Annotated in this window: 51 protein-coding genes and 1 tRNA gene (1 of these 52 only partly in view); 24 read left to right on the forward strand and 28 right to left on the reverse strand. The window is 70.0% G+C overall.

Annotation, left to right across the window (positions count from 1 at the left end; translation table 11 throughout):
- The 7 genes from ABD987_RS38995 to ssd all read right to left on the reverse strand — a co-directional run.
- Positions 1-83, reverse strand: the 5' end (the start) of a protein-coding gene (locus tag ABD987_RS38995) for an Rv3654c family TadE-like protein (protein ID WP_345406620.1). Its footprint begins 301 nt before the window's first position; the window shows 83 of its 384 coding nt (coding positions 1-83); its start codon is at positions 81-83; its stop codon lies beyond the left edge, outside the window.
- Positions 70-444: a TadE family type IV pilus minor pilin gene (locus ABD987_RS39000; protein WP_345406623.1), complete on the reverse strand. Its 375-nt coding sequence runs from the start codon at positions 442-444 to the stop codon at positions 70-72. The genes ABD987_RS38995 and ABD987_RS39000 overlap by 14 nt, the downstream gene beginning before the upstream one ends.
- Positions 444-620 (reverse strand): DUF4244 domain-containing protein, encoded by a 177-nt coding sequence (locus ABD987_RS39005; protein ID WP_345406625.1) that lies wholly within the window; start codon positions 618-620, stop codon positions 444-446. Before ABD987_RS39005 ends, ABD987_RS39000 begins: the two co-directional genes overlap by 1 nt.
- Before the next feature lie 29 nt (positions 621-649).
- The gene (locus ABD987_RS39010) at positions 650-1,399 is read right to left on the reverse strand and encodes a type II secretion system F family protein (RefSeq protein WP_345406627.1); all 750 of its coding nucleotides are present in this window, start codon (positions 1,397-1,399) and stop codon (positions 650-652) included.
- The gene (locus ABD987_RS39015; RefSeq protein ID WP_345406630.1) at positions 1,396-2,154 is read right to left on the reverse strand and encodes a type II secretion system F family protein; all 759 of its coding nucleotides are present in this window, start codon (positions 2,152-2,154) and stop codon (positions 1,396-1,398) included. Before ABD987_RS39015 ends, ABD987_RS39010 begins: the two co-directional genes overlap by 4 nt.
- A 91-nt stretch (positions 2,155-2,245) precedes the next feature.
- Entirely contained in the window at positions 2,246-3,412 is a 1,167-nt protein-coding gene (locus tag ABD987_RS39020) for a TadA family conjugal transfer-associated ATPase (RefSeq protein WP_345406633.1), read from the reverse strand.
- Positions 3,409-4,482 (reverse strand): septum site-determining protein Ssd, encoded by a 1,074-nt coding sequence (gene ssd / locus ABD987_RS39025; protein ID WP_345406636.1) that lies wholly within the window; start codon positions 4,480-4,482, stop codon positions 3,409-3,411. Before ssd ends, ABD987_RS39020 begins: the two co-directional genes overlap by 4 nt.
- Before the next feature lie 534 nt (positions 4,483-5,016).
- On the opposite strand from ssd, the gene ABD987_RS39030 reads away from it, so the two are divergent.
- The 7 genes from ABD987_RS39030 (at position 5,017) to nicT (ending at position 14,739) form a co-directional block, all read left to right on the forward strand.
- Positions 5,017-5,847 carry an HAD family hydrolase gene (locus ABD987_RS39030; protein ID WP_345406639.1) on the forward strand — a complete coding sequence of 277 codons (831 nt, stop codon included), beginning with the start codon at positions 5,017-5,019 and terminating at the stop codon, positions 5,845-5,847.
- A gap of 668 nt (positions 5,848-6,515) precedes the next feature.
- A complete protein-coding gene (locus ABD987_RS39035; protein WP_345406642.1) occupies positions 6,516-8,333 on the forward strand; it encodes a glycoside hydrolase family 3 protein in 1,818 nt (605 codons plus the stop codon).
- Positions 8,330-9,592 carry an exo-beta-N-acetylmuramidase NamZ family protein gene (locus ABD987_RS39040; protein ID WP_345406645.1) on the forward strand — a complete coding sequence of 421 codons (1,263 nt, stop codon included), beginning with the start codon at positions 8,330-8,332 and terminating at the stop codon, positions 9,590-9,592. Before ABD987_RS39035 ends, ABD987_RS39040 begins: the two co-directional genes overlap by 4 nt.
- Before the next feature lie 15 nt (positions 9,593-9,607).
- On the forward strand, positions 9,608-11,371 hold the full coding sequence (locus tag ABD987_RS39045; RefSeq protein ID WP_345406648.1) for a serine hydrolase domain-containing protein: 1,764 nt from the start codon (positions 9,608-9,610) through the stop codon (positions 11,369-11,371).
- 327 nt (positions 11,372-11,698) lie between these two features.
- The gene (locus tag ABD987_RS39050; RefSeq protein WP_378214094.1) at positions 11,699-12,583 is read left to right on the forward strand and encodes a MurR/RpiR family transcriptional regulator; all 885 of its coding nucleotides are present in this window, start codon (positions 11,699-11,701) and stop codon (positions 12,581-12,583) included.
- 32 nt (positions 12,584-12,615) lie between these two features.
- On the forward strand, positions 12,616-13,545 hold the full coding sequence (locus tag ABD987_RS39055) for an N-acetylmuramic acid 6-phosphate etherase (protein WP_345406654.1): 930 nt from the start codon (positions 12,616-12,618) through the stop codon (positions 13,543-13,545).
- A gap of 144 nt (positions 13,546-13,689) precedes the next feature.
- Positions 13,690-14,739 carry a Nickel transporter NicT gene (nicT, locus tag ABD987_RS39060; protein WP_345406790.1) on the forward strand — a complete coding sequence of 350 codons (1,050 nt, stop codon included), beginning with the start codon at positions 13,690-13,692 and terminating at the stop codon, positions 14,737-14,739.
- A 55-nt stretch (positions 14,740-14,794) separates the two neighbouring features.
- Here the strand turns inward: nicT and ABD987_RS39065 are convergent, their stop codons facing one another.
- Positions 14,795-16,000 carry an MFS transporter gene (locus ABD987_RS39065; protein WP_345406656.1) on the reverse strand — a complete coding sequence of 402 codons (1,206 nt, stop codon included), beginning with the start codon at positions 15,998-16,000 and terminating at the stop codon, positions 14,795-14,797.
- A gap of 61 nt (positions 16,001-16,061) precedes the next feature.
- Here ABD987_RS39065 and ABD987_RS39070 point away from each other — a divergent pair, with 61 nt between their 5' ends.
- Complete coding sequence (locus ABD987_RS39070; RefSeq protein ID WP_345406659.1) at positions 16,062-16,367, forward strand: ArsR/SmtB family transcription factor; 306 nt, start codon at positions 16,062-16,064, stop codon at positions 16,365-16,367.
- Between the two features lie 6 nt (positions 16,368-16,373).
- Here ABD987_RS39070 and ABD987_RS39075 read toward each other — a convergent pair whose 3' ends face one another.
- Together ABD987_RS39075 and ABD987_RS39080 are read right to left on the reverse strand one after the other, a co-directional pair.
- On the reverse strand, positions 16,374-17,096 hold the full coding sequence (locus ABD987_RS39075; RefSeq protein ID WP_345406662.1) for a Fic family protein: 723 nt from the start codon (positions 17,094-17,096) through the stop codon (positions 16,374-16,376).
- A 76-nt stretch (positions 17,097-17,172) separates the two neighbouring features.
- The gene (locus ABD987_RS39080; RefSeq protein WP_345406665.1) at positions 17,173-17,670 is read right to left on the reverse strand and encodes a phosphoribosyltransferase; all 498 of its coding nucleotides are present in this window, start codon (positions 17,668-17,670) and stop codon (positions 17,173-17,175) included.
- A 228-nt stretch (positions 17,671-17,898) separates the two neighbouring features.
- Between ABD987_RS39080 and acs the strand changes: the two genes are divergently transcribed.
- The 3 genes from acs to ABD987_RS39095 all read left to right on the forward strand — a co-directional run bounded on the left by acs (position 17,899) and on the right by ABD987_RS39095 (position 21,534).
- Positions 17,899-19,869: an acetate--CoA ligase gene (gene acs / locus ABD987_RS39085; protein WP_345406668.1), complete on the forward strand. Its 1,971-nt coding sequence runs from the start codon at positions 17,899-17,901 to the stop codon at positions 19,867-19,869.
- A gap of 154 nt (positions 19,870-20,023) precedes the next feature.
- Positions 20,024-20,533, forward strand: coding sequence for a DUF6319 family protein (locus ABD987_RS39090; protein ID WP_345406671.1), 510 nt, complete (start codon positions 20,024-20,026; stop codon positions 20,531-20,533).
- 269 nt (positions 20,534-20,802) lie between these two features.
- Positions 20,803-21,534 (forward strand): VIT1/CCC1 transporter family protein, encoded by a 732-nt coding sequence (locus tag ABD987_RS39095; protein WP_345406674.1) that lies wholly within the window; start codon positions 20,803-20,805, stop codon positions 21,532-21,534.
- A gap of 18 nt (positions 21,535-21,552) precedes the next feature.
- On the opposite strand, the gene ABD987_RS39100 is transcribed toward ABD987_RS39095, so the two are convergent.
- From ABD987_RS39100 to ABD987_RS39115, 4 genes are all read right to left on the reverse strand, one after another.
- On the reverse strand, positions 21,553-23,019 hold the full coding sequence (locus ABD987_RS39100; RefSeq protein ID WP_345406677.1) for a M28 family peptidase: 1,467 nt from the start codon (positions 23,017-23,019) through the stop codon (positions 21,553-21,555).
- The gene (locus ABD987_RS39105; RefSeq protein WP_345406680.1) at positions 23,016-24,272 is read right to left on the reverse strand and encodes an MFS transporter; all 1,257 of its coding nucleotides are present in this window, start codon (positions 24,270-24,272) and stop codon (positions 23,016-23,018) included. Before ABD987_RS39105 ends, ABD987_RS39100 begins: the two co-directional genes overlap by 4 nt.
- A 264-nt stretch (positions 24,273-24,536) precedes the next feature.
- On the reverse strand, positions 24,537-25,652 hold the full coding sequence (locus ABD987_RS39110) for a radical SAM protein (protein ID WP_345406683.1): 1,116 nt from the start codon (positions 25,650-25,652) through the stop codon (positions 24,537-24,539).
- A 135-nt stretch (positions 25,653-25,787) separates the two neighbouring features.
- Complete coding sequence (locus ABD987_RS39115) at positions 25,788-27,245, reverse strand: peptide MFS transporter (RefSeq protein ID WP_345406686.1); 1,458 nt, start codon at positions 27,243-27,245, stop codon at positions 25,788-25,790.
- Between the two features lie 296 nt (positions 27,246-27,541).
- Between ABD987_RS39115 and nhaA the strand changes: the two genes are divergently transcribed.
- The 3 genes from nhaA to ABD987_RS39130 are packed head-to-tail and all read left to right on the forward strand — an operon-like array spanning position 27,542 to position 30,293.
- A complete protein-coding gene (gene nhaA / locus ABD987_RS39120; RefSeq protein WP_345406689.1) occupies positions 27,542-28,783 on the forward strand; it encodes a Na+/H+ antiporter NhaA in 1,242 nt (413 codons plus the stop codon).
- Between the two features lie 14 nt (positions 28,784-28,797).
- Complete coding sequence (locus ABD987_RS39125; protein ID WP_345406692.1) at positions 28,798-29,307, forward strand: phage holin family protein; 510 nt, start codon at positions 28,798-28,800, stop codon at positions 29,305-29,307.
- Between the two features lie 26 nt (positions 29,308-29,333).
- Entirely contained in the window at positions 29,334-30,293 is a 960-nt protein-coding gene (locus tag ABD987_RS39130) for an alpha/beta fold hydrolase (RefSeq protein ID WP_345406695.1), read from the forward strand.
- On the opposite strand, the gene ABD987_RS39135 is transcribed toward ABD987_RS39130, so the two are convergent.
- The 6 genes from ABD987_RS39135 to nth all read right to left on the reverse strand — a co-directional run bounded on the left by ABD987_RS39135 (position 30,275) and on the right by nth (position 34,655).
- Positions 30,275-30,772 carry an NUDIX domain-containing protein gene (locus ABD987_RS39135; RefSeq protein ID WP_345406698.1) on the reverse strand — a complete coding sequence of 166 codons (498 nt, stop codon included), beginning with the start codon at positions 30,770-30,772 and terminating at the stop codon, positions 30,275-30,277. The genes ABD987_RS39130 and ABD987_RS39135 overlap by 19 nt on opposite strands.
- 121 nt (positions 30,773-30,893) lie before the next feature.
- Positions 30,894-31,415 (reverse strand): GNAT family N-acetyltransferase, encoded by a 522-nt coding sequence (locus tag ABD987_RS39140; RefSeq protein ID WP_345406701.1) that lies wholly within the window; start codon positions 31,413-31,415, stop codon positions 30,894-30,896.
- Positions 31,416-31,468: 53 nt separating this feature from the next.
- A complete protein-coding gene (locus tag ABD987_RS39145) occupies positions 31,469-32,650 on the reverse strand; it encodes a MarP family serine protease (protein ID WP_345406704.1) in 1,182 nt (393 codons plus the stop codon).
- Between the two features lie 3 nt (positions 32,651-32,653).
- Complete coding sequence (locus ABD987_RS39150; protein ID WP_345406707.1) at positions 32,654-33,370, reverse strand: NUDIX hydrolase; 717 nt, start codon at positions 33,368-33,370, stop codon at positions 32,654-32,656.
- On the reverse strand, positions 33,367-33,975 hold the full coding sequence (locus ABD987_RS39155) for a TlpA family protein disulfide reductase (RefSeq protein WP_345406710.1): 609 nt from the start codon (positions 33,973-33,975) through the stop codon (positions 33,367-33,369). The genes ABD987_RS39150 and ABD987_RS39155 overlap by 4 nt, the downstream gene beginning before the upstream one ends.
- On the reverse strand, positions 33,972-34,655 hold the full coding sequence (nth, locus tag ABD987_RS39160) for an endonuclease III (RefSeq protein ID WP_345406713.1): 684 nt from the start codon (positions 34,653-34,655) through the stop codon (positions 33,972-33,974). The genes ABD987_RS39155 and nth overlap by 4 nt, the downstream gene beginning before the upstream one ends.
- A 257-nt stretch (positions 34,656-34,912) precedes the next feature.
- Between nth and ABD987_RS39165 the strand changes: the two genes are divergently transcribed.
- From ABD987_RS39165 to ABD987_RS39175, 3 genes are all read left to right on the forward strand, one after another.
- Positions 34,913-35,164 (forward strand): hypothetical protein, encoded by a 252-nt coding sequence (locus ABD987_RS39165; protein WP_013230551.1) that lies wholly within the window; start codon positions 34,913-34,915, stop codon positions 35,162-35,164.
- Between the two features lie 158 nt (positions 35,165-35,322).
- Positions 35,323-35,997 carry a Crp/Fnr family transcriptional regulator gene (locus ABD987_RS39170; RefSeq protein WP_003081747.1) on the forward strand — a complete coding sequence of 225 codons (675 nt, stop codon included), beginning with the start codon at positions 35,323-35,325 and terminating at the stop codon, positions 35,995-35,997.
- A 619-nt stretch (positions 35,998-36,616) separates the two neighbouring features.
- Positions 36,617-37,909 carry an MFS transporter gene (locus tag ABD987_RS39175; protein ID WP_345406730.1) on the forward strand — a complete coding sequence of 431 codons (1,293 nt, stop codon included), beginning with the start codon at positions 36,617-36,619 and terminating at the stop codon, positions 37,907-37,909.
- 160 nt (positions 37,910-38,069) lie between these two features.
- On the opposite strand, the gene ABD987_RS39180 is transcribed toward ABD987_RS39175, so the two are convergent.
- From ABD987_RS39180 to sp36, 7 genes are all read right to left on the reverse strand, one after another.
- The gene (locus ABD987_RS39180) at positions 38,070-38,327 is read right to left on the reverse strand and encodes a glutaredoxin family protein (RefSeq protein ID WP_345406733.1); all 258 of its coding nucleotides are present in this window, start codon (positions 38,325-38,327) and stop codon (positions 38,070-38,072) included.
- A 76-nt stretch (positions 38,328-38,403) separates the two neighbouring features.
- Positions 38,404-39,174, reverse strand: coding sequence for an MBL fold metallo-hydrolase (locus tag ABD987_RS39185; protein WP_345406736.1), 771 nt, complete (start codon positions 39,172-39,174; stop codon positions 38,404-38,406).
- Positions 39,171-39,992 carry an NUDIX hydrolase gene (locus tag ABD987_RS39190; protein ID WP_378214064.1) on the reverse strand — a complete coding sequence of 274 codons (822 nt, stop codon included), beginning with the start codon at positions 39,990-39,992 and terminating at the stop codon, positions 39,171-39,173. The genes ABD987_RS39185 and ABD987_RS39190 overlap by 4 nt, the downstream gene beginning before the upstream one ends.
- A gap of 33 nt (positions 39,993-40,025) precedes the next feature.
- Complete coding sequence (locus ABD987_RS39195) at positions 40,026-41,174, reverse strand: hypothetical protein (protein ID WP_345406739.1); 1,149 nt, start codon at positions 41,172-41,174, stop codon at positions 40,026-40,028.
- 36 nt (positions 41,175-41,210) lie between these two features.
- Positions 41,211-41,840, reverse strand: a complete 630-nt coding sequence (locus ABD987_RS39200) for a hypothetical protein (RefSeq protein WP_345406742.1) — start codon at positions 41,838-41,840, stop codon at positions 41,211-41,213.
- Positions 41,841-42,296, reverse strand: coding sequence for a RidA family protein (locus tag ABD987_RS39205; protein WP_345406745.1), 456 nt, complete (start codon positions 42,294-42,296; stop codon positions 41,841-41,843). It abuts the gene before it with no gap.
- A gap of 16 nt (positions 42,297-42,312) precedes the next feature.
- Positions 42,313-42,471 (reverse strand): Sp36 family protein, encoded by a 159-nt coding sequence (gene sp36 / locus ABD987_RS39210; protein WP_345406748.1) that lies wholly within the window; start codon positions 42,469-42,471, stop codon positions 42,313-42,315.
- A 140-nt stretch (positions 42,472-42,611) separates the two neighbouring features.
- Between sp36 and ABD987_RS39215 the strand changes: the two genes are divergently transcribed.
- From ABD987_RS39215 to bagB, 4 genes are all read left to right on the forward strand, one after another.
- Entirely contained in the window at positions 42,612-43,556 is a 945-nt protein-coding gene (locus tag ABD987_RS39215; protein ID WP_345406751.1) for an esterase/lipase family protein, read from the forward strand.
- Between the two features lie 72 nt (positions 43,557-43,628).
- Complete coding sequence (locus tag ABD987_RS39220; RefSeq protein ID WP_345406754.1) at positions 43,629-43,877, forward strand: hypothetical protein; 249 nt, start codon at positions 43,629-43,631, stop codon at positions 43,875-43,877.
- 21 nt (positions 43,878-43,898) lie between these two features.
- Positions 43,899-44,903 (forward strand): ATPase BagA, encoded by a 1,005-nt coding sequence (bagA, locus tag ABD987_RS39225; protein WP_345406757.1) that lies wholly within the window; start codon positions 43,899-43,901, stop codon positions 44,901-44,903.
- Complete coding sequence (gene bagB / locus ABD987_RS39230; protein ID WP_345406760.1) at positions 44,903-46,027, forward strand: ATPase BagB; 1,125 nt, start codon at positions 44,903-44,905, stop codon at positions 46,025-46,027. The genes bagA and bagB overlap by 1 nt, the downstream gene beginning before the upstream one ends.
- A gap of 173 nt (positions 46,028-46,200) precedes the next feature.
- Here bagB and ABD987_RS39235 read toward each other — a convergent pair whose 3' ends face one another.
- Positions 46,201-46,500: a WhiB family transcriptional regulator gene (locus ABD987_RS39235; protein ID WP_345406763.1), complete on the reverse strand. Its 300-nt coding sequence runs from the start codon at positions 46,498-46,500 to the stop codon at positions 46,201-46,203.
- 337 nt (positions 46,501-46,837) lie between these two features.
- Between ABD987_RS39235 and ABD987_RS39240 the strand changes: the two genes are divergently transcribed.
- From ABD987_RS39240 to ABD987_RS39250, 3 genes are all read left to right on the forward strand, one after another.
- Complete coding sequence (locus tag ABD987_RS39240) at positions 46,838-49,006, forward strand: transglycosylase domain-containing protein (protein ID WP_345406766.1); 2,169 nt, start codon at positions 46,838-46,840, stop codon at positions 49,004-49,006.
- A gap of 380 nt (positions 49,007-49,386) precedes the next feature.
- The gene (locus ABD987_RS39245; RefSeq protein WP_345406769.1) at positions 49,387-50,313 is read left to right on the forward strand and encodes a metallophosphoesterase; all 927 of its coding nucleotides are present in this window, start codon (positions 49,387-49,389) and stop codon (positions 50,311-50,313) included.
- 36 nt (positions 50,314-50,349) lie between these two features.
- Positions 50,350-50,423: transfer RNA gene (locus tag ABD987_RS39250), tRNA-Pro, on the forward strand.
- Positions 50,424-50,603 lie beyond the last annotated feature (180 nt).

The raw sequence follows: 50,603 nt of genomic DNA on the forward strand, positions 1-50,603 counted from the left end.
GCGGCGACCGCCGCCGCGGTCCACACGGTCGCCACCCCGGCATCGGGACCGCCCGCGCGGTCGGTCCGTTCAGTGGTCCGCACGGCCGTCTCCCACCCCCGGCTCGGCCACCGCGTAGGCCCTCGCGCTCAGGTGGACTCCTGGCAGCAGTCCGCCCAGCGCGCCGGCGCCGACCTCGACGGTGATGCCGTCGCCCGCGCGCTGGACGTCGAGCCGCGCGCCACCCGGCGCGATGGTGTGGACCGCGGACGCAGCCTCCTGCGGCTGCCCCCTGGCGAGCAGCCTGGCCGCTTCCCTGGCCGCGTCGGTGCAACGCAGCTGGCCGGACAACGCGGCGATCCCGGCGAGCAGGATGGCGAGCACGACGGTCAGCCCGCCGAGGCCGATCGCCGATTCCACGGTGACGTAGCCGCGATCGCCCGCGAACCGGATGCCGGCGCTCATCAGAGCACCACGGTGAGCGCTCGCTGGACGAGATCGCCCAGCAGCGCGAACACCGACTGCCCGGTCAGCAGCCCGTAGAGAACGGCGGCGAACGCGGCCGCGGCCAGCGTGCCGATGGCGTACTCGATCGTGGTGGATCCGGCGTCGGAACGACGGAGCCGGGTGATGAAGCGCATCAGGATACCTTTCTGTCCATTGTGGATTGTCAGAGCACGCCACCGAGCCTGGTGGCGAGGCCGAGCACGACCGGCACCACGCCGAGGCAGAAGAACGCGGGCAGGAAACAGAGCCCGACCGGGAGCGCGAGCACGACGCCCGCGCGTTCGGCCCGTTCCTCGGCCTCGGCACCGAGACCGTCACGAAGCCGCTGGGCCAGCTCGCCGGCCGCCGACGCGAGTGCGGTTCCCGCCCGTGCCGTCCGCACCGCGGCGACCGCGAGATCGCCGAGGCCGGGTGTCGCGCGCACGGCTTGCCAGGCTTCGGCGGGTTCCGCGCCGAGCGCGAGCAGACCGGCGGCGGACCGCAGCGCGTCCGCCTGCCCCGGCGGCGCTGTCCCGGACACGGCTTCGAGCGCGACCGGTACCGGCAGCCCGGTCCGCAGACCGGCCGCGAGCAGGTCGAGCGTCGCCGCGGCCCGGAGCCGCTCCGCCACGCCGTCCGCTCGCCCCTGCTGTTTCGCCGCCCGCCGCAGCAGCCACCAGCTCCCCAGCGCGACCACGACACCGATCCCGTATCCGGCGCCACCGCCCAGCAGGACCGGCATCGCCACTCCGGTCGCCGCGGCCAGCGCCGCGTGCACGGCCACTTTGGCGCGCGGACGGGGCCGACCGCCCAACCGCGTCGTGATCGCCGTAGCCAGTGCCGCGAACCGGTGTCCGTACGGGCGGCCGGGCCAGAGCGCGAGCGCCCCGGCGAGCAGCACCATGGCGACCCCGGTGGGCACGGGCGGGCTCATCGGAATCCCGCCTTCCCGAGCAGCGCGCGGCACCACGAGCCGCCGGTCCAGATCAGCGCGCTACCGGCGACCAGGAGAAGCTGACCCGGCACCGTCGCGGTCAGCACGTGGACGGGATCCGCGCCCATCGACTGGCCGAGCACCACACACACCGCGGGAAGCCCGGTGAGCACCGCCGCGCTGGCCCTCGGGCCTGCCATCTTGGCGCGCAGTCGCCGTGCGAACGCCAGCCTCGCCTCGACGTCCCGGCGTGCCGCGTCGAGCACCACGGCCATCGGCAGGCCGTACTTCCGCGCCAGTGCCCAGACGTCGGCCAGTTCGCGCAGCGAAGCCGACCGCAGCTCGCCGTCGAGCCTGGCCGCGGACGCCAGCGCGCGGAGCTCACCGCCGAGTTCGGGAACGGCCTCGGCGGCCGCCTCCGCGGCCGACACCGGATGCGCACCGGCGCGCAGTTCCGCAACCATCGTCCGCATGACCGCGGCCGCGCGTTCCGCGGAGACCACGACCGCGTCCGTCCGGCGGCGGTCGCGCCGCTCCTGACGGAAGGCCAGGGTGAGCAGCCCGGTGGCGACAGCCCCACCGAGCCCTGCCACCGGAGTGACGGCGACCGCGAGCAGCAACCACTTCCAGCGGGACCACACCTTGGGCACGCGCCACGCGCGCACCCGGCGGCGCGCGATCCGCGCCCGCGGCGGGGCCGAGGGCCAGCACAACGATCCCGCCCCCATGAGGAGCAGGCCCCACATCGCGGTCATCGGCGGGCCGCCTTTCCGGATCGGCAGGCCAAGGGACGGCATACCGGTGCGATCTCCCCGGCAATCGGGGAAAGCCGGAGAAGTAACGGAGTCAGCACGCGATCGCCCCGCCCAGCTCTCCTGGCGCACCGAGATCGGCGAGCAGCCGGCGATCGGTGGTCCACCGGCCCGCCCGCCACACCGGCAGCACCCGCGCGCGACCACGATCGGCGCGCAGGACCCCCACCTCGGCCAGCCTGCGCCTGCCGCCGGGACCCCGCCGCATGTGCAGAACCACCCGGATCGCCGCGACCAGCTGGCTGTGCACGGCTTCGCGGCCGAGACCGCCGAGGGTGGCCAGCGCCTCGACCCTGGCCGGGACCTCCGCCGGGGAATTGGCGTGCAGCGTGCAGGCACCGCCGTCGTGGCCGGTGTTCAGCGCGTTGAGCAGCGAGCACACCTCCGCACCGCGGACCTCGCCGACGATCAGCCGGTCGGGCCGCATGCGCAGCGCCTGGCGGACCAACTCGGGCAGCCCCACCTCACCCGCGCCCTCCACATTGGGCGGACGGGCGATCAGGCTGACGAACTGCGGATGCGCGGGCTGGAGTTCTCCCGCGTCCTCGACACACACGATGCGCTCGCCGGGCGGCACCGCGCCGAGCAGCGCGGCCAGCAACGTCGTCTTGCCCGCGCCGGTACCGCCGGTGACGAGGAACGCCAACCGTCGCGAAACGATCCGACGCAACAACTCGGCTCCTGCCGCGTCGAAGACGCCCAGTGCGCGCAAGGCCTCCAAATCGTGCGACGCCGGGCGGAGCACCCGTAGCGACAGGCACGTCCCGTTCACCGCGACCGGGGGCAGGACCGCGTGCATCCTGATCCGCCCGTGCGGGCCGGCTCCCGGCAGCCATCCGTCCACATAGGGCTGTGCGTCGTCCAGCCTGCGACCGGCCGTGAGCGCGAGGCGCTGGGCGAGCCGGCGCACCGCCTCCTCACCGGCGAACCGGACCTCGGTACGAACCAGCCCGGTGGGGCCATCGGCCCAGACCTCGTCCGGCGCGGTCACCAGGACGTCGGTCGTCGCGGGGTCCTCCAGCAGCGGGGCGAGCGGACCGGCACCGACGAACTCGTCACGAGCGGCGCGGACGGCGTCGAGCACGGCGCCGTGCCCCAGCGCGCCACCGGCCTCGGCCCGCACCGCCTGCGCCACCGGATCGGCGACCCGGTGACCGCCAGCGAGCCGATGCCGGACCCGATCGACGAACTCGGTGTTCATCGCTGCCTCGCCCCGCTTTCGGGCCGCGCCGCGGTCAGCACGGCTTCCGCCGCCTTGGCCAACGGACCGCGGTGCCGCGGCCGGAACTCACCGTTTTCGACGGAGACCGCGAGGCCGCGCTCGGGTGCCATGGCCGCCAGCAGTGGTGGCCCCAGCAGCGCCGCCGTCTCCTGCGCGGTGAACCCGACCGGCGACCGTCCACACGCGACGATCCCGATCCGGTCGGTGTACGCGGAAAGCCTGCGCATGACCTGCTTCGCCGCCATGCAGGCACGGGATTCCACCGGGACGACCAGCACCACGAGGTCGGCATCGGCCACCACGGCCGCCTCCTGTTCGCCGAAACCGCGCGGGAGGTCACAGACGACGGTGCGGCCCGCCCGCTTCCCGGCGGCGACGACCGCGTCGAGTGCCTCCGCTGACGGCCCCGGCCCTTCCCGCCCACACGAGAGCACCGGGAGACCGCGCCCGCCATGACGGTGCTGTGGCAGGTCGACGATGAGCGCGGGCAGCGAAACCCGGCCGGTCAGCCGGACCTCCGGCCAGCGCCTGCCTTCGGCCTTTTCCAGGCCGAGCAGCAGATCCACACCGCCGCCGAGCGGATCGCAGTCGACGAGCAACGCGCCGGCCGGATCCTCGTCCGCCGCGAGCGCCACCGCCCCGGCGAGCACCGAAGCGCCCGCGCCGCCACTGCCGCCGATGACGCCGATCACCCGCCCCGCCCGGTCGGCGGGCCCGTCGAGGACATCGGCGAACGCCTCGGCGAGCGCCGCCTCCTCGTCGGGCAAAGCGATGATCCGGCCCGCCCCGGAGTTGTAGGCGTGCCGCCACGCCTCCCCCTCCGGCGCGCCCTTGCAGATCAGGACGACGCCGCCGCGACGGGACAGCTCCGGACCCGCGCGAACGGCGGCCTCGTCGAGGACGACCAGCGGCGCGCGAGCCCAGCGTGCCCGTGCGGCCGCCAGATCCGGCGCGCATTCCGGTTCGCAGCCGGCCACCGCGGCGACGCGCAGTATCTCTTCGAGCACGGTCTCGTCCATGGCGACGACGAGCGGACGTACCTCGGTCATGCGTTCCTCCCCCTTGCTGTCGAACTGCCGCCGAGCCGAATGCCGGGCACGGCCGGACTTCCACCGTCACCCCTGGCACGGGCGGCGCACAACACCGGCGACCCTCTCCTGTGGACAACCGGGGTGTTGTGGACAACCCGGCTCGCGCCGAGCTTCCGCGACGTGTTTCGTCGGCGCCCTGTGGCAGGATGCGCACCGCCCGTGCGCAAAACGTTCGAAGGGCCGTGCGCCGTACTCGCCCGGCGCGAAGTTTCCCTTGCAAGAAAAGGAAAAGAAGGCGGCCCCTGCCAGGGGGGATGTACAGGGGCCGCCGGGGTTCAGCCCCGGGGGGTCGGACTGAACCGGCCCGGTTCCGCACCGGGCATTCTCACTGTAACTCCGCCGTCAGCCGGTTGACGCATTCCGCCGTACCCACAATTCGATAACGGCACCCCGGCCCGGAAATCCCGCCCTGGCGTGAATTTTCCGGCAACACACCGTCGGCGTTGTCGATCAACGCGAGGCACACCGGAGAACCTCTTCTATCCTGGCAAGGTGCCCGAACCCAGCAGCAGCGCGCCGCCTGCCACCACAACGGAAAACGCCGTCGCGGCGTTCTTCGATCTCGACAAGACGATCATCGCTTCTTCGAGCGCGTTGGCGTTCAGCAAACCATTACTGAGGGAGGGGTTGATCAATCGTCGCGCCGCGTTGCGGAGCGCCTACGCGCAGCTCGTGTTCTCGCTGGCCGGCGCCGACGCGGACAAGACCGAGCGCATGCGCGCGGAGGTGTCGGCGCTCTGCGCGGGCTGGGACGTCGCCCAGGTGTCGGCGATCGTCCGCGAGACGCTGCACGACGTCGTCGACCCGCTCGTCTACGTCGAGGCGACGGAGCTGATCGCCCGGCACCGCGCGGACGGCCACGACGTCATCGTGCTGTCGGCGACCGGCGAGGAGGTCGTCGCCCCGGTCGCCGAGATGCTCGGCGCGACCCGCAGCGTCGCCACCCGGATGCAGATCGTCGACGGCTGCTACTCCGGCGAGGTCGACTTCTACTGCTACGGCGCGAACAAGGCCGTCGCCGCGAAGCAGCTCGCGGCGACCTACGGCTACGACCTCGCCGAGTGCTTCGCCTACACCGACTCGAGCACGGACATCCCACTGCTCGAGGTCGTCGGCAGGCCCCACGCGGTCAATCCCGACAAGCTGCTGCGCCGCGAGGCGATGGAACGGGACTGGCCGGTGCTCACCTTCGAACGGCCGATGTCGCTGCGCAACCGGATCCCGTCCCGGTCCGCCGGGCTGGTGGCGCTGGGCGTCGGTGTCGGCGCGGTGGCGGCCGGCGCGACCTGGTACGGCCTCAGTCGTCGCCGACGGTCCAAGTGACCGCCCGGTAACACCCACACGGCCGCTCGCGCCCGGGTTTTCCCTGGCCAGCCCCGGATTGTCCGTCGCCGAGTGTGCCGATGTCACCAGATCGAGCCTCTGTACCGGTGCACCCATACGCGCACTTGAAGTGACCGCGCCCACGGCGTAGAAAGTAGGTGCGGACGTTTGGTCGGCCAGGGAGCAGGTAGAAGAGAAGCCTGTTCCACCCCGGCAAATCTCCGTGCGCGGACTCCGGGTACCCACGCGCAGCGCGCCGCGGGAGGCTCGTCGTCTAGGGATTGCGTAGTGGGACGCCACACGCCGAGTCCATGTAGGTACGACCAGAGTTGCACGCTTGGTCGCCCGAGATGCCCGCGCTAAGGGACCGTGTTCGCAGGCTTCGCCTGCTCCCACGGTCCCTTTTCCATGTGGGGGCCGAGCCCCCACACCCCCACGGTGCGGATGGTTGCCGACCCAGCGTGGTTGCCTTCCTGGAGCCCCCCGTGATCACCAATCGGCTTGCGTGCGGGGGTGCGAGTGGCCCGTTCGTACCGTTGTGGCCTCGAAACTTCCGTTCGTGCGCATGGCTGATGGACAAAGGCCCGAGCCGGTGGGTAGCTTCCCGATTACCGGCGCACCTCGGTGGATGTTTCCACCAGGTGCGCCCGAACACTGGGAGGCTCGTCGTGAAAACCCGCTCCGCGTACCACCGTTTCCGGAGGCCGCATGCCCTCGCCCTGCCCCTCGCGGGGATCCTCGCCATCGGCCTCGCGAGCCCGGCGACGGCGGCGCCGCAGGTGAACGCCGACGCGCAGGCGACGGCGGCCGCCCGGCAGATGTTGCGCGGGATGAGTCTGCCGGAGAAGGTCGGGCAACTGTTCGTCACCTGGGTGAACGGCAAGAGCGCCGACGAGGTCAACCCACAGAACCGGATCGACTTCGGAGTCGACACCCCGGCGCAGGTCGTGCAGCGCTACCACCTCGGCGGCGTCATCTACTTCAACAACGACTCGCACGACAACTTCGACGATCCCGTCCAGGTCGCGAAGCTGTCCAACGGCGTACAGCGGGCGGCGGTGAGCAGCGGGGCACACATCCCGCTGCAGGTCGGCACCGACCAGGAAGGCGGCACGGTCACCCGGATGGGTTCCCCCGCGACGGAGTTCCCGAACGCGATGGCCATCTCGGCGGGCCGCAGCACGGACCGGGCCACCGCGGCCGCCACCATCCTCGGCCACGAACTGCGCGCCGTCGGCATCAACCAGGACTACGCCCCGGACGCCGACGTCAACTCGAACCCGGCCAACCCGGTCATCGGCGTGCGCTCCTTCTCCGGCCGCCCGGACCTGGCGAGCCAGTACGTGGCCGCCGAGGTCAAGGGATTCCAGAACTCCGGACGGCCCACGGACACGGTCTCCTCGACCGCGAAGCACTTCCCCGGGCACGGTGACGCGGCCACGGACAGCCACACCGGGCTGCCCCGCATCGACCGCACCGAACAGCAGTGGCGCGACATCGACGTGCCGCCGTTCAAGGCCGCGATCAAGGCCGGCATCGATTCGATCATGAGCGCGCACATCCAGTTCCCGAGCCTCGACCCCTCCGGCGAACCCGCGACGCTGTCGAAGCCGATCCTCACCGGCAAGCTGCGCGACGAGCTCGGCTACCAGGGCGTCGTCATCACCGACTCGCTGATGATGGACGGGGTCCGCGAGCGGCACAGCGACGCCGAGATCCCGGTGCTGGCGTTGAAGGCCGGAGTCGACCAGCTGCTCATGCCCGCGCACCTCGACGTCGCGATCGACTCGGTCCTGAACGCGGTCCGCTCCGGGGAACTCACCGAGCGGCGCATCGACGAGAGCGTGCTGCGGGTACTGAAGCTGAAGTTCAAGCGCGGCATCATGTTCTCGCCGTTCGTGAACCCGGCCAAGGTCGCCTCGCGGGTCGGCACGCCGGAACACCTCGCCACCGCCCAGGACATCGCCGACCGTTCGATCACCGCGATCGCGAACGACGCGGGAGTACTGCCGCTGAAGCAGAAGCCGTCTACCGCGCTGGTCACCGGCTGGGGCGAGAGCACCGGAAAGGCCCTCGCGGCGCGGTTCACCGCGCACGGCACCAAGGCGACCGCGCTACCCACCGGCCAGACACCGACCGCCGACCAGGTGGCGCAGGCCGCCGCGGCGGCGAAGAACGTCGACGTGGTCGTCGTGCTCACCAACAACCTCGGCGGCTTCCCCTTGCAGGGCAACCTGTTGAAGGCGCTGGCGGACACCGGGAAGCCGGTCGTCGCGGTGGCTTCGCAGATTCCCTACGACGCCGGGTACGCGAACCCGATCCCGACCTGGCTGGCGACCTACGGCTACATCGCTCCGTCGCTGGAGGCGCTGACCAAGGTCGTCCTCGGCGAGACGAAACCGACCGGGAAACTGCCCGTCGACATTCCCGCCGGGGCCGATGTGCACACCGTCAAGTACCCGTTCGGTCACGGGCTGACCTGGTGAGCCTGAACCGGCGTCACTTCCTCGCCTCCGGCGCGCTCGCCGTTCCCGCGCTGGCGGCGACGTCGTCGGCGGCGAACGCGGCGGAAAGCGAGAGCAAAGGTCCCCCGCTCCGCACCGGGGCCGACGTGCTGGCCGCGCAGGGCTGGCGGCGGCTGGCCGGGCGCCGGGTCGGCGTGCTGTCCAATCCGACGGGAGTGCTCGCCGGTGGCGAGCACATCGTCGACGCGATGGTCGCCGCCGGGCTCCGTCCGGTGGCCGCGTTCGGGCCGGAGCACGGGTTCCGCGGCAGCGCGCAGGCGGGCGGCTCCGAAGGCGACTACACCGATCCGCGCACCGGGATTCCCGTCTACGACGCGTACGGTGCCGACGCGGCGAAGCTCGCCGGGATGTTCACCAAGGCGGGCGTGGACACCGTCGTGTTCGACATCGCGGACGTCGGCGCCCGCTTCTACACCTACATCTGGTCGCTCTACACCGCGCAGGTCGCCGCCGCCCGCGTCGGCGCCGCGTTCCTCGTACTGGACCGCCCGAATCCCTTGGGCGGCAAGGTTTCCGGGCCGGTCCTCGATCCGAGGTTCGCGTCCGGGGTCGGCCGGAAACCGATCGCGCAGCAACACGGGATGACCGTCGGCGAACTCGCCGGGTTCTTCGCCGCAGAGTTCCTGCCCGGCGAAGGCACCGGGCCCGGCGAACTCGACGTCGTCGAGGTCCGCGGCTGGCGACGCGACACGATGTTCGCGCGGACCGGTCTGGACTGGGTACCCCCGAGCCCCAACATGCCGACACCGGACACCGCGCTCGTCTACCCCGGCACCGGAATGTTCGAGGGCACGGTGTTCTCCGAAGGGCGGGGCACGACGAGGCCGTTCGAGATCCTCGGCGCGCCGGGGCTCGACTGGCGCTGGCGGGAGAAACTGAGCTCGCTGGCCCTGCCCGGCGTGCGCTTCCGCGAGACATACTTTGTCCCGACCTTCGGAAAGTTCGTCAACCAGACCTGCGGTGGCGTACAGCTGACCGTCACCAACGCGAGCGCGTTCGACGCGATCCGCACGACGGTGGCCATGTTCGTCACGGCCAGGGCGCTGCATCCGGACAGGTTCGGCTGGCGCCCCGATCACTACATCGACCTGCTCTCCGGTTCGGATCGGTTGCGGACCATGGTCGACGCGGGCGCCGGAATCGACGAGATCACCGCGTCCTGGCGGGCCGAACTGGCCGAGTTCGACCGCAGGCGCAGACGCCACCTGCTCTACCGCTGAGGGGACGGGATTCGGATGCGTGCTAGGAAGTTCGTGATCGTGGCCGCCTGCGTGCTGGTCACGGCGGCCATGTCGAGCACCGCGGGAGCCAACGCCATCACCGGACACGAAGGAGCGGCCGTCGGCCGGTTCGACCGCCCGCAGCAGGGGTTCTCGCGCTCGTGGACCACCCTGCGCGACGGCGCGCCGCGCGACGTCGGCCTCGATCCGGCACCGATCAAGGCGGCCGAACGGTTCGTCGAGAGCTGGACGCGACCCGACGCGTCCGGGCATCCGCATTTCTCCGGCGCCGTCGGGCTGCTCGCGCACGCCGGTGTCGTGGTGGACAAGTACGCCGTGGGCGGCGCGCTGCGCTACGCCGACGCGCGGGGCACGGAGCTGCCGCCGGACCAGCAGGTCCCCATGCGCGAGGACACGATCTTCGACCTGGCGTCGATTTCGAAGCTGTTCACGTCGATCGCGGTGCTCCAGCTCGTCGACCAGGGCAAGGTCGACGTCAACGCGCCCGTGGTGCGGTACCTGCCCGAGTTCGGTGTCAACGGCAAGGAAGCGGTCACCGTCGAGCAGTTGCTGACCCACACCTCCGGCTTCGACGCCGACCCGAGCCCGCCGTTGTGGTCGGGTTACCCGGACATCCCGTCCCGCCGCAAGGCCGTGCTGGACAGCCCGCTGAAGAATTCCCCCGGCAGTACCTACCTCTACTCCGACATCAACATGATGACGCTCGGTTTCCTCGTCGAGCGGCTGACCGGGTCGCCACTCGATCAGGTGATACGGGAGCGGATCACCGCGCCGCTCGGGATGCGCGACACCGGATATAACCCGCCCGCCTCGAAGCTGAACCGGATCGCGGCGACCGAGTACGAGTCGACGCCGCCCCGCGGCCTCGTCCGCGGACAGGTGCACGACGAGAACGCCTGGTCACTCGGCGGAGTCTCCGGGCACGCCGGGGTGTTCTCGACCGTCGGCGACATGGCCGTGCTGTGCCAGACAATCCTCAACGGCGGCAGCTACCGGGGTCACCGGATCCTGCGCGAAAACACCGTCAAGGCGATGCTGACCAACTACAACCAGCGATTTCCTGACGACGCGCACGGGCTCGGCTTCGAGCTCGACCAGCCCTGGTACATGGGCGCGCTGGCGTCGCCGATCACCGCGGGTCACACCGGTTACACCGGAACCACGCTCGTGCTCGACCCGGAATCGCGCTCGTTCGCGCTGCTGCTGACCAACCGGGTGCATCCGACGCGCGACTGGGGCACGATCAACCCCGCCCGCCAGGTCTGGGCGACGTCGCTGGCCAAGGCGATGGCCGTGCGCCCGGTCGTGGGCCGGACCGCCTGGTACAGCGACGTCGGCAATGCCAGTACGGCCACGCTGACCAGCCCCGAAATGGGGACGCGGGGCGGGCAGGCGCGAGTCGACTTCGACGCGTTCGTCGACACCGAGGGCCCCTCGGATCCGCTCGTGCTGGAGGCGAGCACCGACGGTGCGACATGGCAACCGGTCCCGGTACGGGCGACCGGTCCCGGCGCGCCGGACGGCGACGCACCGGCACTGTCCGGACACGGTCACCGTGCGTGGTGGCGGGTGAGCGCGGATCTGCCCCGAGCTCCCCGGCTCACCGTTCGCTGGCGTTACACGACGGACGCGAATTACACCGGACGCGGAGTTTCCGTCGATGGTGTGAAAGTCACTGAGCGGGGCCACGCACTTCTTGACGGTGAGCGGAATCCGTCCGCACTGACCCCGATGGGGTGGCGCTTGAGCGCTCGGTGACCGATCGGTCGCCGAGCGCCGAGCACCTTGGCCCGTTTACCGGAAATTTGCCGCTTGCGCCACGACACTAAGTTGCCAAGTCGTTAGCTGGAGCACGTTAACAAGGTCGACCTGGTTAGCGACTTTCTGGTCAACGATTAATCGTAATTACATCCGCAGAAGCGGATGGGGTTGCGATCCTGCCGAAGGGTGTGGGTAGCCTTGTCGCAAATGCCAACGGTTAGTAAATTTCCTACGGTCGGTGATGCCGAGTCCGTGATCACGGCAGCACCGTCCGACGTCGGCCCGGTCCAGGTGACCGTGCGCGACGCGGACGCCAGCCCGCTGGTGCGGATCAGGTCGCTGCTGCCCGGGCTCGCCAGAGCCGAGCAGCGCGTGGCGAAGGTCGTGCTCGACGACCCCGCCGCCGTCGCGCGGCGCAGCATCACCGAGGTCGCCCTCGCGGCCAGCACCAGCGAAACCACGGTGACCCGGTTCTGCAAAGCGGTCGGTGTGGGGGGTTACCCTCAGTTAAGGATCGCACTCGCCGCGGACACCGCGCGCACCGAGGCCCGCACCACTCGCAACCTCGGCGGGGAGATCGGCCCGAACGACGATCTCGCCGCGGTGATCGGCAAGGTCAGCTTCGCCGACGCGCGCGCCGTGGAGGAGACCGCGGACCAGCTCGAGGTGGCCACGCTGCAGCAGGTCATCGATCTGGTGGCGGGCGCGAACCGCGTCGACGTCTACGGGGTGGGCGCGAGCGCGTTCGTCGCCGCGGACCTCCAGCAGAAGCTGCACCGCATCGGCCGGGTGAGCTTCGCCTGGTCGGACACGCACATCATGCTCACCTCCGCCGCCGTGCTCTCGCCCGGCGACGTCGCGGTGGGCATCTCGCACACCGGCGCGACCACCGACACCGTCGAGGCGCTGCGCGTCGCCCGTGAGCACGGCGCGATCACCGTCGCGGTGACCAACTTCCCGCGCTCCCCGATCACCGAGGTCGCCGATCACGTGCTCACCACGGCCGCGCGGGAGACCACGTTCCGTTCCGGCGCGACGGCGAGCAGGATCGCCCAGCTCACCGTCATCGACTGCATGTTCATCGGTGTCGCGCAGCGGCACATGGAAGCCTCGGTCAGCGCGTTGGACGCGACCAGGGACGCGGTCGGCTCACACCGGCTCGGGGTCCGCCCCGACGGACGCCGCCGGCCGCGGGAAACCGGAAAATGAGCGTAGAGCGCTCTGAAAAAAGAGTGAGGCGCATGATGACCGTCCCACGTCAGGTGGTGCACGTCGATTCGCCGACGGAGAAGCGCAACCCCCGCACCACCGACATCGACCTGATGCCCACCATGGCGATCCTCGGCGCCATCAACGCCGAAGACCGCCGGGTGCCCGACGCGGTCGCGGCCGTGCTGCCGCAACTGGCCCGCGCGGTGGACTACGCCGTGGAGGCGCTGCGTGCCGGGCATCGCGTGCACTACGTAGGCGCGGGCACGTCGGGCAGGCTGGCCACGCTCGACGCGGCCGAGCTCGTGCCGACGTTCAACGTGCCGGAAGACTGGTTCATCGCGCACCACGCCGGCGGACCGCGAGCGCTGCGGCACGCCGTCGAGAACGCGGAAGACGACAAGGAGACCGGTGCGGCCGAACTGACCGAATCGGTCGAGCCGGGGGACTTCGTCCTCGGCCTGACGGCGTCCGGCCGGACGCCGTACGTGCTCGGCGCGCTGGAGGCGTCGAGCCGCGAGGGAGCGCACACCGCGCTCGTGTCGGGGAATCCCGCCGCCGCGATCCCGGCGGGCGTGGACGTGCTCATCGCCGTCGACACCGGCCCGGAGGTCATTGCCGGTTCGACCAGGATGAAGGCGGGCACCGCGCAGAAGATCATCCTGACCGCCTTCTCCACCGCCACGATGATCAAGCTCGGCCGGACCTACTCGAACCTGATGGTCAGCGTGCGGGCGACCAACGCGAAACTGCGCGGCCGGACGATCCGGATCCTGCAGGAGGCCACCGGTATGACGATGGCGGACTGTTCGGACGCGCTGACCGAGTCGGGCGGTGACCTGAAGGTCGCGCTCGTGCACCTGCTGTCCGGGCAGGACGTGCGGTCTTCGGCCGACGCGCTGGAGTCCTCCGGTGGGCACGTCCGGAAGGCGCTGGACAGGCTGCGGGCGCGGGCGAGCTAGTCGGCGGATTGCGGTTCACCTTTTCACCTGCTTAACCTCTCAGGTATCGCGTGACGAGAGGTGGAGGTGGCGATGACCGCGGTACCCACCACCGGAGGCAACGGGACTTCCCTTTCGCGGCGCGGGCTTTCGCGCCGCGAAAGGATGTCCGTGGCCGGAATGGCCGGTTTTGTTCTGCTGCTCAACGTTTTCGGGTGGGGCGTCCTGGTGTTGTTCGTGGCGCCCCAGCACTACGTCCTCGGCACCTCCGGGGTGTTCGGCATCGGGCTCGGCGTCACCGCGTTCACCCTCGGTATGCGGCACGCTTTCGACGCCGACCACATCGCGGCGATCGACAACACGACGCGCAAGCTCATGGGTGACGGCCAGCGTCCGCTTTCGGTCGGTTTCTGGTTCTCACTGGGACATTCGACGATCGTCTTCGCGCTGTGCCTGCTGCTTTCGCTCGGCGTGCGGGCGCTCGCGGGGCAGGTCGAGGACGACTCCTCGGCGCTGCACGAGACCACCGGGCTGATCGGGACGTCGGTGTCCGGGGTGTTCCTCTACCTCATCGCGATCATGAACCTCGTGGTGCTGGTCGGGATCGTGCGGGTGTTCCGGAAACTGCGCGGCGGCGAGCTCGACGAGGCCACGCTCGAACGGCAGCTGGACAACCGCGGCATCATGAACCGGCTGCTCCGGGGCGCGACGAAGGCCGTGCGGAAGCCGTGGCACATCTACCCCGTCGGTGTCCTTTTCGGACTCGGTTTCGACACCGCGACCGAGGTCGCGCTGCTCGTGCTCGCCGCCGGCGCGGCGACTTTCTCCCTTCCCTGGTACGCGATTCTGGTGCTCCCGGTGCTGTTCGCGGCGGGGATGAGCCTGTTCGACGCGCTCGACGGGTTCTTCATGAACTACGCCTACGGCTGGGCGCTCGCCAAGCCCGTGCGCAAGATCTACTACAACATCACGGTGACGGCGTTGTCGGTCGCGGTCGCGCTGGTCATCGGCACCATCGAGCTGGTCTCGATTCTCGCCGAGAAGCTCGGCCTCACCTCCGGACCGCTCGCCGCGATCGCCGGGCTCGACCTGAACTACGTCGGCTTCGCGGTGGTCGGCCTGTTCGTCGTGACCTGGCTGGCGGCGCTCGCGGTGTGGCGCTTCGGCCGCATCGAGGAGAAGTGGTCGGCGCGCCTCGCCCCGTCGGACAGCTGACCTGCGTTTAGTGGCAGTCCCGTCCCGAACGCTCCGTTCGGGACGATGAACGTCCTCAACGACGCGTTCGGGACATCAGCCGCTCGGGCGTCGGCGCGATGGCCGGTGTCGCGCGCCGACGGGCGGTGGCCAGTGCCAGCGCGGCCACCGCCACCACCGCGCCCACCGGCCCGAGCCAGCCCGCCCCGGCACCGGCCAGTACGGTCCCGCCCAGCGCCGAGCCCAGCGCGACGCCGACGTAGCTCGCCGAGCCGTTCAGCCCGAGCGCCACGGTGGCCGCGTCCGGCGCGAGCGAGTACAGCCGATGCTGCTGCGGGACCATGAGCATTCCGCCGGAAAACCCGCTCAACAGCACCACGACGAACAGCGCGGGCAGGGCGAGCACCGCGAGGTTCATCGACGCCAGTGCCACCGCGGTACCCACCAGCGACCAGGTCCGCACCCGCGCGGAACCGAAGCGGTCGGTCCAGCGTCCGGCGACGGTCGTGCCGAGCAGCTGCCCGACGCCGTAGGCGGCCAGCACCCAGGAAAGCGTCGCCCCCGCCGCGACCGGCGCGACCAGGACCGGCAGGTACACGAACACCGTGATCCCGGCGAGCAGGCCGGTGACCGTCACCAGCAGCACCCGCGCCACCGGCGGCCGGATCACCACCGCGAGCCGGGTTCGCAGGTTCGCCGCGGGGATCCGGACGGCGGGCAGGAACGGCAGATACGCCGCCAGCGCGAGGCCGATCGCCGCGATCACCCACATCACCGCGCGCCAGCCGATCCACTGTCCGGCGAACACCCCGATCGGCACCCCGACCACCGTCGACACGCTCATCCCCGCCGCGACGGTCGCCAACGCCCGGCCGCGACGCTCGTCCGAGGAAAGCGCACCGGCCAGCGCGAACGCGTTGGCCTGGAACGCCGCGGCGCCGATCGCGGCGAGCGCGCGGGCCAGGGCGACGACCGCGAACGTCGTCCCCACCGCCTGCCCCATCATGCCGACGGTGAACAGCCCGAGCCCGCCCGCCAGCAGGATCCGGCGGTCCCAGCTGCCGGTGAACGCGGCGATCAGCGGCGAGGAAACCGCGTACGTCAGCGCGAAGACCGTGGTGAGCTGGCCCGCGCCGGATTCGGAGACGCGCAGGTCGGTGGCGATCGTGGGCAGGAGGCCGTTGAGGACCATCGCGTCCGTCCCGAGCGTGAACGTCCCCACGGCGAGCGCGATGAGGGACCCCAGTCCGAGACGATCCTTCGACGGTTGTCGAATCGTCATGCGGTCATGATGGAGGTACTATTTGATGATTGTCAAACCATCTATTCAGTCAGGAGCGCGCGTGACCCGCACGTTGCCCCAGCCCGCCACCGAAGCCATCGACCTCGTGACGGTGCTCCAGGCGCTGGGTGACCCGGTGCGTCTCGAACTGGTTCGCACCCTCGCGAAAGAGGACGAGCCGCGGCCGTGCAGCATCGACAAGTACGACGTCGAGATCAGCGCGCCCACGTTGTCGCACCACTGGCGCATCCTGCGGGAGGCCGGGCTGACCACGACGTTCGTCAACGGCCGCACCCGATGGGTCGAGCTGCGCCGCGAGGACGTGCACTCCCGTTTCCCCGGACTGCTGGACGCCGTTCTGGCGTAAGGGAAATCAGCCCGCGGCGGCCGAGATGCTCTTGGCCTCGCGGGCACCGGCTTCGAACGACTCGCACGAGAACAACAGCCACGCACGGACGCCTTCGGGCGTCCCGCCCTCGAATCCGCCGGCCAGCTCCAGGTACTTCGGCACCCGCCGGAAATACGCCACCTCGGGCACCGTCAACGCCTTCGGGTCGAGCCCGGTCGCGACCATCGACAGCCGGGCGGCGGCCCTGGCCACGACGCCGTCCGCGGTGCCGAACGGCCGCAGCGCCAGCAGTTCCCCGTGCACCACGGCGGTCAGGACCGGCCCCGGCACCGAAGTCGCCCCGGTGACGAGCTGGGCGAGCAGCTCCAGCCGCGGCCCGCCTGCCCGCGGACGGCCCAGCACGTCGGTGTCGGTCACCAGGTCGGCCGCGGCGAGGACGTGCAGCCGCGCCAGTGCCTGCAGCGGCGCGCGACGCCAGGTCGGCAGGATCGACTCCAGCGCCTCGGCGACCCGCAGCGCCCCGGCGAGTGCCGGATCGGCGACGGCACCGTCGGCGGGCAGTTCGGGGTTCGCACCGTCGATCCCCGCCGACGCGCGCGCCGCGCGCACGGACGCTTCGGCGGCGGTTTCCGCACCACCGCGCAGGTTCGCGGGCAGCCGGTGGACGGCGAACACGGCGTCCTGGGCGGACTTCGCCGCCTCCGCGACCCCGTCGAGGTCGAGCAGCGGGCGCAAGGGGTCGGTCATGCGATCGACTCGCTTCGCGAGACAGTGTTCAATCCCTTTTGGCGCATGACGTCGTTGATTCGCTCGCAAGCGTCGCTCATGCGTCCAGCACCTGCCCGGCCCGCCGCACGACCGGTGCCTGCACCGACCACGGGAAGTTGATCCAGCGGTCGGTGTGCCGCCAGACGTACTCGCACTTGACCTCGGACCGCGGCTTCTCGTAGATCACCGCGCACCGCACCTCGGCGACGTGGTCGGCGCAGAAGTCGCGGACGAGCTTCAAGGTCGCGCCGGTGTCGGCCACGTCGTCGGCGACCAGCACCTTCTTCTGCGTCAGGTCCACGACGTTGGGCACCGGCGGCAGCATCACGGGCAGGTCGAGCCGCTGGTCGACGCCGGTGTAGAACTCGACGTTCATGACGTGCAGGTTCTTCACGTCGAGCGCGTAGCCGAGCGCGCCCGCCACGAACAGCCCGCCCCGCGCGATGGACAGGATCAGATCCGGCTCGAACCCGTCGTCGGCGATCGTCTGCGCCAGCTCCCTGCTGGCCGAACCGAACAACTCCCAGGTGAGCTCTTCCCGCTCTTCGGCCATCGCCCCTGCCCTTCCGCATCGTTCACGCGAGCATAAGCAACGCCGAAGTGGCCTTTCGACACGCTCTGGAATCAGGGCTTTCGGCAGCCCATTACCGGACCTGAAGATCGACTGGTATTGCCCGGCTACCCCAGCAGTGGTGCAACCACGCCGCAACCTTTTACATGAGGGACTAACGTCGCTAGCGTGCCGTGAGCCGCGGGTTCGCACAACAGGAGGCCTTGCACCATGACCGAGCAGTCCCCAGCCCTGGACAACCTGCTCACCGAAAGCCGCACCTTTCCGCCCAGCCAGGATTTCGCCGCGCAGGCCAACGCGAAAGCCGAGTTGTACGCCGAAAGCGACGCCGATCGCGAGCAGTTCTGGGCGAAGCAGGCAGACCGGCTGCATTGGGACACCAGGTGGACGCGGGTCCTCGATTGGAGCAACGCGCCCTTCGCGAAGTGGTTCGTCGGTGGCAAGCTCAACGTCGCCTACAACTGCGTCGACCGGCACGTCGCCGACGGGCACAGCGACCAGGTCGCGATCCACTGGGTCGGCGAGCCGGGCGACACCCGCGACATCACGTACGCGAACCTGAAGGACGAGGTCTCGAAGGCCGCCAACGCCCTGCTCTCCCTCGGCGTCGGCGCGAACGACCGCGTCGCGATCCAGCTGCCGATGATCCCCGAGGCCATCTTCGCGATGCTCGCCTGCGCGCGGATCGGCGCGCTGCACAGCGTCGTGTTCGGCGGCTTCTCCCCGACGGCGCTGCGTTCGCGGGTCGACGACGCGGCCGCGAAGGTCGTCATCACCTCGGACGGGCAGTACCGCCGCGGCAAGGCCGTGGCGATGAAGACCAACGTGGACGAAGCGCTCGACGGCGCGGAGTCGGTCGAGAAGGTCGTCGTCATCCGCCGCACCGGTGACGAGGTGCCGATGACCGAGGGCCGCGACGTCTGGTGGCACGACCTGGTCGAGGCCCAGTCCGCCGAGCACACCCCCGAGGCGTTCGACTCCGAGCACCCGCTGTTCATCCTGTACACCTCGGGCACCACCGGGAACCCGAAGGGCATCCTGCACACCTCCGGCGGCTACCTCACCCAGGCCGCCTACACCCACCACAACGTCTTCGACCACAAGGCGGGCGAGGACGTCTACTGGTGCACCGCCGACATCGGCTGGGTCACCGGGCACAGCTACATCGTGTACGGGCCGCTGGCCAACCGCACGACGCAGGTCGTCTACGAGGGCACCCCGAACACGCCGCACGAGGGCAGGCACTGGGAGATCGTCCAGAAGTACAAGGTCTCCATCTACTACACCGCCCCGACGCTGATCCGCACGTTCATGAAGTGGGGCGCGGAGATCCCGGAGAAGTACGACCTCTCCTCGCTGCGGGTGCTCGGCAGCGTCGGCGAGCCGATCAACCCCGAGGCCTGGATCTGGTACCGGGAGAACATCGGCGCCGGCCGCGCGCCGATCGTGGACACCTGGTGGCAAACCGAAACCGGGGCGATCATGATCTCACCGCTGCCGGGCGTCACCTCGACGAAGCCGGGTTCGGCGCAGCGCGCGCTGCCGGGCATCTCGGCGAAGGTCGTCGACGACCAGGGCGTCGAGGTCCCGCACGGCGGCGGTGGCTACCTGGTGCTCGACAAGCCGTGGCCGGGCATGCTGCGCGGCATCTGGGGCGACGAGGCGCGCTACAAGGACACCTACTGGTCGCGCTTCGCCGAGCAGGGCTACTACTTCGCCGGTGACGGCGCGAAGTACGACGCCGACGGCGACATCTGGCTGCTGGGCCGCGTCGACGACGTGATGAACGTGTCCGGGCACCGGATCTCGACCACCGAGGTCGAGTCGGCGCTGGTCTCGCACCCGACGGTCGCCGAGGCCGCCGTGGTCGGCGCGACCGACCCGACGACCGGCCAGGGCATCGTGGCGTTCGTGATCCTGCGCGGCAACGCGAGCGACGGTGGCGACGCCGCGGTCCAGGAGCTGCGCAACCACGTCGCGAAGGAGATCGGGCCGATCGCGAAGCCGCGGCAGATCCTGGTCGTCCCGGAGCTGCCGAAGACGCGTTCGGGCAAGATCATGCGCCGCCTGCTCCGCGACGTCGCGGAGAACCGGCAGGTCGGCGACGTCACCACGCTGGCCGACTCCGCGGTGATGGACCTCATCTCCGCCGGCCTTCAGTCCGGCAAGTCCGAGGACTGACTCCGACGCTCCGTGGGGGCCTCCCTGAGGGACCTGGAGTCCCTCAGGGAGGCCCCCACGGCGTTTGACCACCCCGAATGGCGGCCGTCGAACGCCTGTTCTAAGATGTGCCGCTGTACCCACCCCATTTCCGGGCAAGGAGACGACACCAACGATGACCGTGGATGTCATGACGCACGAAACGGAACCGACGACGGCCGACGCTGCGACGGCTCCGGCGTCACAGCCCGCCGACACCTCGAAGACCGAGACCGACACCGCCGAGGCCACCGCTTCCGCTTCCGCGGACGAGAAGGCCGACAGCGCCGAGGCGCCGGAGAGCGCGGACGAGAAGCCCGCCGAGGAGCCGAAGCCGAAACGCGGCCGTCCGAAGACGCCGACCACGGCCAAGAAGACCCGCACGGTCGAGCTGATCCTGACCGTCACCGGCACCGCCGACGGCGAGTGGCAGGCCGAGCTGAAGAACGGCAGCAAGTGGGTGGCCAAGGGCCTCGAGATCCCCGCCGCCGCCGTGTCCCGCGCGGCCAAGGAGCTGCACCAGGACCTGTCCGGTCCGATCGACGAGGTCATCAACGCCGCCCGCGAGGCGCAGGCCGCCAAGGTCGCCCAGCTCGAGGCCGAGCTGGAGCGCGCCAAGCAGGCGCTGGCCGAGCTGGACGGCTGACCCACAGGAGAAGCACCGGCCGCCGAGGCGGCCAGTCACCAGAACGCCCGGAGTCGCATCACGCGGCGCCGGGCGTTCTGCCGTCCACCCGGCGCCAAGGTCCGTGAATGCCACATTGAGGGACTTGAATCCATTCTGGACGCGCCAGGACGGGCGAGCCGAAACCCGTTCAGGTAAGGCGATCCTGCGTAAGGATTGCCTGTCTTCACCGAATTTCGGAAAAGCAACCCTCATTAGCCGGATCCCGGTTTTCGTGTTTCACTGAAGCGGTGACCGACACGCTGAATGACGAGGCCTCCTCGCACTCGGACGAACCACACCACGACGACGTCGGCGGCAAGCTGAACTGGCTGCGCGCCGGGGTTCTCGGCGCCAACGACGGGATCGTGTCGGTGGCGGGCATCGTGGTCGGCGTCGCGGGCGCGACCACGGACCGGATAGCGATCCTCACCGCCGGAATCGCCGGGCTGGTGGCCGGCGCGTTTTCGATGGCCGGTGGTGAATACGTCTCGGTGAGCACCCAGCGCGATACCGAGAAGGCGATGTTGCGGCTCGAGAAACACGAGCTGAAAACCATGCCGGAGGCCGAGGAAGCCGAGCTCGCGCAGATCTACGAGCGGAAGGGCCTCTCCCCGGAACTCGCCGCGCGGGTCGCCCGCGAACTGTCCGAAAAGGACGCCCTGCAGGCGCACGCGGAGGCCGAACTCGGGATCGACCCTGGCAACCTGACGAGCCCGTGGCAGGCGGCGTGGGCGTCGCTGATCGCGTTCACCGTCGGCGCGCTGCTGCCGCTGCTGGCCATCGCGTGGACCAATGTTTCCCTGCGTGTCGGCGCGTGTGCCGCCGCGGTCGTCCTCGGCCTCGTGCTGACCGGCTGGATCAGCGCGCGGCTCGGTGACGCCGATGTGAAACGGGCGATCCTGCGCAACGTCGGCGTCGGCGCGCTCACCATGCTGGTGACGTACTTCGTCGGGGTCCTCTTCGGCACCACCGTCGGCTAGCCGAACGCCCGGCGGCGCCTAGGGGTTGCCCCTGACGTCGGAGACATCGATGGCGAAGCGGCCCGTCGCCCAGCCGACCGACCGGCCGAACTGGTCGAAGATCGTCTTGTTCACGTTGTCCAGGGTGTCGCACGGCTGGTGGTAGCAGGAATCAAGCATTTCGCCCGCGGTACCACCGAACAGCCGCACCCACTCCGGCGGTTTCAAGGTCTCGGCTCCGGCGTTGACCCCGCCCGAGGGGATGCCGGCGGCGACGAACGGCGCGTGGTCCGATCGGTCATCCAGGTCACGTCCGGCCGTCGGCAGGTTCCGCGCGGCGAAGTAGTCGGTGATGACCTTGGTGATCCGCTCCGATCCCCTTGGCGCGGGGCCGTTCGGCGTTCGTCCATTGTAGACCAGACGGGCGAAGTTCGGCGACGCGATCATTTCGAGGTTGAGGTACAACGCGGTCCCGTCGCGCTGTGGCGGTGTCAGCTGGTCGACGTAGTGCCGCGAGCCGACGAGCCCCTTCTCCTCGGCCGCCCACCAGGCGAACCGGACCCGGTTCTTGAGGTGACCGGCATACGGTGCGAGGCGTAGCGCGATCTCCAGCTCCATCGCCGCGGCCGCCGCGTTGTCGTTCATCCCTGGCGTGATGTCCACGCTGTCGAGATGCGCACCCAGCACGACGGTGTCGTTCGCACTTCCCGACCGGGTGTCGGCGATCAGGTTGTAGGCCCTGGTGGTGACGGCCCGGCTTCGCAGGTCCAGCCGGACGCTGACCGGCCCTCGGGCGATGTCCGCCTTCAGCTGCTCGGCCTCGCCCCGGGGCAGCGTGGCGGTCGGGATGCGAGCGTCCCCCGGCGGGTTGATCCGGTACCGGATGTTCATGGTTTCGCGGGGATAGTTGACGTTCATCAGCATCGCCGCGGCACCGGCAGCGGCCGCTGTCAGCTGCTTCGCCGCCGTGGTGCAGGCACCGATGTCGACCAGAACGATCTTGCCAGCGACGTCGGCGCCCGCGTAGTCGGCCGCGGTGCACCCGGTCGCCTGTCCCTTGGGCAGCACCGCCGGACGCGCCAGCCCTTGGTCCGGAGTGGACACGGAAAAGTACGCGAGCAGTGCGTGCAGTGGCCGGTTCACCGGCGCCGTGACCGCCGCGGTCTCCGCCACCGTCTCGTAGTCGGGAAAGGTGAACTCCTGCCGCCGCACCTGGTAGCCCGCCTCGCTGAGCGTTCTGGTCAGGTAGCCGGCCGACGCGTCGTAGCCCGCGGACCCGGAGACCCGGTTGCCCCCGTTGGCCGCCGTCGCCGCCGAGATGGCCTGCAAATGGGTCCACGCGTTGGTTCCGTTCACCTCCCTGCCCAGGATTTCGGCGAGCCATCGCCGGTCGTACTGGCCGGCCGTGGAAACCGGTGCCGCGCTGACGGCGAGCAGGCAGACGCAGGCCGCCAGCGCGGAAACGAACCTCCACCATGGGCGGGTGGAACGGTTGATGCCGATCATCGGTGCTTCCTCCAGTTCGATCGGGGTGTACCGCCGACCGGGCGGATCGGTGCTCGTCCGGGCGGAAGCGCACCAGCGGCCCGCAGGACCGGGCCGAGGAACAGCGAAAGCCCCGCGGCGGCGACGGCCGCGGCGGCGGCCGCCAGGAAGGTCGTCCGGTGCGCACCGCCGGCCTCGGCGAGCAGCCGTCCCGCGAGAGCGGTGCCGATGCCGTTGCCGAGCCACATGAACGTGCTCATCCAGGCGAACGCCTCGGCTCGATGTTCGGGAGCGGCCACGTCGCCGAGCACCACCTGATGCAGCGCGTCACGAGGACCGGCGACGAGTCCCACCACGACCAGGAGAGCCGCGTTCAGGAGGAATCCCGGCACCAGACCGGTCACGACGAGCAGGACCGCGGAAGCCGCGTGCAACGTGGCGAGCTGACGCCGGGGACGTGGATCCCGCTGCCGCGTCCCGAAACCCAGCGCGCTGACCACGACGCCGAACGAGTAGGCGCCGAGCAGCACACCGGACAGCTCCGGCACGCCGCCGGTCGTGGCCACGGCGGTGACACCGACGAGGACGCAGCCGAAGGCGAGCATGTCGCAGGCGGTGATCCCGAGCAGCACGCGAACCTCCCGTGACCCGAGTGGTCCCAGAAGCCGCCGGCGGGGAGCCGGGGCGTCCTCGCGCACCCGATCCGGCATGGAAAGCAGGATCAGGATCCCGGCGCAGGTGCCGACGCCCGCCATGGCCACGGTGATCACGGGCGAAGTGGCCGCCACCAACGCCGAGACGACCAGCGCGCCCATGACGACCATGACCTCGTTGAGCACGGCGTCGAGCGCGAAGGCGGCCCTGGTGTGCCGGGCGGGCAGGACGACCGGCCAGGTCGATCGGATGACGGGGGAGGCAGGCGGGTTACTCGCCCCCAGCGCGACGGCACCCCCGATGAGGACGCTCGCGGGCGCGTGGTGCGACATCGCGATCAATGTCAGCGCGTAGGCACCAAAGTGCAGCAGCAGCGTGCTCACCAGCACGGGCCGTGGGCCCAGCCGGTCCACGAGTCTCGCCGACACCGGCACGAACAGCGCGAGCGCGACCGCGAACCCGGTCAACGCCAGCCCGCCGGCCAGGTAGGAGCCCTGAACCGCCACGACCGCCAGCAACAGGCTGAGGTTGAGTACCGGCGCCGCGAGCCGGGTGACCGTCAACGCCACGACCAACCGCGGCACCCCGCGGAAGGTGAACAGCACTCCGTACGCCCGCATGCGCTTCCCCGGCGTTGTCCCGGCCAGTGGCGTTGCTCCCGCCTACGAGGACGGGAGCAACGCGTCCAGCTGTCAGCTCACAGGTAGACCGGTCACTGGTTGACCTTGCTGGGCGGCGGGTAAGCCATGGTCGTTCACCTCCCCCCATCGTCGACGAGAGCGGGACACCGCGAATACGGCTTCCGCAGCCTCCTCCACAGGCTTTCACAGGCGAAACCCCGAAACGAGACCCGGATTCGAGATCCGGGACAGACTTTCGACGAATCAGCCGGTAACCCCGAGAAAATCCGGCCGCCGATCGATACGAGCACGGACCGAGTCCGACCCGAAATGGTAATCGATCCGCCGGGTGGCGTCGGCCCATTCCGCCATGGTGCGAACCGAGGAAAGAGCCTCCACGACGAATGGATCGGTCCAGCGTTGCGTCGCGCGCCGCCACAACACGTGCCAGGGTTCTTCCAGCAGGCTGCCCACCGTACCCTCGTACACCGGCATCGCCCTGACCTCGCCGTCCGGTTCGATCTGCAGGGCCGCGAAATCACAGCCCCGCGCGAACTGCCGGGGATTCATCTGCAGGACGAGGTTGTCGGTGCAGGTGACCCGCACGGACGGCGGCGCGAGCGAGCGCAGACGTCTCTCCAGCGCGGCCCCGCCCATCAGCCGGACCTGCTCCTCGCTCAGGAGCTCACGTTCCTCGAACCCGCGGCGGCTGGCCAGCCCGGCCGGTACCACCGCCCCGAAATCGAGCGAGCCGAGTGCGGGAAAGCGCGGCGCGATGGTGGTACAGATGTCTTCCAGCTGGTGAAAGTTGCTTCGGACGACGACGGTGTCGATGCCGAAGGCGAACCCCGCGCCGCCGGCGTCGCGCGCGGCCTCGTCAAGGAGGCCCAGTGCCGCCAACGCCCGTTCGAACGAGCCGTTCCGGCCACGAACGCGATCGTGCACTCCGGCGGTCGCACCGTCCAGGCTCACCTTGACGGAATCGCAGCTCCGCACCAGATCGTCCACCATCGACCGCCGGAGTGGCCAGCCGCCGGTATAACACATCACGTGAATCCCGGACCGCGACATCCGCTCCGCGACCTCGAAAATCCCTTTGACGGAAAGCGGTTCCCCACCGGCGATTGCCACCATCTGCGGTCGCATTTCGATAATCGCGTCCGCTACCTTGACCTGCTCCTCGTGCCGCAATTGCCGAGTGGGCCTTCTACCCGATTCGGAGTAGCAGTGAATACACCGCAACGGGCACGCGTAGGTAACGTCCCAGATAACATTCGTAGGACTGGAAAGAACCTCCATGCAATCCCTCCCGGGCATTACCTGGTTTGATTCCCCGTAATACGATTCACGGTATCGGTGCCACTTGCCAACCTGCAACATACTTTCAGGCAGACAGACGGGCAGGTATCGCCGGTCCGTTCGGCCGATAATTCGACGGAGACCGAAACCCGCCCGCCGATTCGGACAGCAAAACGCCCCGGCACCGCGACGCGGCACCGGGGCGATGCGGTCGTACTAGTGCACGCCCTTCATCAGCCTGCGGATGAACGGCGTACCGAAGAACAGCAGCACACCGATGACGATCGCCGTGCCGCCGATGATGCTGAAGTACGGCACCTCGTCGTTCGAGTCGTAGTACTTCGCGAGCTTCCCGGACAACGCTGTCCCGAGCGAGATCGACAGGAAGTTCAACGCCACCATCTGCGTGCGGAACGCGTCGGGCGCGAGCTTGGTCGACAGCGAAAGTCCCACCGGGGAAAGGAAAAGCTCGCCCATGGTGAAGACGAAGAGAATGCCGATCAGCGCGAGCAGCGGGCTGCCGTTCGCCCCGGTCCCGACCATCGGCAGGAACAGCAGGAACGCGATGCCCATCAGCACCGTGCCCCAGACGAACTTCATCGGCGAGGAGGGCTGCCGCGAGGAGAGCTTCGTCCAGACCGCGGCGAAGACGGGCGCGAACACGATGACGAACACCGGGACGACCGAGTTGACCCACGAAACCGGCATCTCCCAGCCGAACAGGTCCCGGTCGAGCCGCTTGTCGCTGTAGGTCGCCACGACGGTGAACTGCTGCTGGTACAGCGCGAAGAACGCGGCGCTGGCGATGAACATCGGGATGAACGAGTACACCCTGCTGCGCTCGTCGGAGGTGATCTTGCTGCTGCGGAGGATGACCCCGAAGTAGATCACCGAAGCGACGATCACGACGCCGACCGCGATGTCGGCGAGGTTGTCCGCCCGGATGACGCCGGTCAGCACGAGCACGACGATCAGGACGACACCGACGATCGCGACCGCGAGCATCTGCATCCGCCGCGACGCGGCCAGCGGGTTGGGCACCTCCCTGGCCTTGCCGCCGAGGTTCTTGCGGCCGATCGAGTACTGGATCAGCCCCAGCGCCATCCCGATGGCGGCGAGCCCGAAGCCGTAGTGGAAGCCCAGTTCCTTCTGCGCCAGCCCGGTCAGCATCTGGCCGACGAAGGCACCGAGGTTGATGCCCATGTAGAACAGCGTGAACCCGCCGTCACGCCGCTCGTCGCCCTCGGCGTAGAGCGTGCCGACGATGGCCGTCGCGTTGGATTTCAGCCCGCCGCTGCCGATCGCGACCAGGACCAGGCCGACGCCGATGCCCGCGAACCCGGGCAGCAGCGCCAGCGCGATGTGGCCGAGCATGACCAGGATCGCGCTGTAGAACAGGGTGCGTTCGGGGCCGAGCAGCCGGTCGGCCACCCAGGCGCCGATGACCGCCGACAGGTAGACCATGCCGCCGTACGCGCCGACGATGCCCAGTGCGGTCTCCTGCGGGATACCGAGGCCGCCCTTGGTGGTCTCGTGATACAGGTAGATCGCGAGGATCGATTGCATGCCGTAGAAGGAGAAGCGTTCCCACATCTCCACGCCGAACAGGTTCGCGAGCCCTCGTGGGTGCCCGAAGAACCTGGTGTCCTGCTGGACCTCGGTAGAGGTACTCACCACTCTCGTCCTTGTCCTAGACATCGTTGTCAATTGGCATGGTAGAAGCCGATCACGTGAGGTCACCACCGACCTAAGAATGCCGCTCCCGGAGACGCCCGTCCGGACCATCGGCCCCCGGTCCGGACGCGCGGCGCGGGGCCGCAACACCCCCGGAGACCTGCGAATTCCCGATGTGGTGACGGTCATGAACGCACTGTCACCCACCCTTCCGAGCGTTAAAATCTCGTCAAGGTGCGCCGGGAAGTCTGGTCGGCAACAGTTCGAGCCGTTGCCGAAAGACCCGGAGGACACCCGTGGCCGCTTCCCGACTGCGCCGCCCGGCGCAGGCCGTGAGTGAGTTCGCCCGCTACCTGCGCACCGAGACCACCGGCGGGATCATCCTGCTCGTGGCCACCGCGATCGCCCTGCTCTGGGCGAACTCGCCGCTCAAGGACAGCTACCACGCGCTCCGCGACTTCGAGATCGGCCCGGAGTTCCTCCACCTCAGCCTGAGCATCGGCGACTGGGCGAAGGACGGCCTGCTCGCGCTGTTCTTCTTCGTCGCCGGGCTCGAACTCAAACGCGAACTCGTCATCGGCGAGCTGTCGCGGTTCAAGCAGGCGGTGCTGCCCGTGGTGGCCGCGATCGGCGGCATGGTCGTGCCCGCACTGATCGCGCTCGGCGTCGGCTGGGGCAGCCCGGGGATGGACAAGGCATGGGCGATCCCGGTCGCCACCGACATCGCGTTCGCGCTGGGTGTGCTCGCGCTCACCGCGTCGAACCTGCCCAGCTCCGCGCGGGTCTTCCTGCTCTCGCTCGCGGTGGTCGACGACCTCGGCGCGATCATCGTCATCGCCGTCCTGTTCACCACCGGCTTCGACCTCGCCGCCGCCGGCGTCGCCGTCGCCGCACTCGCGCTGTACGCGTGGTTGCAGCACAAGCGGGTCCGCACGGCGTGGCTGTACGTGCCGCTGGCGGTGATCGTCTGGGTGGCCGTGCACACGACCGGGATCCACGCGACCATCGCCGGGGTCGCGCTCGGCCTGCTCACCCGCGTCCGCCCGGACGAGGGCGAGGCGGAGGCCCCCGCGCTGCGGCTCGAACACCGCCTCCAGCCGTGGTCGGCGGCCGTCGCCGTCCCGGTGTTCGCGCTGTTCGCGGCGGGGATCACGGTCAACGCCGACGCGCTGAGCGCGGTGTTCACCACGGCACTGCCGCTGGCGGTGCTGGCCGGGCTGCTGGTCGGGAAGGTCGTCGGCATCCTCGGCGCGAGCGCGATCGCCGTCCGGACCGGGCTCGCGGAGAAACCGCGGGGCATGGGCTGGCGCGATCTCGGCGCGTTGTCGCTGCTCGGCGGCGTCGGATTCACCGTGAGCCTGCTGATCGCCGAACTCGCGCTGCCCGAGGAGACGAGCGAACTCGCCAAGGCGGCGGTGCTGATCGCGTCCGCGATCGCGTCGCTCTCGGCCGCCGCACTGCTCCTGCGCCGCAACCGCGCGCACGCCGGGGCGGAGTCCGATGACGACACTCCCGCTGGTCCATCGCGCCCTGCCTAGTGGCACGTGGCACGATGACCACCGTGAGCAGCCCCAAACACGAACGCACCGGCCCCGACGGCGTGGGGGCCGTGCCCTACCTCCCCCTGTCCAACGCGGACGAGGTCGACGGCGAACAGTCCATCGGCAAGCTCGTCGGCGATGCCACCCAGCACCTTTCGACCCTGGTCAGGGCCGAGGTCGAGCTGGCGAAGTCGGAGATCGCCCGCGAAGCGAAGAAGGGCCTCAAGGGCGCCGTCTTCTTCCTCGTCGCGCTGACCGTCGCGCTGTACAGCTCGTTCTTCTTCTTTTTCTTCCTCGGTGAGCTGCTCTCCGAGTGGCTGAAACGCTGGGCCGCGTACGGCATCGTGTTCCTGCTCATGCTGGCCGCCGCCGGCGTCGCCGGGTTCCTCGGCTACCGCAAGGTGAAGCAGATCAAGGGACCCGAGCGGACGATCACCAGCGTCAAGGACACGGCGGCGGCGTTCAAGCCGAGCCAGGAGCCCGAGACCGCGGACGACCTGCCGACCGCGCCCCGGCCCTGAGCACCCCCGTCCCCGAAGACGACACGGTGCAGGCGACGCCCGATCCTTCGATCGTCCGGCTCGACGGACCGTGGGTCCATCGTGACGTCTCCGCGAACGGCATCCTGCTGCACGTCGCCGAGCTCGGCGAGGGCCCGCTCGTGGTGCTGCTGCACGGGTTCGCCGAGTTCTGGTGGACCTGGCACCACCAGCTGACCGCGCTCGCCGACGCCGGGTTCCGCGCGGTGGCGGTCGACCTGCGCGGATACGGCGACTCCGACAAGCCGCCACGCGGCTACGACGCCTGGACACTGGCCGGGGACGTCGGCGGCCTGATCAAGGCGCTGGGCGCCCGCAGGGCCCATCTCGCCGGGCACGCCTGGGGCGGCATGCTCGCCTGGACGGTGGCCGCGCTGCACCCCCGGCTGGTGTCCTCGGTGACGGCGATCGGCGCCGCGCACCCGCTCGCGCTGCGCTCGGCGGTGCGCCGCCTCGCGGTGCTGCGCCGCGGGAGTCAGACCCGCGCGCTGGGGCACCTCTTCCGCTTCCAGGTCCCGATGGCACCGGAACGCCGGCTCGTCGAGGACAACGCCGTCGCCGTCGAAGACCTGTTCCGCGCGTGGTCGGGCCCCGCCTGGCGCGAAACGGCGGACTTCCGCGCCAGCGCGAGGAAGTTCCGGCAGGCGATGCTCGTGCCGGGTGTCGCGCACAGCGCGCTGGAGTACTACCGCTGGGCCTTCCGCGCGCAGTTCCGCGGTGAGGGCAGGCGGTTCACCGACGCCGTCGGCTCGCGGGTCAGCGCGCCCGTGCTGCAACTGCACGGCGAGGCCGACACCTGCGTCCTCCCGGACACCGCGCGTGCCTCGGCGCGCTGGGCCGGGCCGCACAGCCAGCCACGGATCTGGCCGGACGTCGGGCACTTCCCGCACCTCGAAGCGCCCGAGCGCACCACCGACGCGCTCGTGGACTTCCTCAAGTCGCGGGGCCCTCAGGCCAGTTCGAAGTAGTCGCACCCGCCGGTCAGCAGGGCGATCAGCGATTTCTCCAGCAGCGACATGACATCCGAGCGCAGCAGGTTCCGCGCCTCGTCGAGCGTGACGAACGCGGTGTCCTCGACACTGTCGCCGACCGGGCGCACCTGCTCGGCCCGCCCGGCGGCCAGCCCGCCGCCGTCGAAGACGAACATCAGCTGACCGGCCCAGCTCTCGTGCGGGCCGACCCATTCCAGCACCAGCAGCCGCCCCGGGTCGACGGCGAGGCCCAGTTCCTCGCCGATCCGTCCCCGCGCGGCGGCACGCGGGGACTCCGCGGGCCCGACCACCCCGCCCGGCAGGTCCCAGAACGCCTTCAGCGCCGGTTTGACCAGTAGGAGCCTGCCGTCCTCGTCCCGGATCAGGGCGTCGGCGGACACGGGTTTGCGCACCTGTTCCGTGCAGGGCTCGGCGGTCTTCTCCCGGTGCCGGGGCTCATCACTGCGACGGGGCACGCGTCTCCTTCGGGCTGGGGACCCCATTGTGCCCGCGCCGAGCCCTCCCGCGCTGTACCAGTTTCGTGCGTTATCAGTACGGAATCGGGATGGTTCCGACGAATTCGGACCCCCGAGCCGCTCAGCCGATCCAATACCGCCGCTTGGCGGGCCTGCCAGGCGCGGTCGGCACCACGTCCTCCAGCCCGCCCCCGTTGGCCTCGATGACCGCGGCCGACCCGGCGTTGTCCTCGTCGCAGGTGACGAGCACCCGGCCCACCCCGACGGACCTGGCGATCACGAGGCTCTGCCGGAGGATCTCCGTCGCGTACCCCCGCCGCCGGTACGGCGCGAGCACGCCGTAGCCGATGTGCCCCTCGAAGCGTTCGAGGTAGTCGTTGAGGACGTGCCGGATCGACGTCCTGCCCACGAGCCGCCCGTCCACCTCGGCGACCAGGAAGGTCCCCGGGACGATGCCCGGCGGCAGGTTCCGGCCGATCCGCTGGTCGTCGAGCATCGCGAGGTACGCGTCCCACGGCGTCTCTTCCGTGAGCTTCCAGCCGAACTCGAACCCGTCGGACAGCATCGCCCGGTGGGCGGCGCGGAACGCGGTCTCGTCCTCGGCCAGTAGCGGCCGCAACCGCAGGCCGGTGCTGGTGATCATCGGCTCAGCGTAGGGAACGCGGCACGCCGGGCCACGCGAATTTCCGCCCGGGGTCAGGAGGCGCAGGGGCCGGTGCCGACGCCGACCGACTGCCCTGGCGCGGCGTCCACCTCGGCCCTGACCTGGTCCGCGGTCAGCGTGAACCCGGTTTCCGGGTCGTCCACCGCGGCACCGAACACCACCCCGATGACCTGGCCGCCGGGGGTGATCATCGGGCCGCCGGAGTTCCCGCTGCGCACCGGCGCCCGGACGGTGAACACGTCCCGCTGCACGGTGTTGGCCTGGTAGATGTCCGGTCCGCGCAGGTTGATCCGGCCGCGGATCCGCGCCGGTGTCGCCTTGTACGGCCCGTCGAGCGGATAGCCGAGGACGATCGCGTTGTCACCCGCCTTCGCCGTCTGCGGCGCGAACTCCAGCGCGGGCGCCCGCAGCCGCGGCACCGCCAGCACCGCGATGTCGATCTCCGGGTTGAAGTACACGACCTGCGCCCGGAAGTCGCCCGACGTGCTCTCGATCGCCACCTGGTCGGTCCCGGCCACGACGTGCGCGTTGGTCATGACGCGCTGCGGGGAGATCACGAACCCGCTGCCCTCCAGCGATCGCGAGCACGAGGGCGCGTTGCCACGGATCTTCACGACGCTGCCGTGCACGTCCGTCACGACGCGGCTGGCCTGCAACGCCGTGTCGGGCGGGCCGGTGTCGGCGGCGGGCGCCTTCTGGAACGGCTCCATCGCGGCGGGGAAGCCGGACGCGTCGAGCAGCTTGCGCAGCTCGCTCGGGAGCCCCTGCGCGGCGTCCGGGATGGCGTCGTTGACCCGGCCGAGCACCGCGGAACCGTTGATGGCCTTGGCCAGTCCCGGGATCGGCACGCTCGTCAGCGGGGTCGCGATCAGCCAGGCGACCACGAACACCACGGCGGCCTGCACGATGGCGCCGAGCGTCTTGTCCACTCCTGACATCCGCTCCGGGTTGACCTTCTGCCGGATCTTCCGGCCGACCCACACCCCGAGCCCTTCGCCCAGCGCGATCAGGAAAACCACCGTGGCGAACGCGAAGGCCACCTTCGCGACCGGATTGTCGAAGAGGCCGACGACGACCGGGGCGAGCTTGAGCCCGGCGATCGCGCCGAGCACCACGCCGATCAGCGAGGGCACCGCGATGATCACGCCTTGGAACGCGCCGGAGACCCCCGCCAGCAGTGCCAGCACGAGCACCAGCACATCGACCCAGTTCACGGCTTACTCCTCGCCCGTCCCGCCTCGACCGTTCCCCGCGGCGACGCGCGCCCGGTATTCGGCCAACGCTACGTCAAGGTCCCGGACGTCGCCGGGATCCCACTCCCGCTCCCAGCCACCGAGGCCGAGCAGCACGGACAGCAGGCCGGCGGTGAATCCCCAGACGAACAATCCGTCGACCTCGAACGCCGGTCCCTTCCAGGAAGCGCCCGGTTTGCGCACCATGAACCGGTTCGCCGGATCGGCGAGATCGGCCAGCGCGACCCTGGCCACCGACGCCGTCTCCCCGGGATCGACCGCGTGGACCGGCGAAGGTGTTTCCCAGTGCGCGAGCACCGGCGTCACGGCGAAGCGCGACACCGGGACGTACAGCTCGGGAAGCACCGCGATGGGACGGACCCCGGACGGCACGACGCCGGTCTCCTCCTCCGCCTCGCGCAGGGCCGTCCCGACCGGGCCGCCGTCGCTCTCTTCGGCGCCACCGCCGGGAAAGGCGACCTGGCCCGCGTGCGAACCCAGCGTGTCGGCCCGGCGCAGCAGGAGCACGTCCGGGCCCTCGGCCCGTTCCCCGAACAGGATCAGCACGGCCGCCGACCGGGTGTAGCGGTCGTCGGGCGGGCTGAACCGGGTGAACGTCCGCGAGTCGACCTCGCCGCTCACCTTGACCAGGGGGCGAAGCCATTCGGGGACCGACTCGGGCACCACGAGCGGGCCGATCATGGGGCCCCTGCGGTGGTGGCTTCGATGGCTGCGCGCACCTCGTCAGTGTCCCGGAACGTGCGTGGGTTCGCGATGAACCGGACCTGACCACTCGCGGTCACCAGATACGACGCGGGCAGTGACGGGGGCGTCTTGAGCGCCTCGCGGACCGGCCCGGTCCGCCCCGGCCCGTCGTAGACCGACGGCAGGTGGACGCCGAGTTCGGCGAGCAGTCCGAGGCCGTCCTCGGCGGGACTCGCGACCTGGACGCCGAGCACCTTCGCCGCACCGGGCTGACGCGCGTAGTCCTGGAGCACCGGCAGCTCGGTCCGGCACGGCTGGCACCACGACGCCCAGACGTTGACCAGCACCGGACCGCCGGAAAGCGCTTGCCCGAGGTCGACCTTGGCGCCGTCCCCGAGGCAGTCGGCCGAAACTCCGCGCAGCGCCTCGACTTCGCCACCCGGGGGACTCGGACACGGCGTGAGCGCGGCCTTCGCGCGAGCGTCGGCGAGCCCCGGTGAGGGCGGCGTCCGCGCCGGGTCACCACCCCTGGGCAGGAAGGCGACCAGCAACGCGACGGCCAGCACCGCCACCACGAGCGCCCACCTGGTGACCTTCGTCACCGGGACGCCGCGAGCGCCAGGATGTGCTCGCGTTCCGCACCCTTGACGAGTTTGGCGGCCTCTTCGAAGCCCGTGGGCCCGGTGCCGTACGAGGGGCAGTCCTTGGCCAGCGGGCAGGCGCCGCACGCCGGTTTGCGGGCGTGGCAGACGCGGCGACCGTGGAAGATCACCCGGTGCGAGAGCATCGTCCACTCCTTGCGGGGGATCAGCTCGCCGACCGCGTGCTCGACCTTGACCGGGTCCTCCTCGGTGGTCCAGCCCCAGCGGCGGACGAGCCTGCCGAAGTGGGTGTCGACGGTGATGCCCGGGACGTCGAAGGCGTTGCCCAGCACCACGTTCGCGGTCTTGCGGCCGACCCCGGGCAGCGTGACGAGGTCCTTGAGCTTGCCGGGCACTTCGCCGTCGAACCGTTCCACCAGTGCCGCGCCCAGCCCCATCACGGAGTTCGCCTTGGCGCGGTAGAAACCGGTCGAGCGGAGGTACTCCTCCAGCTCGGCGCGATCGGCACCGGCGTAGTCGGCCGCGGTGCGGTAGCGCTTGAACAGCGCGGGGGTGACCAGGTTCACCCGGACATCGGTGGTCTGTGCGGAAAGCACGACGGCGACCAGCAGTTCCAGCGGCGTGGTGAAGTCCAGCTCGCAGTGCGCGTCCGGATACACCTCGTCGAGGCAACGCTTCATACGCCGTGCGCGTCTCACCAAGGCGAGCCGGCTCTCGCTGGCGTCTCCCTTGCGGGGTGCGTTAGTGGCGGCAGGTGGCACCCCGATAGCCTACGGGCGTCGTCGGACGAGCCGATGGAGCACCCAACCGGTGGACGGCCGACACGCCAGAACACCCACCTCGGCGCAGTTCAGGCCGCCATGAGCGAGGATCTGGAGTCAATGCCTAGCTTTGCCAGCGAGTCACATCTGATCACCGAGCGTAGTGGACGTCTGTCATGACCGTCTGGTTCGTCATCCTGGTCCCCCTGGTGATCATGTTCTTCGCGCTGTTCATGGAGCGCGTGGAGAGCAGGCTCAAGCACGTCGCGGTGCAGGAAAACGAAGTCGAGGAGTTCCTCGAGCAGGCGCAGCCCAACGAGGTCAGGGCCCTGTACGGGCACGGGATCGGCCGCGCGCTGGAGCTGTTCCGGCTGCGGCGGCTCGGCGGGAGGGCGGCCAGGCTACGCGCGCGACGCGTGCGGAGTTAGGCTCCTGTGTCGAGCGAGATCGTTTCCGGCTGCCGCGCGCCACGCGGCGCGCCCGAGAGGCGATCTCGCGAGCACGCCCTAGACTGACGCGAAAGTGATTGGCGACACGTTTCCCGGCCGCCGGGAAGCGGGTCGTTCTCGATGAGGAGGCACCCGAGGTGGACGAAACCCTGGCCCGTGCGGGCATTTTCCAGGGGGTGGAGCCGGCGGCCGCGGAGGCACTGGCCCAGACCCTGGAATCCGTGGAGTTCCCCCGTGGCCACGTCATCTTCAACGAGGGTGAGCCCGGCGACAAGCTGTACATCATCCAGTCCGGCAAGGTGAAGATCGGCCGCAAGTCGCCGGACGGGCGCGAGAACCTGCTCGGGATCTTCGGCCCCTCGGACATGTTCGGCGAACTGTCCATTTTCGACCCCGGCCCGCGTACCTCCAGCGCGACGACGGTGACCGAGGTGCGCGCGGTGACGATGGACCGCCCGGCGCTGCGCCAGTGGATCTCGACCCGGCCGGAGATCGCCGAACAGCTGCTGCGCGTGGTCGCGCGTCGGCTGCGCCGGACCAACAACATGGTCGCCGAGCTGATCTTCACCGACGTCCCCGGCCGCGTGGCGCGGGCGCTGCTGCAGCTGGCGCAGCGCTTCGGCAGCCAGGAGGCCGGTCTGCTGCGGGTCACCCACGACCTGACGCAGGAGGAGATCGCCCAGTACGTCGGCGCCTCGCGCGAGACCGTCAACAAGGCCCTCGCCGACTTCGCGCACCGCGGCTGGCTGCGTCTGGAAGGCAAGAGCGTCCTGATCCTGGACCCGGAGCGCCTCGCCCGCCGCGCCCGCTGAGACGGCGTTCGTGGGAGAGCCCTGTTTGCGGAAAGCGCAAACAGGGCTCTCTTCGTCGTGTCCCTTGGGGGTCGAACCCCCAAACCCCCGCCAGGCGGGCTCCGCCCCCTGGACCCCCGGGCCGTGGTCGCCTTGTTCGAGCAAGGCGTCTACTACTCCGTTCAGCCCACGTTGGTCACCTGTTCACCACGTCAGGGCTACCCCGCAGGGGTGAAGGCCGCCAAACTGGCCGGGCCGCGGCCCGACGGACGTGGCGAAACAACAAAGAGCCGGGCGCCACCCCCGACGTGGCGCACCGGCTCTTTGCTTGCGCGGACCATCCCCCGACGATTCGCGCTCCCCGCCCTCCGGATCAGGCCCCGACCCATATGCCGGAGGGAGCTGGGTGATTTTGTGTTGTACAACCATCGCTGGCCCATACCCACGAATTCAAGGCCATTCACTCTCAAGGACGCCGACCCACCGGTTTCGTTGCGCGGGTTCACGGAAAATCCACATAGCGTTACCGGATCGAGACCTGATCGAGGCGCCCGAGGGTTCCTGCCTCAAGCTTGGCAGTGACCAAGGTGACCGTCAAACAACTGGTACCCGCGTACCAGTTTGGGTCATACTGGTACTCGTGTCCCAGTCTGTGCCCGCTCCCGAGGCAGCGCCCTCCCACAAAGAAGCCCACACCTCCCTCGCCGACTACCGCACCGCGCTGACCACGCCCGGCTCCCGCGCCGCCGCCGCGGCGTCCGTGCTCGCGCGACTGCCGATCGCGATGATCGGCATCTCCGCCATGCTCTACGTCCAGCGCGAGACCGGTTCGTTCGCGGACGCGGGAATCGTGTCGGCCAGCCTGCTCGTGGGTGTCTCGCTGGGCGCGGTGGGCCAGGGCAGGCTCATCGACCGCTTCGGCCCGACCCGGCCGCTGCTGCTGACGACGCTGCTGTTCGCGATCGCCGTCACCGGGCTGGTCATCGCCATCGAGGCGCACGCGCCGATCGCGACCCTGATCGCGCTGGGCGCTACGAGCGGCCTCACCCAGCCGACCGTGGGCTCGGCGTCGCGAGCGCTGTGGACCCGGCTGCTGCCGCCCGGCGGCGCCCGCAACGCCGCGTTCTCGTACGAGGCCATCAGCATGGAGGTCTTCTTCATCCTCGGCCCCGGTTTCGCCGGGCTGCTGATCGCCGCGCCGTGGCCGGGCACGGGCATCGTGACCGGGACGGTCGCCATGATCGTCGGCGCGACGGCGTTCGCACTGACCCCGACCGTGCGGGCCTGGGGCGCGTCGGCGAGCCCGGCCGGGCGGCTGCTTGGCGCGCTGGAGAGCCCGGGGATGCGCACCCTCGCGCTGGCCGCGCTGGGTTTCGGCGCGGTGATCGGCTTCGTCGAGGTGGCGGTGCCCGCGGCGGCGACCGAGGCGGGGCACGCCTCGATCGGCGGTGTGCTGCTGTCGGCCTGGTCGCTGAGTTCGGTCGCGTTCGGCGTCGTCTACAGCCTCCGGCCGTGGCCGCGACAGCTGGGCCTGCGGCTGCCGGTGCTGCTCGGCGGGTTCGGCGCACTGGTCGCGTTGCTCGCGCTGCCCTCCTCGCTGTGGGGACTGGCGGTGGCGATGCTGCTCGCCGGCGCGCTGATCACCCCGCAGTCGACCACCCACTCCGCGACGATCGAACTCGTCGCGCCCCAGGGCACCGCGGCCGAGGCGTTCGGCTGGGTGCTCACCTCGGTCACACTGGGACTCGCGGCGGGCCAGTCGATCAGCGGTTCCCTGGTCGAGCACGTCGGCACATGGGCGGCGTTCGTGGCGGCGGCGATCGCCGGTGTCGCGATCGCGGCGCTGCTGTGGCTACTGCGTGGCACGGTCCGCCCGCCGAGCGCGCGTTCGGCGAAGATCGAGACCACCGAACTTGTCGGTGCCGCCCGCTGACCGCGCCCGGCGCCGAAACGAGAGCAAAGGTCCCTTGCTCCCTCCGGCACTGATATCCGGGGGACGAGCGCCCCAATGTGGCATTGGGTGCGTTGGACGCAGCGAATGTGGCGTTCGGTGCGTTGGACGCACCGAACGCCACATTGGGGCGCGGGAAAGCTCAGGCGGCGGATTCGGCGCGGCGGACCGCGGTCTTGATCTCGGCGAAGCTCGGGTTGACCAGCGCGGTCGAGCCGATGATCACGGTGGGCACGACCTCGTTCCCGTTCGCCACCGCGCGCACCCTGGCGGCCGCGTCCGGGTCCTCCCAGATGTTGAACTCCCGGATGTTCAGGTCACTGGACTCCAGGGGCCCGCTCAGCGCCATGCAAAAGGGGCAACCCGGCCGCCAGTAGTACTCGACCTCGACCTCACTCATGCGATCGCCTCGCTCCGCGAGTCAGTGTTCAATTCCTTTTGGCGCATGACATCCATGATTCGCTCGCAAGCATCGCTCATTCGCCAACCTCCGAACGCAGATAGTCCAGCTGGGCCCGCACGCTCAGCTCGGCGGGTGCCCACAGCGCGCGGTCGACGTCGGCGTAGACGACCTCGACCACCTGACGCGGCGTCGCGTCCGCACCGAGCACCCGCAGAGCGGAACGCACCTGCTCCAGCCGCTGTTCCCGATGGGCAAGGTACTCGCGCGCGGTCGAGGCCAGATCGGGAAGCTCGGGGCCGTGTCCCGGCAGGCCGAGGGTGGCCTCGGGCAGGGTGACCAGTTTGCGCAGGGAGCGCAGGTAGTCGCCGAGGTCGTGCAGCACGGTCGTGCCCCGGCCGAGAATGGTGTCCCCGGTCAGGATCTGCCCTTCGGTGCGCAGCGACACGGAATCGCCGGTGTGCCCCGGTGTGTGCACGACGCCGATTTCGAGCCCGCCCGCCGCGACGATCTCACCGTCCACAAGGGACTCCGCGCCGAGGCACAGCGCGGGGTCGAAGGCCCGCACCGGGGCACCGACCCGCTCGGCGAACCACGGCGCGCCCTCGGCGTGGTCGGGGTGGTGGTGGGTGAGCAGCACCAGTTCGACGGCACCGACGTCCGCGAGCAGTTCGAGGTGCTCCAGGTCCCGGTAGCCGGGGTCGACGACGACCGCGGCCGACGCGCCGGGGGCACGCAGCACCCAGCTGTTGGTGCCCTCCAGCGTCATCGACGACGGGTTGTTCTCCAGCAGCACCGACGCCGACGCGGACACCCGGCGCAGCACGCCGTAGGCGGGGGCGGTCACAGTTCCTCCAACACGACGCGGACCTTGTCGCCCTCGCGGACCAGGGTCGGGGCGATCCGGACGATGGTGCGCTCGGCGGCAAGCGCTTCCTCGGCGGTTTCGAACGTGGTCAGCTCGTTGAGCGTGATCCAGGTCGGTGGCATCAGGGTGCGTTTGCCCGCCCGCGCGTCTTCGAGCGCTTCGGCGGGACGCTGCCAGCCCGAACTCGACGCCTCCGACGTCGCCCCGTCCGCCTCCTGCCCGTCGGGCAGCTTGGCGAGGAAGAACCGGGTGTCGTAGCGACGCGGTTCGGCCGCGGGCGTCACCCAGTGCGCCCACGGCCGGAACAGATCGGCACGCAGGGTCAGCCCGGCGCCCGAAAGGAACTCTGCGAGCGAAACCTTGCGGGCGAGCAGGTCCTGCCGGGCTTCGGCGAACGCTGTGACATCAGTCACCGTGGTCTCTTCGGTGCCCGCGAGAAGGACGCCGCACTCCTCGAACGTCTCCCGCACCGCGGCACACACCAGCGCGCGGGCGCCGTCCTCGGCACAGCCGAACAGCGAGCCCCACCACGCCGCGTCGGGGCCCGTCCAGCGCACGGAAGCGTCGGCGTCGCGAGGATCGACCCCGCCGCCGGGGAACACGGTCATGCCCCCGGCGAAGGCCATGCCACGCACCCGGTGCTGGAGGAAGACCTCGAGGCCGGCCGTCCCGTCACGCAGCAGGATCACCGTGGCGGAGTCCTTCGGCGTGACGGGCGGACCGTCCGCGTTGGCCCGGGTACCGACCCCGGCGCCGACCGGGATGTCGAAGATCAGCTCTTCAGGAGAATCAGGCACCCCGGCAACATACCTCCGGATTTCCCCGGTGACTCAAGCGTTCCAGCGATCTCCGCCACTCCGCGACGCGCCGTTGAGGCGGATCTTCGCCGCCTCGGCGCGCTCCCGTTCGGCGAGTTCGGCGTGCAGCTCCCGCAGCAGCGCCCGGTCCCGCTCGCTCAGGCTCGGATCGTCGAGATCCAGCGCGGGCAGCTCGACGACCTCGTGCATGCTCGGCTTGCCCGCGGCGATCTCGCGGCCCTTCTCCGGATCCTCGGCCAGCGCCCGGCGCAGCTGCGCCACCTCGGCCGAGGTCAGGTCCGAGGTCCGCTCGGCCCGCGTCTCCGACCGCGACTTGCGGGCCGGCTGTTCGGCGGGCACCGCGGGCGGGGCCGTCGGCTGCGGCGGAGGGGACGCCTGCACGATCGGCACCACCGGTGCCGGGGCGGACTCGGCCGCCGGGGTACGGATGCCGTGCCTGCTCGGCGCAGCCTCCGCCACCGGCTCGGGAGCCGGTACCGGCGCGGGCGGGGGCGTCGGCGCGACCGGCTCCGGCCGGTAGCTCGGCGCCTGCGTGCTGCCGGCCACCCACACCGGGGACGCCGCGGCGCCCGCCGACTGGTGGTACGTCGAGCGCGCGACGCCGGGCCCGCTGACCTCGACGACCGAACGCAGGCCCGCGCGGCGGAGCGCGGAGTCGACGCGGAAGGCCACCGCGGGCGGGTTGCCCTCCGGCCCCAGTTCCACGAGCACCACGCGCTGCGGCAACGCGCCCGGCACGCTGCCCGCCGGGGTGATCCGCCACACCGCGTGCACGGAGCGGACGTCCGGGAGCACCTGCAGGGTCCGGTCGAGCGCCTCGGCGAGCCCGAACTCCGGCTGGTTCTCCCCGCTGAACCGGTGGCTGTGCACCAGTTCGGCTTCGTCGACGAGCAGATCGTTCGCGAGGGTCGCGTCCGAACGGCTCATCTCCAGCACGAGCGCCAGCTCGCGCTGTTCGGCCGAACTCACCGTGATCTTCCCGGCGATCAGGGTGCCGGTGGTGAGCTCGACGGCTTCGTCGATGTGGGCATGGGCGATCAGTTCACGCGCTTCGGTCAGCGCGCTGTCGTCGATCCGGCCGGCCAGTGCCAGCAGCAGATTGTGCAGACGCAGCGGTACCGAAAACCCGTCCATCGGCGGGGCGTCGTGGACCTCCACCATTGCTTGCTCCCTCCCAGCTCGCTGGCGGAGCGAGCGCTATGCGGCTACCAGACGATTCCCGGTGCCCACGGCACCGAGACACACCAGCTCGGAATTCGCGAGCGCCGCCCGGTGATACCCGGGCAGGTCGAAGCGCGGCGGGATGACCTCGACGCTGGGCTCCTCGTCGCCCAGCACGCGCAGCACCCGCTGCAGCTCGCCGGTCAGCCTCGGCAGGCCGGACAGCGCCGTGACCAGCAGCACGCGCTTGGTCCCGGTCTCTCCGACCACATCGAGGTGACGCCAGCTCTGCCGCACTTCTCCCACATCCGGGCGACCACGCAACGTTGCGTGCATCAACACGGACACGGAATCGACAGAGTTCACCCATTCGGGCGCACTCTGCGTGAATGTGTACCGGGTCTCGGTGACGTCGTCTACCCCCAGGGTGGAACTGACCTGGTGCCAGTCGGCGCCGTGCGGGATGAGCCCCGCGACGAGCAGGCGGTACTCGGTTTGATCAAGGTCAATCCTGTGCTTTAGCAAAGACCTCGGGAGTGTCCTGGCGAGCGTGCCCATCGCGCCCTCGCCGAGCCAGTCCCGGAACCGCCAAAGCAGCTGGTCGGGCAGCCGCCCGGCCAGCCGGAGCAGCAGTTCGTGGGTGGCCTGTTCGATGTCGGGGTCCATCTACCGCACCTCCACGATCAGTTCGATCTCGACCGGCGAGCCGATCGGCAGCTCCGCGACACCGACCGCCGAGCGGGCGTGGATACCCGCCTCGCCGAACACCTCACCCAGCAGCTCGGAAGCGCCGTTGACCACCGCGGGCTGGCCGGTGAAGCCCTCCGCGGAGGCGACGAAGCCGACCACCTTGACGATCCGGACGATCTCGTCGACGCCGACGAGCGCGTGCACCGCGGCGAGCGCGTTGAGCGCCGAGGTGCGGGCGTGCTGTTTCGCCTCTTCGGGGCTGACCTCCGCGCCGACCTTGCCGGTCGCGGCGAGCGCGCCGTCGACGAAGGGCAGCTGACCGGAGGTGTAGACGTGTGAACCGCTGCGCACGGCGGGCACGTAGGCCGCCAGCGGCGCCGCGACCCCTGGTAGTTCGATACCGAGCTCGGCGAGCCGATCGCTCCAGGCCATCGAAGGTTCCCCTCGGTTACTTGGCTCGTTTGAGGTACGCGACGTGCTGTTCGCCCGTCGGGTTGGGCAGCACGGTGACCAGTTCCCAGCCGTCCTCGCCCCACTGGTCGAGGATCTGCTTCGTCGCGTGGATCAGGAGCGGGACGGTCGCGTACTCCCATTTGCTGGCGCTCATAGCCGGGGAGCGTAGCCAAGTGGGCAACCCCCGCGGGGGCGTGTCCGGAAAACCGCCGTGAGTGACCAGGTCACGACTCGCCGAAACCGGCCCGAGTGTGGTTCACTTCACACCTACTCGCGAGTAGATAGGACCTGAGCATGCGGACACCGAAGTCCATCGCCGCCGCCTTCCTGGCCGCGGTCCTCACGCTGATCGCCGCCCCCGCCGCCAGTGCGTCGAGTGACCTTCCCGTCCCGTGGACCGCGGCCGACGCCGTCGCGGCCCAGCTGCGGAACCCGGACGGATCACCGCCCGGCGCCAACGACTTCTCCTGCAGGCCGAGCGCCGCGCACCCCCGGCCCGTCGTCATGCTCCACGGGCTTTCGGCCAACCAGACCGTCAACTGGAACACCTACAGCCCGCTGCTGAAGAACAACGGGTACTGCGTGTTTTCCCTGACCTACGGCAAGAACGGCCTCGGGCTGCCGATCTACCAGCCGGGCGGGCTCAAGCCGATGCCGGAATCCGCCCAGCAGGTCGCGGCGTTCGTCGACAAGGTGCTCGCCGCCACCGGCGCGTCCAAAGTAGACATTCTCGGGCACTCCGAGGGCACGCTGATGCCTTCCTACTACGTGAAGTTCCTCGGCGGCGCGTCCAAAGTGGACAAGTACGTGAGCCTCACCCCGTTGTGGGAAGGCACGACGCTGCTCGGGCTTTCCCAGCTCTACCAGGCCGGGAAGGTAATCGGCCTGAGCCAGCTCATCGACGGCGTGCTCAGCCCCGCGTGCGGGTCGTGCACGCAGTTCCTGTCCGGTTCGGACTTCCTCAAGGAACTGCACAGCGGCAACGGAATCTTCCAGCCCGGCGTCAGCTACACGAACATCCTCACGCGCTACGACGAACTCGTCATTCCCTACACGAACGGTCTCGGCAAGGGCCCGAACGTGCGGAACATCGTCCTGCAGGACACCTGCGCGCTCGACGTCGCGGAGCACCTCGGGCTGGCCTTCGACCGCAACGCGGCCGGGCACATCCTCAACGCCCTCGACCCCGCGCACGCGAAACCCGTCCCCTGCCGCCCGGCGAGCATCCTCGGCAGCTGACGTTCCGTGGGGGCCTCCCCGAGGGACCTGGAGTCCCTCGGGGAGGCCCCCACGGACCGCTAACGTTGACCTGTGGAGACTTGGCGGATCGTCGCGACCGTGCTGCTGGCCGCGGCGGGGCTGCCGCTCGTGCTGGTCGTGATGGCGAAGGCGCGAGACCGGACGAAGAGCTCCGGCCAGGTCGCGCTGGCGGGCGTCGTCACGCTGACCGTGCTCGCGATCCTGGCTGTGGTGATGCTCACGGTCCTGCCCGGCGTGGCGACCTGGATCATCGTCGCCGTCGTGGCGACAGCGGTCAGCGTCATGATGCTCGCCAGTTAACGGCTGATTTAGGGTGATCCGGTGACAACTCCCTCCACCGGCTGGTCCGACGAGCTTGCCCGTGCCCGGCTGCATTTCGTCACCGGCAAGGGCGGGACGGGCAAGACCACGCTCGCCGCCGCGCTGGGTCTCGCGCTGGCCCGCGAGGGCAGGCGTGCCCTGCTCATCGAGGTCGAAGGCCGCCAGGGCATCGCGCAGCTCTTCGACACCGAGCCGCTGCCCTACGCCGAGCAGCGCATCGCCGCGGTCCCCGGCGGGGGTGAGCTGCGCGCGCTGCACATCGACGTCGAGGCGGCGCTGCTCGAATACTTCGAGATGTTCTACAACCTGGGTTTCGCCGGGCGGACGCTGCGCCGGATGGGCGCGATCGAGTTCGCGACCACGCTCGCGCCCGGCCTGCGCGACGTGCTGCTCACCGGCAAGATCAAGGAGTGCGTCGGCCGCACCGAGTCCGACGGGCGGCACACCTACGACGCCGTCGTGGTCGACTCGCCGCCGACCGGCCGGGTCGTCAAGTTCCTCGACGTCACCAAGGCGCTGACCGACCTCGCCAAGACCGGCCCGATCCGCGGCCAGGCCGACGGCGTCGTCCGGCTGCTGCACTCCGGCGAGACCGCCGTGCACCTGGTCACCCTCCTGGAGGAGATGCCGGTCCGGGAAACCGTCGAAGCCGTCGCCGAACTCGACGGGGCCGATCTGCGCCCCGGCGCCGTGCTGGTGAACCGGGTCCGCCCGCCCCGGCTGCCCGCGCGCTCGGTCACCGCCGCCGCGGACGGACGCGTCGACGCCTCCCGCGTCCGGTCCGGGCTCGCCTCGGCCGGGCTCAAGCTGCCCGCCGAGACGCTGGACGCGCTGGTCGAGGAGACCGTCGAACACGCCGTGCGTGTGGCCGCCGAGCAACGCGCGCGCGAGCAGCTCACCGAGGCCGACCTGCCGACGCTGGAGCTGCCGGAGATCAACGAGGGCATCGACGTCGCGGCGCTGTACGACCTGGCCGAGGCGCTGATCGACCAGGGGGTGCGCTGATGACCGCGATCGACATCGACGCCTTGCTCGACGACCCGAACAGCCGGGTGATCGTCTGCTGTGGCTCGGGCGGCGTCGGCAAGACGACCACCGCGGCCGCCCTCGCCCTGCGCGCGGCCGAACGCGGCAGGCAGACCGTGGTGCTCACGATCGACCCGGCGCGACGGCTCGCGCAGGCGCTCGGCCTGCGGGAGCTCGGCAACCATCCGCGTCAGGTACAGGTCGCGGGCTTCGAGCCGAAGGGCGAGCTGTGGGCGATGATGCTCGACATGCGCCGCACCTTTGACGACATGGTGCGCAAGCACGCCGGCCCGGAACGTGCCGAGCAGCTGCTGAAGAACCCCTTCTACCAGACGATTTCCACGTCGTTCTCCGGCACGCAGGAGTACATGGCGATGGAGAAGCTCGGCCAGCTCGCGGCCACCGACGAGTGGGACCTGATCGTCGTCGACACCCCGCCGAGCCGGTCCGCGCTGGACTTCCTCGACGCGCCGACCCGGCTTTCGAGCGCGCTCGACGGGCGGATGATCCGCCTGCTCACCGGGCCGGCGAAGGCGGGCGGCTGGGGCCTGCGCAAGGTGGTCAACGCCGGGTTCTCGATGTTCGCCAAGGCGGTGTCGACGATCATCGGCGGCCAGCTGCTCACCGACGCGTCGGCGTTCATGCAGGCCTTCGACACCATGTTCGGCGGTTTCCGCGAACGGGCCCGCAAGACCGCCGAGCTGCTGCGGTCGGCCGGGACCTCGTTCCTGGTGGTGGCCGCGCCGGAGCCGGACGCGCTGCGCGAGGCCTCCTACTTCGTGGAGCGGCTCTCCGAGGAGTCGATGCCGCTGGCCGGGCTGGTCGCGAACCGGACGCATCCGGTGCTCGCGCCGCTGTCCGGCACGGAGGCGCTGGCCGCGGCGGAGTCCCTGCAGGAGGGCAACACGAACGCGCCGCTCGCCGAGGCGGTGCTGCGGCTGCACGCCGACCGCGTCGCGCTCGCCGACCGGGAGACCCGGCTGCTCGCGCGCTTCACCAAGGCCCATCCGGAGGTGCCGCTCGCACGGGTGCCCGCGCTGGCGGGCGACGTGCACGACATCGACGGCCTGCGTGACATCGGCGTCAAACTCGCCACCTCGTAGACCGGCGGGATGTAACGCCACCGCCACCCCGGACCGATGCCCTGAACGACGCGTTCCGGACGACAAACCTCCACAACAGCCGACGAGGGCAGCACGAAGTCGCCGATCCGCGCGCTCCCGGCGCCGAGGGGCACCGAGAGCGCGGCGAAACGGCGGTGGCCGGAGTCGCGCGCCTAGCTCACGGCGACCTTGACCTCGGCGTCCCGCTTGGCGGCCTCCAGCAGGTCCGACCAGCTGGCGACCTCCGGGCGGCGGCGCAGCAGGGCGCGCCGCTCCCGTTCGGTCATCCCGCCCCAGACCCCGAAGTTGATCCGGCCGTCGAGCGCCTCGGCGAGGCACTCGGTACGGACCGGGCAGCCCATGCACACGGCCTTCGCCCGGTTCTGCTCGGCTCCCCGGACGAACAGGCCGTCCGGATCGGCGTCACGGCACGACGCGTTGATTCGCCAGCTCGACTGGCTGGTGCTGTCCATACGACCCCCAGCTCCTCCCCTGGTGATCGACACCCACCACGGGCACGAAGCTCTCGCTCCACCCCATGAGCGTGTCTCCCTCTGCTCACGTCGACCTCCGGCACCTCCCCGGCGCCGGGCCTCCGTTCGGACGAGCGACCTCTCCTCGCGCTCGGCCATCCGTCGGCAGTCTTCGTGAGTTGTTGACGGACTGTAGGGGCCCTCGGTTCCCCCCGCCAAGACCTAGCTTGCCTTCCGTTACCAGAAGTCACCTCAGCGGGTCTGTTTTGTCACCGACGTCACACCGTGACGGGTGTGAGGTCACAGCGTCACCACAAGCTCCGCGTACCCTGGCCCCGTGCGCAAACCAGACGGTCTCTTCAAGCTCCTCGGCCTCTGTCTGCTCGCGGGGGTGCTCGTCGCCGGGATCCTGTTCCCGGTCGTCGGCGCCGCCGGTGTCGTGTCCAACCAGGCCAGCGAAACGGTCGACAAGACCTCGTCCGACCTCGCCGACGTCCCCCCGCCGCTGGTCACCACGGTCACCGATTCGGCGGGCGACCCGATCGCGACGCTGTACAGCCAGTACCGGCTCCCGGTGAAGACGGACCAGATCAACGACGCGATGAAGTGGGCGCTGATCTCGGTCGAGGACAAGCGCTTCTACGAGCACCACGGTGTCGACTGGAAGGGCACCCTGCGCGCCGCGGTCAGCAACGGCGCGGGCGGGGACACCCAGGGCGCCTCGACGCTGACCCAGCAGTACGTCAAGAACTACCTGATCAACGTGGTCAACCGGAACGACAAGATCGCGCAGGAGAAGGCGCAGGAGCAGTCGATCGCGCGCAAGCTCAAGGAAGCCCGGATCGCGATCCAGCTGGAGACGAAGCTCTCGAAGGAGCAGATCGTCGCGGGCTACCTGAACATCGTCGAGTTCTCCCGGCAGATCTACGGGGTCGGCGCCGCCGCGCAGTCCTACTTCGGCGTCCCGCCGGAGAAGCTGACCGTGCCGCAGGCCGCGCTGCTGGCCGGCATGGTGAACAACCCCATCGCCAACGACCCGTGGAACCACCCCGCCGCCGCGACCACGCGCCGCAACCTCGTGCTCGATCGCATGGTGGACAACCAGAAGCTCGCCAAGGCCGACGCCGACCGCTTCAAGACCGAGCCGCTCGGCGTCACCCCGGACGGACCGCAGAAGCCCGCCGCCAACTGCATCGGCGCCGGGCCCGAGAACGGGTTCTTCTGCCAGTACGTCGAGGAATACCTGCGTCAGCAGACCGGGATGTCCAAGGACGAGCTGTACTCCGGCGGCTACACGATCAAGTCGACGCTGGACAAACGGGCCAACCACGAAGCCAAGATCTCCGCGGAAACCCAGGTCAAGAAGACCCAGAACAACGTGGCGAACACGTTGTCACTGGTGAGACCGGGCAAGGAACGCCACGAGGTGGTCGCGCTGGCCGCCAACCGTGACTACGGAACCGACCAGGCACAGGGACAGACGACCTACGGGCTGCCCTACGACGTCGCCAACGTCACCGGCGCGGGATCGAGCTACAAGATCTTCACCGCCGCGGCGGCACTGGACAAGAACGCGGCGGGGATCTACAGCACCATCCCGACGCCGCAGACCTACATCTCAAAGGTCTTCACCAGTGGGCCGGGCGGCTGCGGCCCGCTGGTTGCCCAGGCAACCTGGGCGTACTGCCTCAGCAACTACGGTGAAGGCAACTACGGCCCGCAGATGTCGCTTCAGCAAGCGTTGGCCACCTCGCCGAACACCGGATTCGTCGCGCTTGAGGAAAAGGTCGGCCTCGGGCCGGTCCTCGACATGGCAAGCAAGCTCGGGATGCGCAACACGATGGCGTCCAACCCCGCCACCGGCGGCACGGTCAATCCGAAATCCCAGGAGCCCCAGGAACGAGAGTCGCAGGCCTCGTTCTACGGTCCGAAGGGAAACTCGCCGGGCATCGGTGCGTTCACCCTCGGCTTCAGCCCGACCAGCGGCCTCGAACTCGCCAACGTCGCCGCGACGATCGTGAGCGGCGGAAAATGGTGCCCGCCCACCCCGATCGCCCAGATCCTCGACCGCAACGGCAATCCGAAGCCCATCAAGGAAGCCCCCTGCGAGCAGGTCGTTCCCGAAGCGCTGGCGAACACACTCGCCGTCGGCATGAGCAAGGACAGCCAGTCGGGCACGTCCTCCCGGGCGGCACGGGAAGCCCACTGGGACCGGCCCACCATGGGCAAGACCGGAACCACCAACACCAGCGGTTCCGGCACCTACGTCGGGGCCACCCCGCAGCTGGCCGGTGCCGCCATGGTGTTCCGTCACCCAGGTAACCCCAACGGCGGCCTCCGCTACAACGGGCCCGGCAACGTGGTTGCGGTCCAGGGCGACGGCAATATGTTCGGCGGCATGACCCCGGCCCAGACCTGGTTCGGCGCCATGGGCAACATCCTGAAGGACCAACCCGCCTTGCCGCTCCCCGCACCCGATCCGAAATACACCGGCGGCGCGGGCTGAGCCACCGCGCGAGCAGGCCCCGGCCGGTCGGCCGGGGCCTGCTTTGTCTTTGCGGGGTAACGAATCCGGCTCGACATCGTAATAAGTGACCGGATTCGCGCCTCCTCCCGTTCGGCCGTTCGGCGGAACGGGGAGACGCGGGAGAACGGAAAAGATCAGCGGACCGCGAGCACACCGCCGGGCGCCGCGAAACCGTTTCGGGAACAACCACGAACGCCACGGAAACGACTACCCGAAGTAACCGAATCACCGGCGGAGATCCTTCAACGAATTTCCCGGAACCGGTCAACACCTTCCACCCATGAGCACGTATCCTGGACAATGTGAACACGCTCAGTAATGCACGTACTTCTTCCGGGGCGACGTTCCGCCGTCTCGCCGTGGGGACCCTCGCACTCGGCACCGCGACCCTCGGCTACGCGATCGGCATCGAACGCCGTCACTGGACGCTGCGCACCGCCGAGCTGCCCGTTCTCGCCCCGGGCGCCCGGCCGTTCACCATCCTCCACGTCTCCGACCTGCACATGCTCCCCGGCCAGCACAGCAAACAACGCTGGGTCGCCGCACTCGACGAACTCGAACCCGACCTCGTCGTCAACACCGGGGACAACCTCTCGCACCGCACCGCCGTACCGTCGGTCGTCCGCGCGCTCGGGCCACTGCTCGACCGGCCCGGCCTCTTCGTCTTCGGCAGCAACGACTACTACGCGCCCAAGCCGAAGAACCCCGCCCGCTACCTCATGCCCAAGGGCAAGAAGAAGCGCATCCACGGCGTCCACCTGCCCTGGCGCGACCTCCGCGCCGCCTTCGTCGAACACGGCTGGACCGACCTCACCCACGTCCGCCGCACCGTCGACGTCGCGGGCCAGTCCGTCTTCGCCGCCGGCGTCGACGACCCCCACCTCCGCCGCGACCGCTACGCCGACATCTCCGGCCCCGCCGACCGCCGCGCCGCCGTCCGGCTCGGCGTCACTCACTCACCCGAACCCCGCGTCCTCGACACCTTCGCCACCGACGGTTACGACCTCGTCCTCGCCGGGCACACCCACGGCGGCCAGCTCCGCATCCCCGGATACGGCGCCCTCGTCACCAACTGTGAACTCGACCGCACCCGCGCCCGCGGCGCCTCCCGCTGGGGCGCCCACATGTGGCTGCACGTCTCCGCCGGACTCGGCACGTCACCGTACGCACCCGCCCGCTTCGCCTGCCCGCCGGAAGCCAGCCTGTTGACGCTGGTCCCGCGCGGATCCGAGCCACGAAACCCCCGGAAGCAAGCCCCACGCAAGGCCCGAAACAGCGTCCGCTAGACTTCTTCTCGACCCACTGAGCAGTACAGCGGTAATCGGGGTGTGGCGCAGCTTGGTAGCGTGCCTCGTTCGGGTCGAGGAGGTCGTGGGTTCAAATCCCGCCACCCCGACGAGTAAGTCTGTAGGGCCCTGTGTTCGCGGAAAGCGCGAACACAGGGCCCTATGAGCTTCCCCCGGTTGTCCGGACACCTCACCTGAGGTGACCGCCGGTCACCAGGGAGGATGTTCTGGTGCCTGCACCACACCCGCCTGAGTTTCGTCAGCGTGCCGTCGAGCTGGCCCGTCTGGGC

Origin of the sequence: Amycolatopsis samaneae (genome assembly GCF_039541975.1) — a bacterium.
GTDB lineage: Bacteria > Actinomycetota > Actinomycetes > Mycobacteriales > Pseudonocardiaceae > Amycolatopsis > Amycolatopsis samaneae.

Coding starts and splice junctions, on each gene's coding strand:
- ABD987_RS39000 (WP_345406623.1), bottom strand. CDS start 444: ATGAGCGCCGGCATCCGGTTCGCGGGCGATCGCGGCTACGTCACCGTG.
- ABD987_RS39005 (WP_345406625.1), bottom strand. CDS start 620: ATGCGCTTCATCACCCGGCTCCGTCGTTCCGACGCCGGATCCACCACG.
- ABD987_RS39010 (WP_345406627.1), bottom strand. CDS start 1,399: ATGAGCCCGCCCGTGCCCACCGGGGTCGCCATGGTGCTGCTCGCCGGG.
- ABD987_RS39015 (WP_345406630.1), bottom strand. CDS start 2,154: ATGACCGCGATGTGGGGCCTGCTCCTCATGGGGGCGGGATCGTTGTGC.
- ABD987_RS39020 (WP_345406633.1), bottom strand. CDS start 3,412: ATGAACACCGAGTTCGTCGATCGGGTCCGGCATCGGCTCGCTGGCGGT.
- ssd (WP_345406636.1), bottom strand. CDS start 4,482: ATGACCGAGGTACGTCCGCTCGTCGTCGCCATGGACGAGACCGTGCTC.
- ABD987_RS39045 (WP_345406648.1), top strand. CDS start 9,608: ATGCGTGCTAGGAAGTTCGTGATCGTGGCCGCCTGCGTGCTGGTCACG.
- ABD987_RS39055 (WP_345406654.1), top strand. CDS start 12,616: ATGATGACCGTCCCACGTCAGGTGGTGCACGTCGATTCGCCGACGGAG.
- nicT (WP_345406790.1), top strand. CDS start 13,690: ATGTCCGTGGCCGGAATGGCCGGTTTTGTTCTGCTGCTCAACGTTTTC.
- ABD987_RS39065 (WP_345406656.1), bottom strand. CDS start 16,000: ATGACGATTCGACAACCGTCGAAGGATCGTCTCGGACTGGGGTCCCTC.
- ABD987_RS39075 (WP_345406662.1), bottom strand. CDS start 17,096: ATGACCGACCCCTTGCGCCCGCTGCTCGACCTCGACGGGGTCGCGGAG.
- ABD987_RS39080 (WP_345406665.1), bottom strand. CDS start 17,670: ATGGCCGAAGAGCGGGAAGAGCTCACCTGGGAGTTGTTCGGTTCGGCC.
- acs (WP_345406668.1), top strand. CDS start 17,899: ATGACCGAGCAGTCCCCAGCCCTGGACAACCTGCTCACCGAAAGCCGC.
- ABD987_RS39090 (WP_345406671.1), top strand. CDS start 20,024: ATGACCGTGGATGTCATGACGCACGAAACGGAACCGACGACGGCCGAC.
- ABD987_RS39100 (WP_345406677.1), bottom strand. CDS start 23,019: ATGATCGGCATCAACCGTTCCACCCGCCCATGGTGGAGGTTCGTTTCC.
- ABD987_RS39105 (WP_345406680.1), bottom strand. CDS start 24,272: ATGCGGGCGTACGGAGTGCTGTTCACCTTCCGCGGGGTGCCGCGGTTG.
- ABD987_RS39110 (WP_345406683.1), bottom strand. CDS start 25,652: ATGTTGCAGGTTGGCAAGTGGCACCGATACCGTGAATCGTATTACGGG.
- ABD987_RS39125 (WP_345406692.1), top strand. CDS start 28,798: ATGACCACCGTGAGCAGCCCCAAACACGAACGCACCGGCCCCGACGGC.
- ABD987_RS39140 (WP_345406701.1), bottom strand. CDS start 31,415: ATGATCACCAGCACCGGCCTGCGGTTGCGGCCGCTACTGGCCGAGGAC.
- ABD987_RS39150 (WP_345406707.1), bottom strand. CDS start 33,370: ATGATCGGCCCGCTCGTGGTGCCCGAGTCGGTCCCCGAATGGCTTCGC.
- nth (WP_345406713.1), bottom strand. CDS start 34,655: ATGAAGCGTTGCCTCGACGAGGTGTATCCGGACGCGCACTGCGAGCTG.
- ABD987_RS39165 (WP_013230551.1), top strand. CDS start 34,913: ATGACCGTCTGGTTCGTCATCCTGGTCCCCCTGGTGATCATGTTCTTC.
- ABD987_RS39180 (WP_345406733.1), bottom strand. CDS start 38,327: ATGAGTGAGGTCGAGGTCGAGTACTACTGGCGGCCGGGTTGCCCCTTT.
- ABD987_RS39195 (WP_345406739.1), bottom strand. CDS start 41,174: ATGGTGGAGGTCCACGACGCCCCGCCGATGGACGGGTTTTCGGTACCG.
- ABD987_RS39200 (WP_345406742.1), bottom strand. CDS start 41,840: ATGGACCCCGACATCGAACAGGCCACCCACGAACTGCTGCTCCGGCTG.
- ABD987_RS39205 (WP_345406745.1), bottom strand. CDS start 42,296: ATGGCCTGGAGCGATCGGCTCGCCGAGCTCGGTATCGAACTACCAGGG.
- sp36 (WP_345406748.1), bottom strand. CDS start 42,471: ATGAGCGCCAGCAAATGGGAGTACGCGACCGTCCCGCTCCTGATCCAC.
- ABD987_RS39215 (WP_345406751.1), top strand. CDS start 42,612: ATGCGGACACCGAAGTCCATCGCCGCCGCCTTCCTGGCCGCGGTCCTC.
- bagB (WP_345406760.1), top strand. CDS start 44,903: ATGACCGCGATCGACATCGACGCCTTGCTCGACGACCCGAACAGCCGG.
- ABD987_RS39235 (WP_345406763.1), bottom strand. CDS start 46,500: ATGGACAGCACCAGCCAGTCGAGCTGGCGAATCAACGCGTCGTGCCGT.